The organism is Streptomyces lancefieldiae (genome assembly GCF_031845825.1).
GTDB classification, from domain to species: Bacteria; Actinomycetota; Actinomycetes; order Streptomycetales; family Streptomycetaceae; genus Streptomyces; species Streptomyces lancefieldiae.
Genome location: NZ_JAVRFH010000057.1, coordinates 1 through 46,167, shown reverse-complemented (window position 1 = coordinate 46,167; position 46,167 = coordinate 1). Strand labels below are relative to the sequence as shown.

The following is a 46,167-nucleotide window of genomic DNA, read 5'->3' as shown; positions in this document are numbered from 1 at the left end:
CGTCGAGCCCGACCTCCTCCGCCTTCAGCGCGATGGCGACCATGGCCTTGATGCGCTCACGCTCGGTCGGCGTACGCCCCGTGGTCGGGTCCGGCGTGACGTCGCCGACGGTGAAGATGCCGAACTGCATGGTCGCTCAACCTCCGAGTTGTTGACGGTTCAACTATACCCGCCCAACGGTCGGCCCCCGGCCGTTATTCCGACCCGCATGTCGACCCGTGCGAAGCTGCCCCCCATGCTGGTCCTCCGCTCCGCCGCCCTCTTCGTCGTCGCCGCCCTCTTCGAGATCGGCGGCGCCTGGCTGGTCTGGCAAGGCGTACGCGAACAGCGCGGCTGGCTCTGGGCGGCCGGCGGCGTCCTCGCCCTCGGCGCCTACGGCTTCGTCGCCACCTTCCAGCCCGACGCCCACTTCGGCCGCATCCTCGCCGCGTACGGCGGGATCTTCGTGGCCGGCTCGATCCTGTGGGGCGTGATCGCCGACGGCTACCGCCCGGACCGCTGGGACATCACCGGCGCCCTGGTCTGCCTCGCCGGGATGGCCGTGATCATGTGGGCCCCGCGCAACGGCGGCTGACTACCCTGGTCGGCGACCGTTCGTACCGTCTCTGACGCCCAGGAGCAGCCCATGCCCACCGCAGCCGCCCCGTCCGCCGCCTCCCGCATCGCCGTCGTCACCGGTGCGAGCAGCGGCATCGGCGCCGCCACGGCCCGGCAGCTCGCCGCCGCCGGTTACCGCGTCGTCCTCACCGCCCGCCGCAAGGACCGCATCGAGGCGCTGGCGGAGGAGATCCAGGCGGCCGGCCACAAGGCGACGGCCTACCCCCTGGACGTCACCGACCGCGCGGCGGTCGACGAGTTCGCGACCGCGTTCAAGGCGGTCGGCGTCCTCGTCAACAACGCGGGCGGCGCGCTCGGCGCCGACCCGGTGGCCACCGGCGACCCGGACGACTGGCGCCGCATGTACGAGACGAACGTCATCGGCACCCTCAACCTCACCCAGGCCCTGCTCCCCAAGCTGGAGGCGAGCGGCGACGGCACGATCGTCGTCGTCTCCTCGACCGCCGGCTTCGCCACCTACGAGGGCGGCGCGGGCTACGTCGCCGCCAAGCACGGCGAACACGTCCTCGCCGAGACCCTCCGCCTGGAGATCGTCGGCCGCCCGGTCCGCGTCGTCGAGATCGCACCCGGCATGGTCAAGACCGACGAGTTCGCCCTGACCCGCTTCGGCGGCGACCAGGACAAGGCGGCCAAGGTCTACCAGGGCGTCGCCGAACCCCTCACCGCCGACGACGTCGCCGACACCATCACGTGGGCGGTCACCCGCCCCGCCCACGTCAACATCGACCTCCTGGTCGTCCGCCCCCGCGCCCAGGCCTCGAACACGAAGGTGCACCGGGAGAGCTGACGCCGGTGGGTAACTCACAGGGGCGAAGCGAATCCGATGACACGAACGGCGGTTGAACTGGCGATCCAGGCTCGCGCCACCACATCCGACGTGACGGCCCTCGGCCGGGATGCCGGTCCCGACCGAGAGCCTGACCAACACGGAAGTAGGCCTTCCCTGTGGTAGCCAGGATGGTGGAGCGATACACAACGCTCCACCACCCTGATCAACCCTTCACACAGACCACCTGCTTCAGCTTCGCCACGACCTCCACGAGGTCGCGCTGCTGGTCGATGACCTGGTCGATCGGCTTGTAGGCGCCCGGGATCTCGTCCACGACGCCGGAGTCCTTGCGGCATTCCACGCCTCGCGTCTGCTCCTCCAGATCCCTGGTGGAGAAGCGCCGCTTGGCAGCGCTCCGGCTCATGCGCCGGCCGGCGCCGTGGGACGCGGAGTTGAAGGACTTGGCGTTTCCGAGGCCCTTCACGATGTACGAGCCCGTGCCCATGGAACCGGGGATGATCCCGTAGTCACCGAAACCCGCGCGAATCGCGCCTTTACGGGTCACCAGCAGGTCCATCCCGTCATACCGCTCCTCAGCGACGTAATTGTGATGTGCGCTGATCTCCGGCTCGAAGGTCGGCCCGGCCTTCTTGAACTCCTTGCGGATCACGTCCTTGAAGAGCGCCATCATGATCGTACGGTTGTACTTCGCGTACTCCTGCGCCCAGAACAGGTCGTTGCGGTACGCCGCCATCTGCGGGGTGTCCGCGACGAAGACCGCGAGGTCGCGGTCGATCAGGCCCTGGTTGTGCGGGAGTTTCTGGGCGATGCCGATGTGGTGCTCGGCCAGTTCCTTGCCGATGTTCCGAGAGCCGGAGTGGAGCATGAGCCACACCGAATCGGACATATCAATGCAAAGCTCCACAAAATGATTCCCTTGGCCAAGGGTTCCCATCTGAGTAGCCGCCCGGTCCCTACGGAAACGAACCGCCTCCGCCACCCCCTCGAACCGCCCCCAGAAGTCGTCCCACCCGGCCGTCGCCAGCCCGTGGAAACGCCCCGGCTCGACGGGACTGTCGTGCATGCCCCGCCCCACCGGAATCGCCTGCTCGATCTTCGAGCGCAGCCGCGACAGGTCGCCGGGCAGGTCGTTCGCCGTCAGGGACGTCTTCACCGCCGACATCCCGCAGCCGATGTCCACGCCCACCGCGGCAGGGCACACCGCGCCCTGCATGGCGATCACGGAACCGACCGTCGCACCCTTGCCGTAGTGCACGTCCGGCATGACCGCCAGGCCCTTGATCCACGGCAGGGTCGCGACGTTGCGCAGCTGCTGGAGCGCGCCCTCCTCGACCGTCGCCGGGTCGGTCCACATGCGGATCGGCACCTTCGCGCCCGGCATCTCCACGTACGACATATCGTCCTCATTCCCCCGGAAAACACACAGAAGTCTCGAAGCGCAAAACCGGCACCAAGGGCAGTCAAAGGGACGACTGACCGGCGTTCACGGCAGCGCGTGCGATACACATTGTCTGCAGGGGTCGCCCCCGCGCGGCAAGCGAATAACCAGCGGGGACACTGGAGTACCGACCACAGCCACACCGACGAGAGGAGCCGCACCGTGCAGCGGAAGGCCTACGTACCCGGCGTCGCCGCCCTCCTGGCGGCGGTGCTGGCCGGCTGCACCGGCGGCTCGGACAAGGGCGCCACCTCGGACAACTCCAACCCGGGGCAGCCCGGCGTCGCGACCGAGGCGGCCCAGCCCGGCAAGTACCGCACCCTGCCGGAACCGTGCAGCGCGGTCGGCGACAAGACGCTCGCCTCGCTGCTGCCCGGCATCAAGGAGATCGCGGACGCGGAGCAGCGCGAGAAGGCGTACGCGGGCGAGGCGACACTGGCGTACGACACCGACCGCAAGGTCGGCTGCCGCTGGAAGGTGGAGTCGGCGGAGGCCACCGACCACCTCTTCGTCGACTTCGAGCGGGTCGTGTCGTACGACAACGCCGTGAGCGACGACAGCCAGGCCGAGCAGCTCTTCGCGGAGCAGGTGGAGGCGGCCGACCTGCCCGAGCCGGTCGTCCCGGATTCCGCGTCCGCGTCCTCGTCGGGATCCGGATCCCCGACGGGCACGCCGTCCTCGGGTACGGCGACCACCGGGCCGAGCGGCACGCCCTCCGCCTCCGCCTCCGGTTCCACGTCGGCCTCCGGCTCCGCGTCGTCGGACTCCCCTTCGTCGGGCCCGTCCGCCGGTGTCACCCCCACCGATCTCCAGCCACGGCTCCTGGACGACCTGGGCGACGAGGCGTTCGTGGACGACGAGCTGAGCAACTCCGGTTCCACGGCGAAGCGGCGCACGGTGACTGTGGCGTTCCGCACGTCGAACGTGATGGTGACCATCGAGTACGCGGAGCAGTCGGCGACCCTCGGTGTCGTGCCCGACAGCAAGGAAATGCAGGACATGGCGCGGAAACTGGCTTCCCGACTGGCGGATTCACTGAGCGGTTGAGCCCGGCCCGGGCTCCCCGGCGTCCGCGCGCGGGGCACGTGACGGGGAGCCTCGCGGTTTTCCCACCGCGTACCGTGACCCCCCGGACCCGTTCCGACCGCAGGAACCACGAGTGCCATGAGTGAAGGAACCATGCAGCGACGAGCCCAGCGTGACCATCATGTCCAGCGAGTGAAGCGACTCCCCCGCGTTCTTGTCGGCGCGGCCGCCGTACCCGTGATCCTGGTGGCAGCCGGCTGCTCCTCGGACTCCGGCTCCGACGACGGCAAGGACAAGGCCGCGGAGAAGACCACCGCGTCCCCGTCCGCGAGCCCGTCCCCGACGGTGCGCGCGGCGGCGTACGCGAAGCTTCCGGAGCCGTGTTCGGTGGTGACGAAGAAGACGCTGGAAGACCTGGTGCCGAAGGCCGGGTCGGGCAAGGAGAGCACGTCGAACGACACGGCGTCGCGCGCCGGTTGCTCCTGGGACAGCCTCGCCGACAACGGCGTGAAGGGCTCGCAGTTCCGCTGGCTGAGCGTGTCGATGCTGCGCTTCGAGTCGGACGTGACGCGCGGCGCGGGCGACAAGCTGGCGCGGGACTACTACATGAAGCAGCTTCAGGACGCCCAGACCACCACCGGCGCGAAGGGCGTGAAGACCACGCCGGTGAGCGGTACGGGCGACGAGGCGGCGGTCGTGAGCTACGACCTGAAGAAGAAGGAAGGCACCTTCAAGCAGCAGACGGTCGTGTCGCGCGTCGAGAACGTCGTCGTCACCGTCGACTTCAACGGCGCGGGCCTGGCCGGTGACAAGACGCCGGACGCCGACGACCTGATGAAGGACGCGCAGAAGGCGGCCAAGGAGGCGGTGTCCGCGGTGACGACGGCCAACGGCGGTACGTCGAGCACCTCGCCGTCCAAGTCGGCGTCGGGCTCGGGCTCCGGTTCCGGTTCGGGATCGGGTTCGGGTTCGGGATCGGGATCCGACCTGGACTCGGGGTCCGACCCGGGCTCGGGCCCCAAGTCGTCCAAGTCGTCGTCGAAGACGAGCTGACGGGCCGTACCACCCCACCGGCCACCCGTCACCCCGCACACATGTGCCACTCTGTTGCGCGCAACAACAGGCACTGGGAGGGGAGTACGGGTGGCCGCGCCACTACAGCTGACCCGGACGCATCGCGTTCTCATCGGCATGGTCGTCTTCGGTGCCGTCATCATCGCCGGGATCGGCTTCGCGGGTTCGTACGCGGCGGTTCGTGAACTGGCTCTGAAGAAGGGCTTCGGGAACTTCAGCTACGTCTTCCCGATCGGCATCGACGCGGGCATCTGCGTGCTGCTGGCCCTGGACCTGCTGCTGACCTGGATCCGCATCCCGTTCCCGCTGCTGCGCCAGACGGCGTGGCTGCTGACGGCGGCGACGATCGCGTTCAACGGCGCGGCGGCCTGGCCGGACCCGCTGGGCGTGGGCATGCACTCGGTGATCCCGGTCCTGTTCGTGGTGGCCGTCGAGGCCGCCCGGCACGCGGTCGGCCGGATCGCCGACATCACGGCCGACAAGCACATGGAGGGCGTCCGCCTCACCCGCTGGCTGCTCTCCCCGGGGCCCACGTTCCTCCTGTGGCGCCGGATGAAGCTGTGGGAACTGCGCTCCTACGACCAGGTGATCAAGCTGGAGCAGGAGCGCCTGGTCTACCAGGCCCGCCTGCGCTCCCGCTTCGGCCGCGGCTGGCGCCGCAAGGCCCCGGTGGAGTCCCTGATGCCGCTGCGGCTGGCCCGCTACGGCGTCCCCCTCGCCCAGACCGCCCCGGCGGGCCTGGCCGCGGCGGGCATCGAGCCGGCCCTGCTCCCACCGGCGCCGCAGCCCGAGGCGGTCGCGGGCAGCGGCGCCCCCGGGACGCCGCCCTCCCTGCGCAAGGCGGAGCCCGCCACCGAGCAGCGCCCCGAGCTGGTGGCCGGCCGGGCCCCGGAGGCGGTGCGTCAGGAGCCGGAGCCCCCGGTGGACCAGAACCCGTGGCTCCACGCCCGGGATCCGCAGTCCGTCGAGTACCACGGCGACTACGACCCGGCGTACGACCCGGACGAGTACGCGCGGTGGATGGCGGAGCAGCGGCAGGCCGACGAGTACCGGCACCGGTACGAGGAGGAGCCGCCCGTCGAGGAGCCCTCTCCCGAGGAGACCGGCAGCTTCCCCATCCCGGTCGTTCCCGGCCGCACGCGTGAGCTGGGCGACGGCGGCGGCACGGCGGCCGCGGAGCCGGACGAGGAGGCGTACTACCAGGTCTTCCGGCAGTCGATCAACGACAGCTTCCCGACGCCGCGGGAGTTCGGCGAGAACATCGAGGCGACGTACGGCACCTCGCTCACGGACGCGGAGGCCAAGCGCATGGTCGTCCGCTTCTCCGACCGCTTCAACGCGGAGCTGGAGGAGAACCACATCGCCTGACCGGCGTGCGGTACGACGAAGGGGGCGCCCGGCGAACACCGGGCGCCCCCTTCGTCGTCGTACCGGGCCGCTTACTCCCCGAGCAGGGTCCGCACCCGCTCCTGCCCCACCGCCAGCAGCAGCGTGGGCAGGCGCGGGCCGGTGTCGCGGCCGACGAGCAGGTGGTACAGCAGGGCGAAGAACGACCGCTGGGCCGTCTTGATCTCCGGCGGCAGCTCCTTGGGCGTGGAGTCGGCGGAGAACCCGGCCTGGACCTTGGGCACGCCGTAGACGAGGTGCGTGAGCCCGTCCAGCGACCAGTGCTCGGCGAGCCCGTCGAGCAGCAGCCGCAGCGACTGCCTGCCCTGCTCGTCGAGGGACTTCAGCAGCTCGGCGTCGGGCTCCTCGCGCACGACGGTGCGCTGGTCGGCGGGGACGTGGGTGTTGATCCACGCCTCGGCCTTGTCGTAGCGCGGCCGGGCCTCGGCCAGCGAGCCCAGCGGGTTCGCCGGGTCGAGCTCGCTGAGGATGCGCAGGGCCTGGTCCTCGTGGCCGGCGGTGATGTCGGCGACCGAGGCGAGCGTCCGGTACGGCAGCGGCCTGGGCGTGCGCGGCAGCTCACCGGCCGCCGTGCGCACGGCACGCGCGTGCGCGGCGACGTCGGCGGGCAGCGCGCTGCCGTCGGCCACCTTGGCGTCGAGGCGGTCCCACTCGTCGTAGAGGCGCTGGATCTCCTGGTCGAAGGCGATCTTGAAGGACTGGTTGGGCCGACGGCGGGCGTAGAGCCAGCGCAGGAGCTGCGGCTCCATGATCAGCAGCGCGTCGGCCGGGGTGGGCACCCCGCCCTTCGACGAGGACATCTTCGCCATGCCGCTGATGCCGACGAAGGCGTACATCGGCCCGATCGGCTGCTGGCCGCCGAAGATGCCGACGATCTGCCCGCCGACCTGGAACGACGATCCCGGGGACGAGTGGTCGACACCGCTGGGCTCGAAGATCACGCCCTCGTACGCCCACCGCATCGGCCAGTCGACCTTCCAGACCAGCTTGCCGCGGTTGAACTCGCTGAGCCGGACCGTCTCGGAGAAACCGCACGCGGTGCAGGCGTACGTCAGCTCGGTCGAGTCGTCGTCGTACGCGGTGACCGTCGTCAGGTCCTTCTCGCAGTTGCCGCAGAACGGCTTGTACGGGAAGTACCCGGCGGAGCCGGAGCTTCCGTCGTCCTCGGCGGCGGCGCCGGAGCCCTCGGCGGCCTCCAGCTCGGCCTCGTCGACCGGCTTCTGCTGCTGCTTCTTCGCCGGGGCCTTCTTGGTCCGGTACTGGGCGAGGATCGCGTCGATGTCCTGCCGGTGCTTCATGGCGTGCAGGATCTGCTCGCGGTAGACGCCGGAGGTGTACTGCGCGGTCTGGCTGATCCCGTCGAACTCCACGCCGAGCTCGGCCAGCGCCTCGACCATGGCGGCCTTGAAGTGCTCGGCCCAGTTCGGGTGGGCGGAGCCCTTCGGGGCCGGGACGGAGGTCAGCGGCTTGCCGATGTGCTCGGCCCAGGTCTCGTCGACGCCGGGGACACCGGCCGGCACCTTGCGGTAGCGGTCGTAGTCGTCCCAGGAGATCAGGTGCCGGACCTCGTGGCCGCGGCGGCGCACCTCGTCGGCGACGAGGTGGGGGGTCATGACCTCGCGCAGGTTGCCCAGGTGGATGGGGCCGGACGGGGACAGCCCGGACGCGACGACCACAGGTTTGCCCGGGGCACGACGCTCCGACTCGGCGATGACCTCGTCCGCGAAACGGGAGACCCAGTCGGTGGTCTCTGTGCTCTGAGCCACGATCGGCACGTCCTCTTTCCCTGGTGTTTCCTGAAGTACAGCTCGGACAGCCGGCGCGGTCGCACGGCTGACCGCTCCATTCTCCCAGCCCGGGCCGCATCCGCGAAAACCGCTTTTCACCGCGTGGGATACTCGGTTTCCGTAGTACTCCAGGAACCCGAGCAGAACGGCAGCCACTCCATGGCCTCGGTCACGTCCCTCAGCGACTCCGTCCAGCAGCACCTCGCGTCCGCCCTCACGGCCACCCGGCCGGAGGCCGCCGGCGCGGACCCGCTGCTGCGACGAAGCGACCGGGCGGACTACCAGGCCAACGGCATCCTCGCCCTGGCCAAGAAGTCCAAGGCGAACCCGCGGGAGCTGGCGACCGAGGTCGTCTCGCACATCACCACCGGCGATCTGATCAAGGACGTCGAGGTCTCCGGACCCGGCTTCCTGAACATCACGGTCGGCGACCGGGCGATCATCGGCAACCTCGCCGCGCGGTACGCGGACGGCGAGCGCCTCGGCGTGCCGCTGAAGGAGAACGCGGGCGTCACGGTCGTCGACTACGCCCAGCCGAACGTGGCGAAGGAGATGCACGTCGGCCACCTGCGCTCCGCCGTGATCGGTGACGCCCTGCGCGGCATGCTCGACTTCACCGGCGAGAAGACGATCGGCCGGCACCACATCGGCGACTGGGGCACCCAGTTCGGCATGCTCATCCAGTACCTGTTCGAGCACCCCGGCGAGCTGGCCCCCGCGGCCGACGTCGACGGCGAGCAGGCCATGAGCAACCTGAACCGCGTGTACAAGGCGTCGCGTGCGCTCTTCGACTCGGACGAGGAGTTCAAGGACCGGGCCCGCAAGCGGGTCGTCGCCCTCCAGTCCGGTGACAAGGAGACGCTCGAACTGTGGCAGCAGTTCGTGGACGAGTCGAAGGTCTACTTCTACTCCGTCTTCGAGAAGCTCGACATGGAGATCCGCGACGAGGAGATCGTCGGCGAGTCCGCGTACAACGAGGGCATGCCCGAGACCGCCCGCCTCCTGGAGGAGATGGGCGTCGCGGTGCGCTCCGAGGGCGCGCTCGTGGTGTTCTTCGACGAGATCCGCGGCAAGGACGACCAGCCGGTCCCGCTGATCGTGCAGAAGGCCGACGGCGGCTTCGGTTACGCGGCGTCCGACCTGACCGCGATCCGCAACCGCGTCGTCGACCTGCACGCGACCACGCTGCTGTACGTCGTCGACGTACGCCAGTCGCTGCACTTCAGGATGGTCTTCGAGACGGCCCGCCGGGCCGGCTGGCTGAACGACGACGTCACCGCGCACAACATGGGCTACGGCACGGTGCTCGGCGCGGACGGCAAGCCCTTCAAGACGCGTGAGGGCGCGACCGTGCGGCTGGAGGACCTGCTGGACGAGGCGGTGCAGCGGGCCGCGGAGGTCGTCCGGGAGAAGGCACGGGACCTCACCGAGGAGGAGATCCAGGAGCGGGCCGCGCAGGTCGGCATCGGGGCCGTGAAGTACGCGGACCTGTCGACGTCGCCGAACCGCGACTACAAGTTCGACCTGGACCAGATGGTCTCGCTCAACGGCGACACGTCCGTCTACCTCCAGTACGCCTACGCCCGGATCCAGTCCATCCTGCGCAAGGCCGGCGAGGTCCGCCCCGCCGCGCACCCGGAGCTCGACCTGCACGACGCGGAGCGGGCGCTGGGCCTGCACCTGGACGCGTTCGGGGACACGGTCTTCGAGGCGGCCGCGGAGTACGCCCCGCACAAGCTGACGGCGTACCTGTACCAGGTGGCGTCCCTCTACACGACCTTCTACGACAAGTGCCCGGTCCTGAAGGCCGAGACGCCGGAGCAGGTGGAGAACCGCCTCTTCCTGTGCGACGTCACGGCCCGCACGCTGCACCGGGGCATGGCGCTGCTGGGCATCCGGACGCCCGAGCGGCTCTGACACCTGCCGCCGGCACACGGCACACGGCACGCGGCCCGTCCTCTCCCCCGGGGGAGGACGGGCCGCGCCGGTGTGCGGGGTCGGTCAGGGCCGTGGGTCAGCGGCAGTTGACCCACTTGTTGGAGTCCTGGAACCAGACCGCGTCGCCGGTTCCCTTGGTGCCCTTCGCGAGGACGGCGCTGTTTCCGCGGTAGTTGGTCTTGTCGTACCACTCGTAGTCACAGGACTTGCCGTGGTTGTACCAGGACTTGAAGCCCTGGAAGACCACGAACTTGGTCAGGTCCGCGTTGTTCCCCTCGACCTTCTGCATCCTGCCGGTGTAGTTCTTGCCGGACCACACGCAGAACCAGCCCGACGGGCAGTCGCTCGCCGCCGCCGGCGCAGCCGGTGCCGCCCCGGCGGCCCCCGCGCTTCCTGCCAGCAGACCGCCCGTCATCACGACGCCGGTGGCCGCGACGGCGAGCTTCCTGGTGATGTTCATGCTGTTCCCCCTTCGAGGTCGGTGGGCCGGCCCGCATCGGCCGGCTCCGCAACGAGACTGCGGGGCGCGGGGCAGCCGTCGCCACAGTTGCCGCTCAAGTGACGGACTCGTGGGACGTCCCATCCGTCGACCTGCGAGGACGCCGCCCGACGAGTCGGTGCGGCGGGACGGCCGTGGCGGGCGGTCGGCCGACACCGTACGGGTGAGGGAACCGCCGTCCGGTGTGCGTCGTGGACGCTGATGCAGAATGATGCCGGGCAAACGGGGCCCGGCCCAGCGAGCCCGGACGCGAGTGGGGGAACATGTCGCGTTGGAAAGAGCTGCCCGCCGAACTTGATCCGCGCGTCCACCAGTTGGTGGTGCGACTGCGGCGCCTGAAGGACCACGCCGGACTGAGTACGCGGCAACTGGCCGCGAAGACGGGGTACAGCGCGAAGTCGTGGGAGCGGTATCTCAACGGCCGGTCGCTGCCGCCCCGGGAGGCCGTCGAGGCGACGGCCCGGGTCACCGGCGACGATCCGGCCCGGCTGCTGGCGCTGCACGAGGTCGCCGCCGAACGCTGGGCGCCCCCGCGCGGCGCCGTGCCGCCCGCGGAGTCGGAGACCGCGGTGGCCGAGCCGCCTGCGCCCACCGGCGAGCAGGCCCGGCGGCGTCCGACGCGCGTCGCCGTCGTGGCGGGTGCGGTGACCCTGGTACTGGCCGTCGCCGCGAGCGTCCTGCTGGCCGTGCGGCTCACCGGCGGCTCCGGCGACCACGCCCACGGCCACGGCCCCGCGCCGGCGGCCACGGCCGCCCAGGCCACCGCGGGGGGATCCCGCTCGCCGGTCACCTACACCTGCCGGGTGAAGCGGGTCGACGGCCGCTGGTACGCGGGCAACAGCCGGACGCGGGAGGCCATCGTGGCGTACGGCCACGCCGGGCCGGAGGTGGCCGAGGCGCAGTGTCTGCTGCGCCGGGCGGGCATCTCGCCGGGTGAGGTCGACGGGATCTACGGCCCGCTGACGCAGCGCGCGGTCAAGCGCGTCCAGAAGCGGGACGGGCTGGTCGTGGACGGCATCATCGGCCCGCACACCTGGAAGGCGCTGCGGGGGAAGGCGCCGACGTGACACCGGAACGCACCCGGCTGACCGCGGCGCTGCGGGAGTTGCGGACGCGCACGGGTCTGAGCCTGGCGGGGCTGGCGGAGCGCACGGCGTACAGCAAGTCGTCCTGGGAGCGCTATCTCAACGGCAAGACCATGCCGCCGCGCCAGGCCGTGCAGGACCTGTGCCGGCTCGCCCGGGAGCCGGACGGGCGGCTGCTGGCGCTGTGGGAGATCGCGGAGTCGGAGTGGAGCGGGCGCGCGGCCCGGCCCGCCCCCGCCCCTCCCGAGCCGGGGCCACGGCAGCGGTCGGAGTCGCGGTCCGAGGACGCCCCGCCGCGGCCGGCCGGGGACCCGCGGTCGTCGCTCCGCGGGGGAAGACTGGTCGCGGTGGTCGTGGCGGTGTGTGCCCTCGCCGTGGGTGGCGTCGCCTCGGCGCTCCTCCTGCTGCCGCACCGACCGGACGGGCCGGGATCCGCGGTGTCCGCGCCGTCTGCCCCGGGCCCCCGCTGCCGGGGCACCGCCTGTGAGGGCCGGGACCCGATGCACATGTACTGCGGGACCGGCCCCGACACCCTCGCCACGCACCGCACCGCGACCGGAGCCCGGGTGGAGCTGCGCTACAGCGACCAGTGCCGGGCCGGCTGGGCCCGGATGTGGGCCACGGACGTCGGCGACCGGCTGGAGGTGACGGCGGGCGGCCCGACCCGCCGCGCGGAGATCGCGGACGAGGTCGACGCCGAGTCCTACGTGTACACCACCATGACCGCGGCCCGCCCCGGAGCCGTCGTGCGGGCCTGCTTCCGGCCCGCGTCGGCCGACGCGGAACGGGAGTGCGTCGATGCCCGCGTGCACCCGGCCGCCACGACCCCGCCGCCCTCACCTCAGTAGCGTCAGGCCCTCGGGCACGTCGATGCCGAAGTCCTCCGCCAGCATGCGCCGGGCCTCCGTCTCGTCCGCCGGCCTGCGCTCGGTGACCGTGCCGTCGGCGCGGGTCTCGGTGAGGCGGTCGCCGTCGAGCAGGAGGTGCCCGTCCGCGGTGAGGCGCTGGACGTACGGGCGGCGGGAGAACGGGGAGCGCGGGTTCGTGGCGATGTGCCAGTTGATGACCTCGTAGTCGGGCTGCTCGAACGGCTCCAGGGTGAAGGCGTACTGCGCCACCCAGCCGCCCTCCGAAGCCCCTCCGCGGGCCTCGTGCGCCTCCAGCGCCCACATCTCCAGCGGCCCCCGGTGCGGTACGTGCACCAGTCGGTGCCGGCGTGAGGCGTCGTGGAACTCCGTGTCCGCCGTCAGCGGCACCGGTTCCAGCAGGGAGCCGATGGCGCCGAAACCGACGTCGGCCAGGTACGGCCGCGGGTCGCCGGGGATCTCGGCCAGGAGGGCCATGTGCGTGCGCGGGCGCTCCTCGACGCGGTCCGCGCCGACGACGACCCGCGCGGTCAGCCGGGTCACCCGGAGGCCCAGCGCCTCCAGGGCCGCCGCGAACAGCGTGTTGTGCTCGTAGCAGTAGCCGCCGCGGCGGCGGCCGTGGACCAGCTTGGCCATCAGGTCGGCGAGGTCGAGGGAGGGCGCCGTACCGCCGAGGGCGTCGAGGTTCTCGAACGGGATGGCCCTCAGGTGGGCGAGGTGCACACCCCGGAGCGTGGCCGCGTCGGGCCGCCGCTCCCCCTCCCAGCCGATCCGGTCGAGGTACGCGCCGAGGTCGAAGGGCGTCGTCGTCCGTGCGCTGTCAGCCATGGGATCACCGTACGTGGGGGTGCTGCTCCCTCGCCTCGGCCTTTGGTCCCAGGGCCTGCCTGACGATTCCCGAACACGTCCCGGGCCGCACCGCCGTCCCCGACCGCATCTCGCGCACGATGCCCGAGGCGCCGTCCGACGCCTCGCCGCGCACCGACGGTCACCCGCGGGCCGGTGGCTCGGTCAGTGCGGCACGGTCTGCGGGGCGGCGGCGAGGGGCGCGAGCCGGTAGGCGTTCTCGTGGGTGATCACGCGGCCGGCGGTGGGCGGCGCGAAGTGGGTGCCGAGGACCAGGGTGTCCGTGTCGGCGAGGGAGCCGAGCAGCTCGCGGCGCGAGGCCACGGCCAGCTGCGGGTCGATGTCGACGCATGCGCCGATGGCGGGGTGAGCGATCTGGACCGGGTGGTGGACACAGTCGCCGGTGATCAGCGCCGACTCGCCCCGGCTGGTCAGCTCGACGGCGATGTGGCCGGGAGTGTGGCCGGGCGTGGGCAGCAGGCGCAGGCCCGGGGCGACCTCGACCCCCTCGGCCGGGACGTCGACGAGGTCGAGCAGCCCCGCCTCCTCGACCGGGACCACGGAGTCGCGGAACATCTGCTTGCGCGCCTCCTCCATGGCGTACGTGGCCCAGAACTCCCGCTCGACGCGGGAGGTGACGTAGCGGGCGTCGGGGAAGGTGGGGACCCACTCGCCGTTCACTTCCCGCGTGTTCCAGCCGACGTGGTCGGCGTGCAGGTGGGTGAGGATCACCAGGTCGACGGAGTCCGGCGGGAAACCGGCGGCGGTGAGGCGCTCGAGGAAGTCGGTCCGCAGCTGGTGCCAAGCGGGGTTGGCCCGCTCCTTGCCGTTGCCGATCCCGGTGTCGACGAGTATGCGCAGCCCGCCGACGGTGAGGGCGAAGCTGTGGCTGTCGAGGTGCAGCACGCCGTCGTGGTCGGCGAAGTCGGGGTGCAGCCACTCCTGCTGCTTGACCACGTCCGTGGTGGCGTCCGGCAGCAGCCAGGGGCCGGTCGCCGGCGGCAGAGGGATCTCGTCGATGCGGTGGACGGTGACATCGCCCACGGTCCAGGAGGGGGTGGCGGTGGTCCCGATGACCGGTGCGGTGTTCATGGTCTGTCGTTTTCCTTTGTTCTCAGTGGTGTTCAGCGGAGGCGGTCGTCTGCGGTCGAGTGCCGTGCGCCGGGACGCGGTGAGCGCTGTCGTCGCCGGGACACGGTGAGTGCTGCCGCCGCCGCGACGGCGAGGAGAGCGGCGGCCAGGGCGTAGGTGAGGGAAGTGGTCCGCAGTCCGAAGCGCTGGGTGGCGGCGCCCGCGGCGATGGCGGGCAGACTCATGGACAGGTAGCTGAGGACGTAGTAGGCGGCCAGGGTCGCGGCGCGGTCCCCTCCGTCGAGCGAGGTGAGCATCATGCGCAGCGCGCCTTGGGAGACGGCGCCGAAGGCGATGCCGGCCAGCGCCGCGCCGCTGTAGACAGCGGTCAGGCCGGCGCCGTGCAGACCGAGCACGCTGAGGGCCGTGGAGGGGATGACCACCAGGGTCCCGCCGGTGGCGGCGGCGAGCGGCGCGGTCCCGCGCAGCGTCCACACGGTGAGCGCGGCCGTGGCGCTGACGACGAAGAAGACCATCCCGGCGAGCGCGTGCGGGGCGCCGGGGGCGACCAGACGCACGAGCGCCGGTCCCAGGGAGGAGTAGAAACCGCCCAGTGCCCAGACTGCGGCGACTCCGGCGCCGACTGCCGGCAGGGCGCGGCGTGCCGAGGTCGGTACGGCGAGACGCGGACGCAGCGAGCGCAGCGCGCCGGGGTGCGGGTGGGCCGTCTCCGGCGTCCGGACGACCGCGATCGACTGGGCGGTGAAGAGTGCCGCCAGGAGAACGTACACGGTGGCCGTGGGTGCGGGGACGTAGCGGACGAGCAGGGTGGAGGCCAGTACGCCGGCCGCCATGCCGACGACCGGGGCGATGCTGTTGGTCAGGGCTGACCTGCCGGGACGCCGGGGGTCCTCGAGGTCGAGGAGGGCGGCGCCCGCGGCGCTGGTGGCCGCTCCCGTGGCCGCCCCTTGCAGGATGCGCGCGGCGACGAGTGGCCCGGCGCCGTCCGCCGAGGCGAGGAGCAGCATGGAGGCCGCCTCCATGAGCAGGGCGCCGACCAGGACGGGGCGCCGCCCCAGGTGGTCGGAGAGCGCCCCGGCGGTGAGCAGGGCCACCAGCAGCGTCAGGGAGTAGGCGCTGAAGACCACCGTGACGGTCAGGGCGCTGAGACCCCACTGGTCCTGGTAGACGGGGTACAGCGGCGTCGGAGCACTGGATGCGGCCAGGAGCGCGGCCACGATCGACGCGTCGAGGGCGAAGGAAGCCGCGCGGATCCCCGCGCTGGTGCGGGCGGCGGAGCGGGGGCACGACGCGGTGGCGTCCGACGTGGCGCTGGACATGGGGCTCCTTTCGTTAAAGGCAATTGGTTTGCTTTAAGGAACCGTAGGCTCTAGTGTCACTTAAAGCAAACCTTTAGCTTTTGACGCGGGATGCTCCATCGCCCCACCGATCAGGAGAGAACCTTCATGTCCGCTGCCGAACTCACGCCACCGGAGGCGGCCCTCTGGGCCGACCGCGCCGGACTCCCGCTGCCTGGCGACCGGCACGCCGCGGTGGCCGCCACCGCCAACCACATCCACTCCGTCGTCGCGGTCCTGCGGGAACTGGACTTCGGGGACACCCCGCCTGCCGCCGCCTACCGCGTCGGGGAGGAGAAGAACGATGCAGCCGTATGAGCTGTCCCTCGCCCAGGCCGCTGACGCGATCCGGGCACGGACGCTGTCCCCCGTCGAGTTGGTGGACTCCGTCCTCGACCGCATCGAGAAGGTCGAGCCGCGTCTGGGGGCCTATGCCGCCGTCACCGCGGAGCAGGCCCGCCGCGCGGCACGCGAGGCGGAGCGGGACGTCGCGGCCGGCCGCCCGCACGGCCCGCTGCACGGCATCCCCGTGGGACTGAAGGACCTGATCGACGTGGCCGGCGCGGCCACCACGGCCAGCTCCCGGGTCCGTGCGGACCACCGGGCACAGGCCGACAGCACGGTCGCCGCCCGTCTGGACGCGGCCGGCGCGGTCCTGGTCGGCAAGACGCACACCCATGAGTTCGCCTACGGCCTGACCACCCCGCAGACCAACAACGCCTGGGACCCGGACCGGGTCGCCGGAGGCTCGAGCGGCGGGTCCGCCGTCGCCGTGGCCGCGGGCGCCGCGACCTTCGCGCTGGGCACCGACACCGGCGGTTCCATCCGGGTGCCCTCCGCACTCAACGGTGTCGTCGGCCTCAAGCCGACCTACGGCCTCGTCCCCCGTCACGGGGTCACGTCCCTGTCCTGGTCGCTGGACCACGTCGGCCCGATCACCCGCACCGTCGAGGACGCCGCCCTGGCCCTGACCGCCCTGGCCGGCCACGACCCCCGCGACCCTGCCTCCCTGGCCACCTCCGACCCCGACTACCGGCCGGTCGGCGCCCCGGAACTGACAGGGCTGCGCGTCGGCGTACCGCGCAACTACTACTTCGACCACGTCGACCCGGAGGTCGAGGCCGCCGTACGGCGCGCCGTGGCCGAGCTCGAGAGCCTCGGCGCACACCTCGTCGAGGTCGAGATCCCCATGACGCGCTACATCCAGGCCACCCAGTGGGGCCTGATGGTGCCGGAGGCCACCTCCTACCACGAGCGCACCCTGCGTACCGTCCCCGAGCTGTACCAGGCCGACGTACGCGTCCTCCTGGAAGCCGGTGAGCTGATGCCGGCCGGGGACTACCTGCGCGCCCAGCGCTCGCGCACCCTCATGCGGCAGGCGTGGGCGCGCCTGCTGGAGGAGGTCGACGTGATCGCCGCCCCGACGGTCCCGGCCACCGCGGTGAGGGCCGACGACGAGACGATCACCTGGCCGGACGGCACCGTCGAGGGTGTCTCCGACGCCTACGTACGCCTCTCGGCCCCCGCCAACATCACCGGGGTGCCCTCGCTGTCCGTACCGGTCGGCCACGACACGGCAGGCCTGCCCATCGGCATGCAACTGCTCGGCCGGCCCCTCGGCGAGCGGGTGCTGCTGCGCGTCGGCCACGCGTACGAGCAGACCCAGCCCGCGCGTCAGCCGGCGGCGGTATGACGAACTGAGCGAGCGGCCCCGGCCGCACCGGCCGGGGCCGCGTGCCGAGACCGGAGGCGGGTGCCGAGACCGGAGGCGGGTGCCGAGACCGGAGGCGGGTGCCGAGACCGGAAGCAGGGTGAACCCTTGAAGCAACTTATTTGCTTTAAGGTGGATCCATGAGCCGAAAAGCAATGGTGCGCCCCGGTGGGCGCAGCGCCAGGGTGCAGGCGTCGGTGCACGCCGCCGTGCGCGAACTGGAAGCGGAGATGGGCCGCGAAGCGCTCACGGTCCCCCTCGTGGCCGCCCGCGCCGGAGTCACGCCGTCCACGATCTACCGGCGCTGGGGCGACCTCCAGGAGCTGCTGTCGGACGTGGCCGTCGAGCGCCTGCGTCCCGAGACGGCGCCGCAGGACAAGGGAAGCCTGGGGGCCGACCTGGAGGCCTGGGCCGAGCAGTTCCTCGAGGAGATGTCCGCCCCCACGGGCCGCGCCTACATCCGCGACGCCCTGCTCGGCGACCCGGACGGCAGCAACGCCGGCCAGTGCTCGGCCTACGCGGCCGAGCAGATCGACGTCGTCCTCGACCGCGCGGCCGGCCGCGAGGAGAACACACCCTCCGTCGAGACGGTCCTCGACCGCGTCGTCGCTCCCATCATGTACCGCATCCTCTTCCGCCCGGAGGGGCTCGACACCGCGTACGCGCGTCAGCTGGTGGCAGGCCTCACCGGATCGGCCGATCGCTGACCCGAACGCCTTCGCGGGCGCCGGGACCGGGACGACGCCCGCGCAGCGCCGCCCCCAGCCTCCGCAGCCCCTCCGCGATCACGTCCGGCGTCTGCGTCACGAAGCACAGCCGCAGGGTGGCCCGGTCGGGTTCACCGGCGTGGAAGGGGGCGCCGGGGACGTACGCCACGTCGTGCCGGACCACCTCGGGGAGCAGGGCCGTGGTGTCGTACCGCTCCGGCAGGCGCGCCCACAGGAACATGCCGCCCTCCGGACGGGTCCAGGCCGACCCCGCCGGGAGGGCGTCCGCCAGGCCCGCGAGCATGGCGTCCCGGCGTGCGCCGTAGGCGGCGGCGACGCGTGCGACGTGGGCGTCCAGGTCCCGGTCGGCCAGGTACCGGGCGGCGGCGAGCTGGTTGACGGTCGGGGTGTGCAGGTCGGCGGCCTGCTTGGCCACCGCGCAGGCCCGGCGCAGTGCGCCGGGTGCCCGCAGCCAGCCGAGGCGCAGGCCGGGCGCCATGACCTTGGAGAAGGAGCCGAGCAGCACGGTGCGGTCCCGGGCGCCGTCGTAGGAGGCGATCCACGGCACCCGCTCGCCCTCGAAACGCAGCTCCCCGTACGGGTCGTCCTCGATGATCCACAGCCCGCACCGTCCGGCGATCTCGGCCACGGCGGCGCGGCGGGCGTCGGACATGGTGCGCCCGGTCGGGTTCTGGAAGGTGGGGACGGTGTAGAGCAGCTTGGGTCGCTCGCGCACCACCAGTTCCTCCAGCGCCCCCGGGTCCATCCCGTGCTCGTCACCGGGCACGGCGACGACCCGGGCGCCCGCGAAGCCGAAGGCCTGGAGGGCGGCCAGGTAGCAGGGGCTCTCGACGAGGACGGTGTCGCCCGGTTCGAGCAGCGCGGTGGAGAGCAGGGACAGGGCCTGCTGCGAGCCGGTGGTGACGAGGAGGTCGTCGGGGTCGGTGGCCAGGCCGCGCACCGAGGTGCGCGCGGCGAGCGCGGCCCGCAGGACGGGTTCGCCCTCGGTGGTGGAGTACTGGAGTGCCCGCGCGGGCGCCTCGGTGAGAACGGCCCGGTACGCGGCGGCGATGCCCTCCGCGTCGAACAGCTCCGGGGCCGGCAGCCCGCCCGCGAAGTTGATCACCTCGGGGCGGGCGGTGACGGCGAGGATGTCCCGTACGGGCGAACCGCCGGTCGACCGGGCCCTCGCGGCGAGCGCGGGCAGGGGGGCGAGGTCGGCGGGCACGGTCTCGGTCGAGGTCATGCGCGCAGCCTAGGGAAATACGTGCCGCCTACAGGCAGGTTTCCGTGATGCGGACACGCGTCCGAGCGAACGCCGGTACGCAGCCCCGTCAGACCTTGGCGCCCAGCCCGCCGTACACGTTGATGTCGGCGTCCGTGACGTCGTTGATGTCCCTGTAGCGGACCCTCTCGATGTCGTCGAGGCCCGCCAGGTAGGACGCCTCCGGCTGCTCCGGCACCGGGGCGGCGTGGTCCGGGCGCCAGTGGTGGACCGGGACGACACCCGGGTCCGCGAGCTCCAGCCCGTTCTCCGTGAAGAAGCGCTCGACGTCCTTGCGGGAGCGCAGCACGAACGTGAAGCCCCGCGCGGTGTACGTCCGCCGGACCGCGCGGATGTTCTCCGGGTTGAGGTCGTCGGTGAGGTGGCTGAGCACGAGCCGGCTGCCGGCGGGCAGCGCCTCCATCAGCTCGCGGACGATCGGGTACGCCTCCTCGTCGTCCACGAAGTGCAGGATCGCGACCAGGCACAGTGCGACCGGCCGGTCGAAGTCGAGGGTCAGCGCGGCCTGTTCGAGGATCCGGTCCGGGCTCTTCAGATCGGCGTCGATGTAGTCCGTACGCCCCTCGGGGCCGCTGGTGAGCAGGGCGCGGGCATGGGCCAGGACGACCGGGTCGTTGTCGACGTAGACCACCCGCGACTCGGGGGCGATGCGCTGGGCGATCTGGTGGACGTTCTCCGCGGTCGGCAGGCCGGTGCCGATGTCGAGGAACTGCCGGATGCCGTGCTTCCCGGCAAGCGTGGAGACCGCGCGCCGCAGGAAGTCGCGGTTGTGCCGTACGTCGAGGTAACCGCGGGGGTTGGCGGCGAGCCCGGCGGCGGCCGCGTCGAGGTCGGCGGGGTAGTGGTCCTTGCCGCCGAGGAAGACGTCGTAGACGCGGGCCGGGTGCGCCTTGCTGCTGTCGATCCTCCATCTCGGCTCCGCGGGGTCCTGGCCGAGGGCGTCACCGGGCATGGGCGTCTCCTGACGAGCGAAGCGTTGTGTGGTCAACAACGTAACTCTCGGGCCCACTTGTCGGTGCCCGGCCTCCCGCCCCGCTCACCGCCCCGCCTCGGCTCACTCGCCCGGGAAATACTCCCAGGCATCACTGCCCAGCGGCTGCCCGTAGTAGGAGCTGTCCTTGGCGGCGCTGGTGCGGAACGGCTTGCCGTGGTCGTCTATCCGCAGGATGCCCTGCCGGCCGCCACTGGACCACTCCAGTTCCAGGTACCACCTCACGTCGTGGTCGCTGGTGTGCGCGTTGACGTAGAAGAGCTCGGGGTCGGACTCGCTGACCGTGTACGGGAAGTCCCTCTGTCCGGCGATCGGCATCGCCAGGGGGTTGCCCAGGTCGAGGGCGACGTCGAAGGACTTGGTGCTCGCCTCGCCGCCGCAGCCGATGCCCATGGCGTACTGGTTCCAGTCCAGCGCCTCTTTGCTGTCCACCACACGGACGTGCAGGTCCTCCAGGACCACGGTCTCCGGACCGGTGCCCTGCACGGTGAACATGGTCATCTGCCGGTCGGCGGCGACCGCGCCGAAGGCGGCGACCCAGCCGGCCACGTCCGCCTGGGCGGGCGGACGCAGCACGTTCTGGGGGCTGCGGTCCACCAGGAAGGCCTGCTCGCAGGGGGCGCTCCAGTAGTACGGGGTGGTCGACACGGTGAGCGCGGGGCCGCTGTTCCCCGGGGCTCGGCCGCTCGGCGAGGCGGTGCTCCGGCGCGTCGCGGACGGGGAGGGCACGGAGGACGCCGATGCGGACGCGGACGGCGAGGCGGACGACGGGGACGGAGAGACACTCGCGCTGGGAGACCCCGACCGGGTGGCGGTCCCGGTCACCGACACGGAGGTTCCGGCGTCGGCGCCGGTCGGACCGTGCGGCTCCTCCCCGTCGCCCATGCCAGGCAGGAGGCTGACGACGAGAGCCACGGCGGCGACGCCGGTCGCGGCGTAGAGGGCGGCGCGCGGTACTCGACGACGTCGTTCGACGGGTGCGGGAGCGGACGGTACGTCAAGGGCCGACGGCGCGTCAGGGGCGGGTGGCGCACCGGGGACTGGCGGTGCGTCAGGGGCGGGCGGTGCGTCTTTCCCCTCGACGGCGACCTCGGACACTCCGGCGGCCTCGGGCACGTCGGCTTCCGCCGTCTCCCTCTTTTCCGTCTCCCCCGCCGTCTCCTGCGACCTCTTCACGCCGCGCAGAGCGTCCGCGCGGATCCAGCGGCGGTGGAGTTCGAGCAGTTCCTCGGGTGTCGCCCGGCACGCCCGGGCGAGGCGTTCGACGGGCGCGAACTCGACGGGCACGACCTCCCCGCTGACGTAGCGGTGGAGTGTGGACGCACTCATGTGCAGGCGCTTGCCCAGTGTCCCGTAGCTGAGCCCGGACCGCTCCTTCAGCTCCCGCAGCAGTCCCGCGAAATCGTCCCCCGCCACCGTTTCTCCCTCTTCCCGTATCCCCGTACAGCATCCCGGCGGGACACCGTTCCCGCAGGTCAGAGCCGATCCCCGCGTCCCAGTATCCCGCATGTCCCGGCAGCGCTGGCGACTGGGACGGCTCCGGGCCCAAGCTGTGGTCATCCAAGCAGCCGCCCCCGGCGAACCGTCGAGCGGCTCACCTCAACTCCATCCCAAGGGGCTTACCTCATGTCCGCACGCACCACCCGCACTCGCCTGTTCGCCGCCACCACGGTCGCGCTGGCCGCGCTCGCCCTGACGGCCTGCGAGGGCGACGACGGAACGGACACGGGCGCCGCGGCCCCCTCGTCCACCTCCTCCACGCCGGCCTCCTCCGCCCCGACCGGCGGACAGGCCAAGCCGTCCACCGGTGGGGGCGAGGCGGACGGCGGCAAGGGAGCCGACGCCGCGAACGGCTCCACCGGCTCGGACAAGTCGGGGGCCGGCTCGTCGGGGGCCGGCTCGTCGGGGGCCGGCTCGTCGGGCTCCGGCTCGTCGGGCTCCGGCTCGAACGCCGGTGACCAGGACGACCCGGAGATGCCGGGGAAGTGCTCCGCGTCCGACGTGAAGATCACCGCGACGAAGGTGTCCCGCCCGATCAACCACCTGCTGCTGACCGCCACCAGCACCGGCTCGAAGACGTGCATGCTGCCGCCGTACCCGGTGGCGCGCTTCGGCGAGGCCCAGTCCGTGCCGCCGGTCATCGAGGAGTCCCAGCCGCATTCGGTGGCCGGAGTCGGTCCCGGTGAGACCGCCTACGCCGGGGTGCTGCTGACGGCGGCCGACGGCAGCGGCGGGGAGCCCATCAGCGTGAACACCCTCAGGATCCCCTTCGACGACGACTCCATCGCCAACGTCGCCCTGCCCTCCGGCGTGGTCGTCGACAGCAAGCTGTCGGTGACCTACTGGCAGACCAGCATCGACAACGCCCTCGAGCACTGAAGGGGGCCAAGCACCCGCTGCACGAAGGGCCGGCCGAGAATGCTCAGCGCAGCGTGCGGGCGACCTCGGTGGCCCAGTAGGTCAGGATGTTGCGCGCACCGGCCCGCTTGATGCCGGTGAGCGACTCGAGGATGGCCCGGTCACGGTCGATCCAGCCCTTCTCGGCGGCGGCCTCGATCATCGAGTACTCGCCGGAGATCTGGTAGGCGGCGACGGGCACGTCCACGGCCTCGGCGACCTTGGCCACGATGTCGAGGTAGGGACCGGCCGGCTTGACCATCACCATGTCGGCGCCCTCCTCCAGGTCGAGGGCCACCTCCCGCATCGAGTCCCGCACATTGGCGGCGTCCTGCTGGTAGGTCTTCCGGTCCCCCTTCAGCGAGGACCCGACGGCCTCCCGGAAGGGTCCGTAGAAGGCGGACGCGTACTTGGCCGTGTAGGCGAGGATGGCGACGTCCTCCCGCCCGATCTGGTCCAGCGCGTCCCGGACGACCCCGATCTGCCCGTCCATCATCCCGCTGGGCCCCACCACGTGGGCACCCGCGTCGGCCTGGACCTGCGCCATCTCGGCGTACCGCTCGAGCGTGGCGTCGTTGTCCACCCGCCCCTGGGCGTCGAGCACACCGCAGTGCCCGTGGTCGGTGAACTCGTCGAGGCACAGGTCGGACATGACGAGCAGCTCGTCCCCGACCTCGGCCCGCACGTCGCGCAGCGCGACCTGGAGGATCCCGTCCGGATCGGTGCCGGTGGTCCCGAGGGCGTCCTTCTTGGCCTCCTCCGGCACGCCGAACAGCATGATCCCGGAGATCCCCGCCTCGACCGCCTCCGCGGCGGCCTTCTTCAGGCTGTCGCGGGTGTGCTGCACGACCCCGGGCATCGCCGCGATCGGCACCGGCTCGCTCACGCCCTCGCGCACGAACGCGGGGAGGATGAAGTCGGCAGGGTGCAACCGGGTCTCGGCGACCATCCGACGCATGACAGGAGTGCTCCGCAGCCGCCGGGGCCGGGTGCCGGGAAAGGAACCGTACGTCGACATACCACCTACGCTACGCCCGCCCCACCCGTGCCTTTGCCGACGCGGAGTCGGCCCGGGCGACGCTTGACCTCAAGCGAACTTGAGCTCCTACGGTCGGCGCCATGGAGTACACACACACCGACGCCGAACTGATCCAGCAGCCCATCGGCTACTGGAGCTGGGCCGCCTACAAGGCCGTCGTCACCCGCACCCGGGCCGCCCTCGCCGAGATCGGCACGACCCAGCCGCAGTGGTGGACCCTGGCCCAGGTCGCCCGCGCGGACACCCCGAAGACCCGCGACGAGGTCTCCCGCATCCTGCGGAACTACCTCGACACGGGCCCGCAGACGATGGAGGCGGAGATCGACGCGACCATCACCGCCGGCTGGATCACCGAGCACCCCGACGGCCGGCTGACCCTCACACCCGAGGGCAGCGCCTTCCACGAGAAGGCGGCCGCCCTCCAGGAAGACCTGTGGACGGAACGCCACGCCGGAATCTCCGACGAGGAGTACCTGACCACCATGAAGGTGCTCCAGCGCTTCATCCACAACACGGGCGGAAGGGCCTGGCACCACTAGGGCGCGGCCGGGGGCCCGGCCGGGGGCCACGGCACGTCGGCCAGCAGCGGGAGCAGCGCCTCTTCCTCGTAGTCCAGGTGCGCGTCGAGCTGTGAGGACATCTCCTCCAGTTCCGCCCGGAAGCGCGCCGGATCGGCGATGGCGACAGGGGCCAGCAGGGCCGCCAACCCGTCCTGGAGGCGGGCGACCGCGCGGTGCTCGTCGGCGAGCCGGTCGAACGTCTCCGCGAGATGGGGGTGATGCCGGGCGATCCCGGGGAACAGGTGCCCGTCCTCACTGACGTGATGGAACTCCAGCGCCTGACAGAACGCCAGGCACCGCTGCCGGATCTGCAACCCGAGGCCCGGTGCCGTACCGGCGGCCCCCCGGGACGCGAAGTGCAGGTCGGTCTCGGCCCGCACCTGCCGCAACTGCCCCCGCAGCCAGGTGTGGACCTCCAGGAGCTTGTCGGCGAGGGTGCGGACCTCGCCCGGCCCCTCCCACCCCTCGGGCTCCGCCCGCTCCAGCACCACCACCGGCAGCAGGCGGCTGGTCGCGGCCTGGTAGTCGCCGTAACCGGGCGCCGCCCGCACGACGTACGCGAACAACTCCTCGCGCCGCGCCCCCTCGGCGGGCACGGCCAGTGCCTCGAAGGACCGGGTGCCGACCTCCACCCGGACCACGGGGTGGGCGAGCAGGTTGTGGTACCAGCCGGGGTGGCGCGGCCCACCCAGGTTGGACCCCACCACGAGGAGGGAGCCCCCGTGGCGGACGTAACCGAGCGGGGTGGTCCGCGAAACCCCGGAACGGGCACCGGTGGTCGTGAGCAGAAGCAGGTCACCGCCCTCGAAGGGACCGCCGACCTTCCCCTCGTTGGCGCGGAACTCGTCGATGACGGACTGCTGGAAAGACGGGACAGACGTGGGCATACGGTGCGATGTCTCCATGACGGCGGGCCGCGACGCGCGGCACGGTGCCGGAAAGGGGCGAAGAGAGAAGAGAGAAGAACGACAACGACGTGCGGACGCGCTACGTCATGTCAGGGCGCGGAGTGGGAACTCATCACGTACCCCTTGGGTGAAGGGCGCTCGCCCGATCGCCGGCCGGCCCACTGCTCTGTGACCGGCGCCACGCGGCACCGCTCTCATTACACGCACCCGTCGATCACCTGTCAACGCCCGTGGACCGCCTGCGGCAGGTCCTCGACCCCTGCGCACATCCGGAAGGCAGAACCGGGCTCAGGCGGAGGCGCGGGCGATGGTGCCCGCGGTGAGCGTGGCCAGCATCTCCCGCAGCACAGTCACGAAGTCCAGCTTGAACGCGGTCAGTGAGGGGTCGGCTTCGTAGGCGGCGAGCATCGCCGGGGAGGGCCGTGCGTGCGTCCACACGGCTCCGACGTTCATGATCATGGCTGCGGTCAACTGCGGCGCACTGTCGCCCAGCTCAGGAAGGTGCTGGTGGGTCAACGCCGCGATGTCGGTGACGTTGGCCACGGCCGCGCGCTTGTAGCGGGCGGCCACCTGCGGGGAAACGTTGTGTTCCAGTACGCCCGCCTGCGCGCTCAGCAGGTCACACAGGACCCGGCGCCCGGCGAGGGAGCCCGCGACGACGGCGGCGAACTGCTCCGCACGCCGGCTCACCGGAGCGTCCTGGTCGATGCCGGCGTGCACGAGGGCGGGCAGGTCGGCCACCCACTGCCGCCAGGCACGGTCGAGCAGCTCCAGCAGGATCGCCTCACGCGATTCGAAGTAGCGCAGCACATTGGACTTCGCCAGCCCGACGCGGCGGCTCAGCTCGTTCAGGCTGATCTCGCCGATGGACATCTCCTCGAGCATGGCGGCGGTGGTGTCGAGGATGGCCCGGCGCCGTACCTCACGCTGCTCCTCACTGCGCGCGCGCTGGAAGTTCGTCATGCCCCCAGGTTACAGACTGCCGGTCTTTTGACATCAGACCGGTGGTCTTCTATGTTGGGGCCCCAGCCGAACAGACCACCGGTCTGCAAAAGGGGCTTCATCGACGTTGTCGACCAACTCTGGGCGGACGACGTGGTCTGGCGCGGCAACGAATCCGAGGAGCTGACAACGGTGAACCACTGGACTCCCGACGACATGCCCGATCTGACCGGCCGCACCGCGCTGATCACCGGCGGGAACAGCGGGATCGGACTCGAGACCGCCCGCGCGCTCGCCCGGCACGGGGCCCGCGTCATCCTGGCCGGCCGCAGCCGGGCCAAGCTGGGCCAGGCCGCGGAGGCCGTACGCGCCGCGACCCCCGAGGCCCGGACGGACACCCTCGTGCTCGACCTCTCCGACCTCTCCTCCGTCCGCGACGCGGCCACCCGAATCGCCGAGACCGAGACGGTCGACCTGCTCCTCAACAACGCCGGCGTGATGAACCTGCCCGAGCGGCGGACCACCCACGACGGCCTCGAGATGACGGTCGGCACCAACCACCTCGGCCACTTCGCCTTCGACGCCCAGGTCTGGCCCGCCGTGCGCCGCTCGTCCGCACCCCGCGTGGTCACCGTCAGCGCCATCGCGGCGCGGTGGCCGATGGGCAGGCTGGACGACCTGATGAGCGAGAAGAGCTACCGCGCCATGGGCGCCTACGCCAAGTCCAAGCGCGCCAACATCGTCTACACCCTCGAACTCGCGCGCCGCACTGCGAGCAGCCCCGTCAAGGCGCTCGTCGTCCACCCGGGGTCGGCGATGACCGGCCTGCAGCAGCACGGCACCGACACTCTGAGCCGCATGGTCACCCCGATCGCCGCGCGCCTGCTCATGGGCTCGGCCGAGGGTGCGGCCTGGCCGTCCCTTTACGCGGCGACCAGCCCGTACGTCCAGTCGGGCGCGTTCATCGGCCCCGCCGGACGGGACCAGACCTCCGGCACCCCCAAGCCCGCCAAGCTCCCCACAGGCGCCGACGACCCCGCGGAGGGCAGGCGGTTGTGGGCGGCGAGCGAGCAGCTCACAGGTGTCCCCTTCGACCTCGAAGCCGGGGCCGCCCTCTAGGGTCCGTCTTCGGCCCGAGCAGTCCGCCCGCGCTCCGTGGCATCCGCGCGTCGCACACGGCTGTCACACAGGCCGGCCGACTGAACCGAGTCGTTGGGGGACGAGGTCCAGTTCCGCCCATACGGTCTTGCACGGCACCGGCCCGCACCGTACGCCCCAACGGTCCGCCAGCCCTTCGACGAGAAGCAACCCGTATCCCGACTCCGCGTTCCCGTCGAGGGTCGCCGTGGGCCCGACCGGCAGCCGGTCACCTCGGGTATCGGTCAGCTCGATACGGAGTGCGCCCGATGGGACCACGGAGAGCGCGAGCCGGAAGCTCCGGCCGGGGACACGGCCGTGCAGGGCGGCGTTCGCCGAGAGTTCGGCCACGATCAGCCGGGCCGGGTCCAACGGCAGCTCCCACGCCAGCAGCTTCTCGGTCGCGAGCAGCCGGGCCAGTCGTGCGCCACGGCGCGTGGCCGACAGGGGCACCGAGAACTGGTGCAGCGGGAGGCGCTGGGTGGAGATTCCCTGATTCATGTCACCCAGCGTGTTCATGCGCGCCTACGCTGTGAAGGCGGCCGGCCCGTGCGGTCGGTGGCTGTCCGAGGTGCGTCCGGTTCCGTCCGGGCTGCCCGGGGTGACCGGCCGTGGCGGCCGGAGGTTGGTCCGGGGAAGGACACGCGGCGGGAGGGCGGCGGCATGAGCGACTGGGAAGCGGGGCTCGAGGACGAAGAGGCCGGGGCGGTGATGCGCACGGTCGTACGGCAACTGAAGCTGTGGCGCGAATCCGCCGGCCTCACCCAGGCGGAGTTCGGCGCGGCCATCGGGTACGGGGAGGAACTGGTCTCGTCGGTGGAGCGGGGGCGGCGGATTCCTCGGCCGGAGTATCTGGACTCGGCGGACGAGGCCTTGGGTGCCGGGGGCAGGATTGCGGCGCTCAAGCAGGACGTGGCAGAGGTCCGGTATCCAAAGAAGGTACGGGACTTGAAGAAGCTGGAGGCGGAGGCAGTCGAGCTGGGGGCGTACAACAACTCCGTCATCCACGGGTTGTTGCAGACCGAGGAGTACGCACGGGCCGTCTTCAACGCACATCGACCGGTGCTCACCGAGGACGAGGTTGAGCAGCAAGTCGCAGCACGCTTGGCACGACAGGGGATCCTTGATCTCATGACCGGGCGGCGCGTCTTCAGCTTTGTGCAGTGCGAGTCAACGCTTCTCAGGCCCATGGGAGGCAGGATGGCGATGCGCCAGCAGCTCGAACGGCTGTTGGAGGTGGCCCGGTTGCGCAACGTGGACCTTCAGGTGCTTCCCCTGGACCGGGAGGTCAACTCCGGAACCGGTGGTTCGTTCCGACTGCTCAAGCTCAAGGGAGGCGCCACCGTCGCGTTCAGCGAATCGCCCCTCAGCAGCCGCGTGACGGCTGACCCCAAGGAGACGACGGTCCTCGACATTCGCTACGGAGCTCTGCGCGCCCAGGCTCTCAGTCCACAGGACTCGTTGCCCCTAATCGAGAAGGTACTGGGAGAGACTAGGAAATGACGCTCAAAGCAGCTGGAACTGGCACCCAGCGGGAATGGATAAAGAGCAGCTACAGCACCTCCGACGGCCCCGACTGCGTCGAGGTTGCCGCCGCCCCCGAGAACATCCTCGTTCGCGACTCGAAGAACCCCACCGGCCCCCGCCTCACGCTCGCCCCCGCCACCTGGGCAACCTTCCTGCCGTACGTTTCCGGACACTGACGGAGCGAGCTCGACGACCGGAGTCGTCTCCGAAACAGCGGCGGGGGCGCCCGAAAGAGCGCCCCCGTCTCACCTCACGTCACCTCAGGTCGTCGACCGACGCCTCCGCGCCCCCGGCCGTCGCTCGCTCGGTCGCGTCACCGGGTCCCCGGCCTCCACGGCCGCCGCGCGGCGGCGCAGGCCGAAGTCGGCCAGGGCCTCCGCCAGCTTGTGGACGGACGGCTCGGGAGCCATGACGTCGACCCGCAGCCCGTGCTCCTCGGCCGTCTTGGCGGTCGCCGGGCCGATGCAGGCGATCACCGTGACGTTGTGCGGCTTGCCGGCGATGCCGACCAGGTTCCGCACCGTGGACGACGAGGTGAAGAGCACCGCGTCGAAGCCACCGCCCTTGATCGCCTCCCGCGTCGTGGCCGGCGGCGGCGAGGCGCGCACCGTCCGGTAGGCGGTGACGTCGTCGACCTCCCAGCCCAGCTCGATGAGCCCGGCGACCAGGGTCTCCGTGGCGATGTCGGCCCGGGGGAGGAAGACCCGGTCGATCGGGTCGAAGACCGGGTCGTACGGCGGCCAGTCCTCCAGCAGACCCGCCGCCGACTGCTCGCCGCTCGGGACCAGGTCCGGCTTCACGCCGAAGGCGATGAGGGCCTTGGCGGTCTGCTCGCCCACCGCGGCGACCTTGATGCCCGCGAAGGCACGGGCGTCAAGACCGTACTCCTCGAACTTCTCCCGGACCGCCTTCACCGCGTTGACCGAGGTGAACGCGATCCACTCGTACCGGCCCGTCACCAGGCCCTTGACGGCCCGCTCCATCTGCTGGGGCGTGCGCGGCGGCTCGACGGCGATGGTCGGCACCTCGTGCGGCACGGCCCCGTACGACCGCAGCTGGTCGGAGAGCGACGCCGCCTGCTCCTTCGTGCGCGGCACGAGGACCTTCCAGCCGAACAGCGGCTTGGACTCGAACCACGACAGCTGGTCGCGCCGAGCGGCGGCGGAGCGCTCACCGACCACGGCTATGACCGGCCGGCCACCGTCGGGGGACGGCAGCACCTTCGCCTGCTTCAGCGTCTGCGCGACCGTGCCGAGCGTCGCCGACCAGGTGCGCTGCCGCGTCGTCGTACCGGCGATGGTCACCGTCAGCGGGGTGTCCGGCTTGCGGCCGGCCGACACCAGCTCGCCGGCGGCCGCGGCCACCGAGTCGAGCGTCGTCGACACCACGACCGTACCGTCGGAGGCGCCGACCTCGGTCCAGCAGCGGGCCGACGCCGTACGGGCGTCCACGAACCGCACGTCGGCGCCCTCGGCGTCCCGCAGCGGCACACCGGCGTACGCGGGCACGCCGACGGCGTTCGCGATCCCGGGGACCACCTCGAAGGGCACCCCGGCAGCCGCGCACGCCAGCATCTCCTCGGCGGCGTCCGTGTCGAGCCCGGGGTCCCCGGTCACCGCACGCACGACCCGCCTGCCGCCCCGCGCGGCCTCCATGACAAGATGTGCGGCATCCCGCACAGCGGGGATGCCGACGGTCGTTGACGCGCCGTCAACAACCGTCAGCTGGGGCGTGCCTGCGCCCGGATCCGACGGATCGGCATCCGTGTGCATCTCGGCCACGCCCTGCCGCGCATGCGTGCGTACGACGTCGAGCACCTCGTGCTCGGCGACGAGGACGTCCGCGTGCGCCAGCGCCTCCACGGCGCGCAGAGTCAGCAGTCCCGGATCTCCGGGTCCGGCACCGAGGAAGGTGACGTGCCCGTGTTCCGGACCGGCGGGAAAGGTGGTGGGGCTCAATGTGCTCGCTCCCCCATCAGACCGGCCGCGCCCTGGGCGAGCATCTCGGTGGCGAGTTCGCGACCGAGTGCCAGCGCCGCCTCGTGCGTCTCGGGCACGGGACCGGTGGTGGACAACTGCACCAGCGTCGAGCCGTCGGTCGTGCCGACGACGCCGCGCAGGCGCATTTCCTTGACAATCTGCCCGTCGGCCTGGGGGTCCCCCCGCTCGAGCGGAGCCGAGAGTGGGGGAAGGTCGGCCAGCGCGCCCACGGGTGCGCTGCAACCGGCCTCCAGGGCGGCGAGCAGTGACCGCTCGGCCGTTACGGCGACCCGCGTGAACGGGTCGTCGAGCTCGGCGAGCGCGGCGACGAGATCCGCGTTGGCCGCGGTGCACTCGATCGCCAGGGCCCCCTGGCCGGGAGCCGGCAAAACCGTGTCGACCGACAGGAAGTCGGTCACCTCGTCGATGCGTCCGACCCGGTTCAGTCCGGCGGCGGCCAGCACGACGGCGTCGAGCTCCCCACTGCGGACGTATCCGATGCGGGTGTCGACGTTGCCCCGGATCGGGACCGTCTCGATCTCCAGCCCATGGGTGCGGGCGTACGCGTTCAGCTGCGCCATGCGCCGCGGCGCGCCGGTGCCTATGCGCGCCCCGCGGGGCAGGTCGGTGAGCTTGCGCGCGTCCCGGGCGACGACCACGTCCCGCGGGTCCTCGCGCTCGGGTACGGCGGCCACCACCAGGCCCTCGTGCTCCGCGGTGGGGAGGTCCTTGAGCGAATGAACCGCGAAGTCCACCTCGCCCCGCAGCAGCGCGTCGCGCAGCGCGGCCACGAACACCCCCGTGCCGCCGATCTGCGCCAGGTGCTCACGCGACGTGTCGCCGTACGTGGTGATCTCGACCAGCTCAACGGGCCGACCGGTCACCTGGCTCACGGCGTCCGCCACCTGGCCGGACTGGGCCATGGCGAGCTTGCTCCGCCTGGTCCCCAGCCTCAGTGCCTTCTCAGTCATGCCGGCCCTCGGTTCTTCTCAGTGCTGTTCTCGGCGCGGGAGACGGAGGCCACCGTCTCCTGGTCGAGGTCGAACAGGGTGCGCAGCGCGTCCGCGTACCCGGCACCGCCGGGCTCGGCGGCGAGCTGCTTGACTCGTACCGTCGGCGCGTGCAGCAGCTTGTCGACCACACGCTTGACGGTCTGGGTGATCTCGGCGCGGTGCTTGTCGTCGAGCCCCGGCAGCCGTCCTTCGAGGCGGGCGATCTCACCGGCCACGACGTCGGCGGCCATGCTGCGCAGCGCGACGACGGTCGGCGTGATGTGCGCGGCCCGCTGGGCGGCACCGAAGGCGGCGACCTCGTCGGCGACGATCCGGCGGACCATGTCGACGTCGGCGGCCATCGGTGCGTCGGCCGACGCGTCGGCGAGCGACTCGATGTCCACCAGGCGCACCCCGGCCAGCCGGTGCGCGGCGGCGTCGATGTCGCGCGGCATGGCGAGGTCGAGCAGGAAGAGGACGGGCTCGGGCCGCGGCACCTCGGCGACCGGCTCGGGGCGGCGCCGCTCGGGGATGCGTCCCACGCTCGCGGCCGTCGCGGCGAGCGCGCCGATCAGCTCGGCGTCCGCCTCGGGACCCGGTCGCCCGGCCTCGCGCGGCCGGTCCACGGCTGTCCCGCCCGCGGCCCAGGCCCCGTGCTGCTCCAGCGTCGCCGCGTCCATGCCGGCCACGGCGGCCTCCCCCATGACGGAGAAGCCGGTCGGTACGGCGGACAGGTCGAGCGGGCAGTTCTCGTCGGTGCCGACGCTCGTGGGCGGCAGCGCGGCCGCGGACCCGGCCGGCCCGGCGTCCGGGGCCGTACGGCGGTCCGTGCCGGACTCCGTGACAACCGCGCCGGTCCGGCCCTCCACCGCCGCCGCCACGGCGTCCGCCGTGAGGACGAGCCCGGTCGCACCGGTGCAGGAGACGGCCACGTCGGCACGTGTCAGCTCGCCCGGCACCGAGTCCATCGGTACCGCGCGGGCCAGCACGTCCGTGTCGTCGCCCTCGGTCAGGATCTGTGCGAGCCGCTCGGCGCGCTCGAAGGTGCGGTTGGCGACGACGATCTCGGCGACCCCGGCGCGCGCCAGCGTGGCGGCGGCCAGCGAGGACATCGAGCCGGCGCCGATGACCAGGGCCTTCTTGCCCGCGGCCCACTGCCGCACGTCCGCCCCCGCGGCCAGCTGCTCCAGGCCGAAGGTGACCAGGGACTGGCCGGCGCGGTCGATGCCGGTCTCGGAGTGGGCGCGCTTGCCGACCCTGAGCGCCTGCTGGAACAGGTCGTTGAGGAGCCGTCCGGCGGTGTGCAGGTCCTGGGCGCGGGCCAGGGAGTCCTTTATCTGACCGAGGATCTGGCCCTCGCCGACCACCATCGAGTCGAGCCCGCAGGCCACCGAGAACAGGTGGTGGACGGCGCGGTCCTCGTAGTGCACGTAGAGATGGGGAGTGAGCTCCTCCAGGCCGACCCCGCTGTGCTGGGCGAGCAGCGTGGACAGCTCGGCGACACCGGCGTGGAACTTGTCCACGTCGGCGTACAGCTCTATGCGGTTGCAGGTGGCCAGGACCGCGGCCTCGGTGGCCGGTTCGGCGGCGACCGTGTCCTGGAGCAGCTTGAACTGCGCGTCCGCGCTGAGGGAGGCCCGCTCCAGGACGCTGACGGGGGCGCTGCGGTGGCTCAGTCCGACGACGAGGAGGCTCATGCCGGCATCACGGCGGGCACGTCCCCGTCGGGTCCCTGGTCGGTGGAGTGCTGCTTGCGGGCGACGGCGGGCGGCGCGACACCGGGGTCGGCCGCGGCCTCCTCGCCCGCCTTGCGCTGCTCGTGGAAGGCGAGGATCTGCAGCTCGATGGAGAGGTCGACCTTGCGCACGTCGACGCCCTCCGGGACGTTCAGCACGGTCGGCGCGAAGTTCAGGATGGAGGTGACACCGGCGGCCACGAGCCGGTCGCAGACCTGCTGGGCGGCACCGGCGGGGGTCGCGATCACACCGATCGAGACACCGTCGTCCTGGATGATCTTCTCCAGCTCGTCGGTGTGCTGCACCGGGATGCCGGCGACGGGCTTTCCGGCCATCCCCGGATCGGCGTCGATGAGCGCGGCGACCCGGAACCCACGGGAGGCGAACCCGCCGTAGTTGGCGAGTGCGGCGCCGAGGTTGCCGATTCCCACGATCACGACCGGCCAGTCCTGGGTCAGGCCGAGTTCGCGGGAGATCTGGTAGACGAGGTACTCGACGTCGTAGCCGACGCCCCGGGTCCCGTAGGAGCCGAGGTAGGAGAAGTCCTTGCGCAGCTTCGCGGAGTTGACTCCCGCCGCGGCCGCCAGCTCCTCGGAGGAGACCGTGGGCACCGAGCGCTCCGACAGTGCGGTGAGGGCTCGGAGGTACAGCGGAAGCCTGGCGACGGTGGCCTCGGGAATCCCTCGGCTGCGGGTCGCCGGTCGGTGTGTTCGGCCAGTTGCCACGGTGCTCCTGCGGGTAGAGCGGGGCTGTAGGCGGTCATACGTCCCTACATGACCGCCCCGTCGAATGCAGGCTATGTCTTTGTGAACGCGTGCACAAAGATGGTGTCCGATTTGCCCGGCCAACGTGACCGGGCTCACGCGCCCCCGGCGCGCGAACCGGGAACCGGCGCACGCGCACACGCGTTCCTCTCCCATCGGGGGCAAAGTCGCACACGCTCCTCACGATCAACGCCCCCGAGACCAAGTCGCCATCGATCCTAAGCGACCATCCGGACTACTTGGACTGCTCGGTCAGTGCCTTGCGCAGGCGTTCCTCGTTCACACGCCAGAAGGTGTGCTGCCTGCCGTCGACGAGGACGACCGGGATCTGTTCCCAGTACTCGTCGTGGAGTTGGCGGTCCTGGGTGATGTCCTTCCCCTCCCAGGGGACCCCGAGGTCGGCACACACCTTCTCGACGACGAGCTGTGCGTCATCACACAGATGACAGCCGGGTTTGCGGATGAGGGTGACGAGATGCTTCTCGGAGTGCTGAGGGGACTGCGGGGCGTGCGGGGCCTGCCCGGTCTGCCCGGTCTGCGTGGCCTGCGGGGTCTGCGAGGGCTTTCGGCGGAAGAGCGGACTCATGCCGGCCATTCTCGCGCGCACGGCGTGGACCGACCCCTCGGCGGTGCGCGGTCCGTCCGCCGGGCCGGCCCGGCGACGCGCCCGTGGAACCGGCCCTTTAACGCCGCGGTCGCCCAGAGTTCACAGCCTCCGAACCTCTCGGCTCCGAAGCCTCCGAACAAACTGGCTATGCTCACGGACATGGCCGCTCTCGGATGGCTCTCTCCCCGTAGGCGCTCCGCCACGGCGCGGAGCGTGTTGGCAGGCGAGGCCTCGGCGGAGGCCGCTCGCAAGTCCACCCAGGAAGACACTGGGACCGTCACGGCCTCCGACGAGGAACCAGACTTCCCGGTCCACGGTGACGACAGGGCAGCCGCCTTCTTCGACCTCGACAACACCGTGATGCAGGGCGCCGCGCTGTTCCACTTCGGCCGCGGCCTGTACAAGCGGAAGTTCTTCGAGACCCGCGACCTCGCCCGGTTCGCCTGGCAACAGGCGTGGTTCCGGCTCGCCGGGTTCGAGGACCCGGAGCACATGCAGGACGCCCGCGACTCCGCGCTGTCGATCGTCAAGGGCCACCGCGTCTCCGAGCTGAGCTCCATCGGCGAGGAGATCTACGACGAGTACATGGCCGAGCGGATCTGGCCGGGCACCCGCGCACTGGCGCAGGCCCACCTGGACGCGGGCCAGCGGGTCTGGCTGGTCACGGCGGCACCGGTGGAGATCGCCCAGGTGATCGCCCGCCGCCTGGGCCTGACCGGCGCGCTCGGCACGGTGGCCGAGTCGATCGGCGGCGTCTACACGGGCAGGCTGGTCGGCGAACCTCTGCACGGCCCCGCGAAGGCCGAGGCGGTGCGGGCGCTGGCGTCGGCGGAGGGCCTGGACCTGTCCCGCTGCGCCGCCTACAGCGACTCCCACAACGACATCCCGATGCTGTCGCTGGTCGGCCACCCCTACGCGATCAACCCGGACTCCAAGCTGCGCAAGCACGCCCGCGAGCTGGAGTGGCGCCTGCGCGACTACCGCACGGGCCGCAAGGCGGCCAAGGTCGGCATCCCCGCGGCCGCGGGCGTCGGCGCGGTGGCCGGCGGCACCGCGGCGGCCATCGCGCTGCACCGTCGCCGTCGGTGACCGAGTCCGTGTGATGCCCCCGTCCGCGTGATGACCCGACCCGTGCGATGACCCAATCCGTGTGACGTACCCGCGGGACACCCTCCCCAGTCGCCTTTACTCACATCGGCCACAACACGCTCTGTAGCCACCAGGAAACCGAACCATTTCGGTCACCAACCGATCACCCTGGCGCACTCGATCGAGCGTCAATCGGGCACAGAAGCGACGTAATCGATGATTTGAGCAACTGGGCGTAGCAGGGCCTGTACGAAGCGTTATTCTCCTCAGACGCATTCCGGTGCCCCACCGTCGCCACGACGGGTGAATGGTTCCGTACTGCACGTGATGGAAGCTCTGCCTCTGGGAGTCCCGTGTACCCACACGTCGGGGTTGACGCCTCGGGCCTGGCTACGCTGCGCGCTACGGTCAAATCAGCCCAAGAACTGTTGCGCGGCTTCGTCCCCACCGCGTATGCCGTCCCGGCCCTCGCCGCGGCCGCCGCCCCCGTCGGCCCGTGCTATGCCCTGGCCGAGGGGAGCGCCACCGTCGGCAGACGCGCGCGGTCGTCCTCGTCCGGGGCCGCCACCACCCACCGCCGCCCCGCCGCCGACAGCGACAGCGCCCGCATGATGGACCTGGTCGAGCGGGCCCAGGCCGGCGAGGCCGACGCCTTCGGCCGGCTCTACGACCAGTACAGCGACACCGTCTACCGCTACATCTACTACCGCGTGGGCGGCAAGGCGACCGCCGAGGACCTCACCAGCGAGACCTTCCTGCGGGCCCTGCGGCGCATCGGCACCTTCACCTGGCAGGGCCGCGACTTCGGCGCCTGGCTCGTCACCATCGCCCGCAACCTCGTCGCCGACCACTTCAAGTCCAGCCGCTTCCGGCTGGAAGTCACCACCGGGGAGATGCTCGACGCGAACGAGGTCGAACGCTCCCCCGAGGACTCCGTCCTCGAATCCCTCTCCAACGCCGCCCTGCTCGACGCCGTACGACGGCTCAACCCGCAGCAGCAGGAGTGCGTGACCCTGCGCTTCCTCCAGGGCCTCTCGGTCGCCGAGACCGCCCGCGTCATGGGCAAGAACGAGGGTGCCATCAAGACGCTCCAGTACCGGGCCGTACGCACCCTCGCCCGGCTGCTCCCGGACGACGCGCGCTGAGCCCTCGGCGCCCTCGGGGCGCCGAAGCCGGCCCGACCCCACCAGAACTCTCCGCATTCTCCAAGTCACCTTCCGTGAAAGCCTGTTGAGTCCTCGGTCCGATCACCCACCGTCCGTAACCCAAGTGCCGGGCCGCTCGTTGTGCGGGATGCAGGCTCCCTGTGGTCACCCCCTGGCCGTCTTCGATCACACGATCGGGTGCTTCCGGTCAGGGGGTGCAACCCTCAGGACCCCCTGGGGAGTCGACCGTCATGACGAGAGGAGGTGCCGCCAGTGATCGCGAACGTATCGGCACACCGGCGGGCGAGCGCCTTCGCCCAGGCTCTGGAGGAGCAGTCCGATCCCGGGGCGGCGGCCGAGCAGTCCGGAGGACCGGCGACCACCGGGGCCACCGCGGAGCAGACCGAGCAGGGTCGTCTACTGACCCTCGCCACCGGTCTGCGGACGCTGCCCCGGCCCGAGCTGGATCCCGAGGTCAAGGTCGTCCAGCGGGCCCAACTGGTGGCCGCGTTCGAGGCCATGCTCCAGGAGGGCACCGCGGGCGGCGGGGCGACGGACACGTCGGTTCCGGCGCAGCGCCGGGCGCGCGGCAGCCACCGGGCGACCCCGCTGAAGAGGTTCCGGCCGCGCTCGCGGCTGGCCAAGGGCCTCACCGCGGGCGGACTGAGCGTGAGTGTGGCCGCCGGAGCCCTCGGCGGAGTCGCCGCCGCCAGTTCGGACGCCCTGCCCGGCGACTCGCTCTACGGCCTCAAGCGCGGCATAGAGGACTTCCGCCTCGGCCTCGCCGACGGGGACGACGAGCGCGGCCGGGCCTACCTGGACCTGGCGTCGACCCGGCTGAGCGAGGCGCGCCGGCTGATGGAGCGCGGCCGCAGCGGGCCCCTCGACCACGAGTCGCTCGGCGAGGTCCGCCGCGCCCTGTCCGGCATGCGGCACGACGCGTCCGAGGGCCACCGCCTGCTCAGCGCGGCCTACGCCCGCGACCCCGAATCGCTGGCCCCCATGCAGGCCCTCTCCACCTTCTCCCGCTCCCACCGTGAGACCTGGGGAGCCCTGCGCGAGCGGCTGCCCGTGCAGCTCGGGGACGTCAGTGAGCAGGTGTCGTCGGTGTTCGACGCCATAGAGGACGACGTGGCCCCGCTGCAGTCCATGCTCCCGCAGCCGCCGGCCCAGGACGACGACAGCGGCGACGCCGGCGAGCAGCAGAGCGGTACCGAATCGGCGACCACCGACACCCCCGGCTCCGGACCCTCGTCGGCCCCCGGCGCCGACAGCACCGGTACGCCCGACGGCGGACGCCCCGACAGCGGACACCCCAGCGAGTCGGCCGCCCCCGGCCACGAGGACGACGGCCTGCTCGGCGGCGGCACCGGCGACCTGCTCGACCCGCCCAAGAACACCGGCAGCGCCTCCCCGTCCACGGGGGGCAACACCCCGCCCACCGAACCGGACGTCACCCTTCCCCCCCTCCTGCCCGGCCTCCTGCCCGGCCTGGGCATCGAAGCGGAGGACGCGGACTGAGACGGTGAGAGTACGGGGATGGGGGTGCCCCTCGCATGAGGAGCACCCCCATCCCCGTACCACCGAAGAGGTCAGAAGAACACCGACCGCCGCTGCACCAGCAGCTTGTAGAGCGTGTGCTGGATCTGCTCCCTGACCTGGTCCGTCAGGTTGAACATCAGCATCGGATCCTCGGCCGCCTCCGGCGGATAGCCGTCCGTGCGGATCGGCTCACCGAACTGGATCGTCCACTTCGTCGGCAACGGCACCGCACCCAGCGGACCGAGCCACGGGAAGGTCGGCGTCAGCGGGAAGTACGGAAAGCCCAGCAGCCGCGCCAACGTCCTGGCGTTGCCGATCATCGGGTAGATCTCCTCCGCCCCGACGATCGAGCAGGGAACGATCGGTGCGCCCTGCCGCAGCGCCGTCGAGACGAAGCCGCCGCGCCCGAACCGCTGGAGCTTGTACCGCTCGCCGAACGGCTTGCCGATGCCCTTGAAGCCCTCCGGCATCACGCCGACCAGCTCCCCCTGCGCGAGCAGACGTTCGGCGTCCTCCGCACAGGCCAGGGTGTGGCCGAGCTTGCGGGCCAACTCGTTGACCACCGGCAGCACGAACACCAGGTCCGCCGCCAGCAACCGCAGATGCCGGTCGGCCGGATGGTGGTCGTGCACGGCGACCTGCATCATCAGGCCGTCCAGCGGCAGCGTCCCGGAGTGGTTGGCGACGATCAGCGCGCCGCCCTCGGCCGGGATGTTCTCCACACCCTTCACCTCGACCCGGAAGTACTTCTCGTACACCGGGCGCAGCAGGGACATCAGCACCTGGTCGGTGAGCTCGGCGTCGTAGCCGAAGTCGTCGACCTCGTAGTCGCCGGTGAGACGGCGGCGCAGGAAGGCGAGGCCGCCCGCGACACGCCGCTCCAGACCGCCGTCGCCGTCCTGCGACCGCGGCTCCGGTCCCCCCGGCGACTCGTCCGGCACGGGGACGTCGTCCGGCGCGGCGGACCCAGGCACCGGCAGCGGCTGCACCTCGCGTACCGGCACGGACTCCGCCGCCGTGCCCTTGCGTCGGCCTCCCCCGCCGCGGCGTCGCGGCGGGCGTGGTGCCGCACTCCCGCCGCTCGCGCCGCTCCCCCGTGACCGGTCGTCGTCGAACGGAATGACCTTGGCGTCCGCCATCGTTGATGCGCTCCTCAGTTGGCGCTCTGCGTCGGAAGGTGGCCGCTGCCCCGCAGGGACAGCTCCGCGATCCGGTCGACGGCCCCCGCGAGGGCCTCGGGCCGCAGAAGTCCGGCCCCACGACCGCGCGCGAAGTCCGCGAACGTCTCGGCCGTCGTGTACTTCGGCCGGAACCCCAGGGTCTCGCGCATCTGCGTGGTGTCCACCACCCGCCCGTGGGTGAGCAGCCGGATCTGCTCGGGGGAGAAGTCCGTCATCCCCAGCGTACGCACGAGCGAGCCCGCCCAGGTGACCGCGGGCAGCAGCAGCGGCACGGTGGGGCGGCCCAGCCGGCGCGAGCACTGGGAGAGCAGCAGGACCCCGTCGCCGGCGACGTTGAAGGTGCCGCTGTTCAGCGTGCCCCGGCGCGGCTCGTGCGAGCAGACCCGCAGCACCTCGATCACGTCGTCCTCGTGCACGAACTGCAGCCGCGGGTCGTACCCGAACACCGTCGGCAGCACCGGCAGCCCGAGGTACGAGGCGAGCGGCGTGTCGGCGCCCGGACCCAGGATGTTGGCGAACCGCAGCACCGTCACCGCCACGTCGGGCCGGCGGCGCGCGAAGCCCCGTACGTACCCCTCGACCTCGACCGCGTCCTTGGCGAAGCCGCCGCTGGGCAGCGACTTGGGCGCGGTGGTCTCGGTGCAGACGGCCGGGTCCCGCGGCGCGGACCCGTAGACGTTCGTACTGGACTTCACCACGAGCTGCTGCACGGTCGGCGACTTCTGGCAGGCACCGAGCAGCTGCATCGTGCCGATGACGTTGGTCTCCTTGACCGACGTACGACTGCCGCCGCCCAGCGGCGTGCCCGTGACGTCCAGGTGGACGACCGTGTCGGCGCCCGTCTCGGCGAGCACCCGCCCGATGGCCGACTGCCGGATGTCGGCCTGGACGAAGTCGGCGCCGCCCAGATGGTGCTCCGGCGCGACGGCGTCCACGGCGACGACCCGGTCCACGTCGGGATCACGTTGGATGCGCCGTACGAACCGGCCTCCCAACGGACGGGCCACTCCGGTCACGAGCACGACCTTGCCCAAGATCAGCGCCTTCCTTCCGCACTACTGCGTACCCTGCCGCGTTCCCGCCTGCGGGCCAACTTAGCCGGTCGGTGTTGCGCCGTGATGACCGCCGGATGCAGCAAGTGACGGGAACTCGCGGGTGACGGGTCCCGCTACCCGGGATACGACTGTGGCCCCCCACCGGACGCGGTGGGGGGCCACAGGTACACGCTGACGGCGCAGCGTCGCCTACTTCTTGTTGCGACGCTGAACGCGCGTGCGCTTGAGCAGCTTGCGGTGCTTCTTCTTGGCCATCCGCTTGCGCCGCTTCTTGATAACAGAGCCCACGACTACCCTCGCTCACTTCTCATCACTCGGTTGTTTGGGCGCCATGGGCCCACACGACCTACGAGGGGCTAGCCTACCCGCCCGAGCGCTGAGGTCGTAATCGAGGGTTGTCAGGCCGTTTCCACCCCCACGTAGCTCTCGCGGAGGTACTCGTGAACCGCTTGCTCCGGGACGCGGAACGACCGTCCCACCCGGATCGCGGGCAGATGACCGCTGTGCACCAACCGGTACACGGTCATCTTGGACACGCGCATCACCGAGGCGACCTCCGCCACGGTAAGGAACTGAACCTCGTTCAGAGGCCTTTCGCCAGCTGCAGCCATGACACACCTGCACCTTCCGCACTCGACGGCCACCGGCTTCCCCTTCCGGTGACTCTTCGTCGCTGCGTGCTCACTCCCCAATGTAGGGGCGGGTGATGCGAATGGGGAAGAGGTGCACCCATCGCTTCCCTACCGTGACAGACACGCCCGATTGAGTACGTAGCGGGTAAGCGGTCGGTAGTACTCGGACCGCACAGCGTCATCAAGTGGAACGGCCACGGACACGGACCCCTCTGCCTCCCCGACGAAGAGCGCGGGATCGTCCGTATCGGCCGGCCCGACGGCCTCGAACCCCAGCTGACCTGCTCCGCAGACCCAGCCGTGGTCCCCGATCACCAGCTCGGGAAGGGGCCCGCCGGCCTCGGCCGCGGCGGCCAGCGCGGTACGAACCGGGAGCGGCGAATGGGTGTGTGCGCCGGGCTCAGCTCCGGCGCGTCCCGCGGCGGGTTCCCGCACCAACGCGACTCCTCGGACGTAGTCGAGGATGTACGTGCGTAGACCGAACCGGGTCGTTATGTCGACACGGCGACCCTGCGCCGGGGTGAGGACAGCACATCCCGCCGCCGACAGCGCCTCGGCCAAGGCGGCGTAGAAACCGAGGAGTCGATGCGGATGCCCGGTGCCGAGGAGGACCGGCCCGCGACGCTCGGCGACCGCGGCAAGCCGACCGGCGAAGGCGTCAAGCGCGGCCAGCGTTCGATCGGGGTCGATCACATCCTGTCCCGAAGTGTCGTACGGATCGGCCGAAACCCCGCATCTCTCCGCCATCAGCCCGAGCAGTTCCCGCTGCCCCCAGTCCCCTTCCGGGTCGATCCCGATCAGCACGCGCGGATCCCGGGCGGCGAACAACCGGTAACTCCGCAGACTCACCTCCCGGGAAGTCGCCACGACCCCGGCAAGACGAACGTCCAGAAGATGAGCCCGAAGAGCTCCACGGGTCAGCACAGTCCCGATGCTGACGGATCCCCCACCCCCGCAGCGCGGAACCCGCAAATCTCCCCACGGTCGGCGTAACCCCCGGCCCCGCGTAGCTGCGGGCAGTCGTGCCTCCCTCAGTGCCTGAACGGCCTGGGAGGTACCCCCAGGGCGGCACGGGCGGGCGGTGGGGTCCCCCCACTCATGGGGGTCCCCCCGCTCGAGCGAAGCCGAGAGTGGGGGAGGCACCCCGCAGCGCCGGGCCGCGCGACCCACCCCTGGCCGACACCCACGCCGGACCACGAAACGCACCGGCGCCTCGGGCAAGGCACCGCTCCCTCACGCGAAGCACCCGTACCTCACGCCAGAAGCCCCCGCAACGGAAACACCGCCCGCCGAGCCGCCAGCACCGCCTGGTCCAACCGATCCGCAGGGTCGTACCCCGCCTCCCACGACGCCCACGACACCGGCCACCGCCCATCGGTCATCCGCATCGGCCCCAACTGCCGAGTCCGCGCGAACACCTCCTGCCGCCACCCCTCGGGAATCACCGTCTCCGGATCCACGGGCCGCCCGGCCGCGATCCCCACCAGATGCGTCCACGACCGCGGCACCACGTCCACGACGGCGTATCCGCCCCCGCCCAACGCCACCCATCGGCCCCCGGCGTACTCGTGCGCCAGCTCATGACACGCCACCTGCACCGCCCGCTGCGCGTCCAACGACACCGCCAGATGCGCGAGCGGATCCTCGAAGTGCGTGTCGGCCCCGTGCTGCGTCACCAGCACCTGCGGCCGGAAGTCCGCGATCACCTCCGGCACCACCGCGTGGAACGCCCGTACCCACCCCGCGTCCCCGGTCCCCGCCGGCAACGCGACGTTCACCGCCGAACCCTCCGCGCAGTCCGCCCCGGTCTCCTCCGGCCACCCGGTCTGCGGGAACAGCGTCCGCGGATGCTCGTGCAGCGAGACCGTCAGAACCCGCGGGTCCTCCCAGAACGCCGCCTGCACCCCGTCCCCGTGATGCACGTCCACATCCACGTACGCGACCCGCTCGGCTCCCAGCTCCAACAGCCGCGCGATCGCCAGCGCCGCGTCGTTGTAGACGCAGAACCCGGACGCCGCGCCCGGCATCGCGTGGTGCAGCCCGCCCGCGAAGTTCACCGCGTGCAGCGCGTCCCCACGCCATACCGCCTCCGCCGCTCCCACCGACTGCCCGGCGATCAGCGCGGACACCTCGTGCATCCCCGCGAAGGCCGGGTCGTCGACCGTCCCCAGCCCGTACGACCCGTCCGCCGCGTCCGGATCCGCGGAGGCCGCCTTCACGGCGTCGATGTAGTCCTCCCGGTGGACGAGCCGCAGCGTCGACTCCCCGGCCGGCCGCGCCGCGACGACCTCGACCTCCCGGTCGAGTCCCAGCGCGCCGACCAGTCCTCGCGTCAGGGACAGCCGGACCGGATCCATCGGATGCTCCGGGCCGAAGTCATACCCCGTTACCGCCTCGTCCCACATCAGCTGTGCGCGACCGCTCATGCCCGTCACCGTATCGGTCCGGCCCAGCCTCGAACGACCTGGCGTACACGAGCGTCACCAGCACCAACACCATCGGTACGAGCATGGCCCCGCGGTAGCTCCAGGAGTCCCCGAGCGCCCCCACCAACGGCGAACCGATCAGAAAACCCACGTAGTTGAAAACGTTGAGCCGCGCCACCGCCGCATCGGACGCCCCGGGACCGTGCCTTTCGTCAGCGAGCCGCCCCGCCGCCGCGAACGTCTGCGGCACCAGCACGCACAACCCGAGCCCCAGCAGGGTGAACCCGAGCATCCCCACCCACTCCCCCGGCGCCGCGGCCACCACGGCGAACCCGCCCGCGGCCACCACCGCCCCACCCCGCACCACCGCCACGGCCCCGAACCGTCGCACCCCGAGGTCCCCCACGGCCCGCCCCACCAGCGTGGTCACCATGTACACGTTGTACGGCACGGTGGCCAGCTGCTCCGAACTCCCCAGCACGTCCTGGAGATACTTCGCGCTCCAGTTGGAGACGGTCGAGTCCCCGATGTACGCGAACGTCATCACCAGACACAGCGGCAGCAGCGCCTTGAACCCGACGCCGGCGGCCTCCCCCTTCCGCGGCAATTCCGTCCTCGCCCCACCCGTGCCGTCCCCGTCGACGTACCACCGGCTCCCCACCAACACGGCCGGCAGCAACACCACCACGACCGGCAGATACGACACCCACAACGCCAGGTCCCAGTGCGCCCCCACCCAGGCCAGCGAGGCCCCCAGAATCCCGCCGAAACTGTAGGCCGCGTGAAACCCCAGCATGATGCTGCGCCCGTACGACCGCTGCAGACTCACGCCGAGCATGTTCATCGACGTGTCCAGCGCCCCCACGGCGAGCCCGAAGGCGGCCAGCGCCACGGCCAGACCCGCAAGCCGGTCGCCCGCGCCGACGCCGAGCAGCGCCAGGAGCACCAGGGGCTGGGACCAGCGCAGCAGCTGACGGGGCCGGATCCGCCGTACCAGCCGCTCGGTCGCCACACTCCCGACGCCGGCCAGTATCGGTACGGCGGCCAGGAAAACCGGCAGCAGCGCGTCGGAGACGCCGTACCGGTCCTGGATGGCCGGGATGCGCGTCACGAGCAGAGCGAAGGCGACGCCCTGCGCGAGGAAGCCGAACGTGAGCGAGGCCCTACCGCGCCGCAGCACATCAGTCATGGCGGCGAGCGTAGGGCCCCGGCTTACCCGTGGGTAGTGGTCATACCAGCAGATCAGCCAGCTCCCCCATGTCACCGAAGAGCCGCGTGGCCCCGGCGAGCTTCGCAGCGGGCGTCATCGCGGTGAACCCGTACACGTCCATCCCGGCAGCGACAGCCGCCCGCACGCCGAGCGGACTGTCCTCGACCACGACACACCGCCCCGGCGCGACCCCCATCCGCTCGGCCGCGTGCAGGAACAGATCCGGCGCCGGCTTCCCCCGTCCCACGTCCTGGGAGCTGAAGATCCGCTCGTCGTCGAACCACCGGTCCAGCCCGGTCTTCCGATGCCCCACCCGAATCCGCTCATGACTCCCGGAAGAGGCCACGCAGTACGCCACTCCGTCCGCCGCGAGCTTCTCGAGCACACCGACGGCACCCGGCACGGGTTCCAGGTCACGTTCGAAGGCAGCGAACACCCGCCCGTGGAAGACGTCGTCGAAGTCCTCCGGCAGCCGACGCCCCGTCCGCTCCAGGATGAGGTCATGGACCCGGTGCATCGCGGCCCCCATGTAGTCCCGCAGGGAGTCGTCGTACGACGTGGGGTGCCCCAGCTCGGTCAGATAGCCGGCCAGGAGCCGATTGGAGATCGGCTCGCTGTCGACGAGGACGCCGTCGTTGTCGAAGATAACCAGGTCATAGCGCATACAGAGACAGTAAACGCAGAAAACCCCGCACCGGAACGGTGCGGGGTTTCCCTTATCAATAATTGTTCGGCGGCGTCCTACTCTCCCACAGGGTCCCCCCTGCAGTACCATCGGCGCTGTAAGGCTTAGCTTCCGGGT

The 46,167-nt window shown here is 71.5% G+C and carries 45 protein-coding genes, 1 rRNA gene and 1 pseudogene; 19 read left to right on the top strand and 28 right to left on the bottom strand.

Annotated elements, in window-relative coordinates:
* Positions 1–130, bottom strand: a pseudogene (locus RM812_RS34730) (5,10-methylene tetrahydromethanopterin reductase); the annotation flags it as partial.
* A 105-nt stretch (positions 131–235) separates the two neighbouring features.
* On the opposite strand from RM812_RS34730, the gene RM812_RS34725 reads away from it, so the two are divergent.
* Together RM812_RS34725 and RM812_RS34720 are read left to right on the top strand one after the other, a co-directional pair.
* Positions 236–574 carry a YnfA family protein gene (locus RM812_RS34725; RefSeq protein ID WP_311582318.1) on the top strand — a complete coding sequence of 113 codons (339 nt, stop codon included), beginning with the start codon at positions 236–238 and terminating at the stop codon, positions 572–574.
* 51 nt (positions 575–625) lie between these two features.
* Positions 626–1,405, top strand: coding sequence for an SDR family NAD(P)-dependent oxidoreductase (locus RM812_RS34720; protein ID WP_311582306.1), 780 nt, complete (start codon positions 626–628; stop codon positions 1,403–1,405).
* 205 nt (positions 1,406–1,610) lie between these two features.
* On the opposite strand, the gene RM812_RS34715 is transcribed toward RM812_RS34720, so the two are convergent.
* Positions 1,611–2,804, bottom strand: coding sequence for an RtcB family protein (locus RM812_RS34715; protein WP_311582303.1), 1,194 nt, complete (start codon positions 2,802–2,804; stop codon positions 1,611–1,613).
* 204 nt (positions 2,805–3,008) lie between these two features.
* Between RM812_RS34715 and RM812_RS34710 the strand changes: the two genes are divergently transcribed.
* The 3 genes from RM812_RS34710 (at position 3,009) to RM812_RS34700 (ending at position 6,314) form a co-directional block, all read left to right on the top strand.
* On the top strand, positions 3,009–3,893 hold the full coding sequence (locus tag RM812_RS34710) for a DUF3558 domain-containing protein (RefSeq protein ID WP_311582300.1): 885 nt from the start codon (positions 3,009–3,011) through the stop codon (positions 3,891–3,893).
* 117 nt (positions 3,894–4,010) lie between these two features.
* Positions 4,011–4,925 carry a DUF3558 family protein gene (locus RM812_RS34705; protein WP_311582297.1) on the top strand — a complete coding sequence of 305 codons (915 nt, stop codon included), beginning with the start codon at positions 4,011–4,013 and terminating at the stop codon, positions 4,923–4,925.
* Positions 4,926–5,015: 90 nt separating this feature from the next.
* Positions 5,016–6,314 carry a DUF2637 domain-containing protein gene (locus RM812_RS34700; protein WP_311582295.1) on the top strand — a complete coding sequence of 433 codons (1,299 nt, stop codon included), beginning with the start codon at positions 5,016–5,018 and terminating at the stop codon, positions 6,312–6,314.
* Positions 6,315–6,385: 71 nt separating this feature from the next.
* Here the strand turns inward: RM812_RS34700 and lysS are convergent, their stop codons facing one another.
* Positions 6,386–8,128: a lysine--tRNA ligase gene (lysS, locus tag RM812_RS34695; RefSeq protein WP_311582293.1), complete on the bottom strand. Its 1,743-nt coding sequence runs from the start codon at positions 8,126–8,128 to the stop codon at positions 6,386–6,388.
* A 171-nt stretch (positions 8,129–8,299) separates the two neighbouring features.
* Here lysS and argS point away from each other — a divergent pair, with 171 nt between their 5' ends.
* A complete protein-coding gene (gene argS, locus RM812_RS34690; RefSeq protein WP_311582315.1) occupies positions 8,300–10,057 on the top strand; it encodes an arginine--tRNA ligase in 1,758 nt (585 codons plus the stop codon).
* A 97-nt stretch (positions 10,058–10,154) separates the two neighbouring features.
* Here the strand turns inward: argS and RM812_RS34685 are convergent, their stop codons facing one another.
* The gene (locus RM812_RS34685) at positions 10,155–10,538 is read right to left on the bottom strand and encodes a peptidase inhibitor family I36 protein (protein WP_311582290.1); all 384 of its coding nucleotides are present in this window, start codon (positions 10,536–10,538) and stop codon (positions 10,155–10,157) included.
* 302 nt (positions 10,539–10,840) lie between these two features.
* Here RM812_RS34685 and RM812_RS34680 point away from each other — a divergent pair, with 302 nt between their 5' ends.
* Positions 10,841–11,644, top strand: a complete 804-nt coding sequence (locus RM812_RS34680; RefSeq protein WP_311582286.1) for a peptidoglycan-binding protein — start codon at positions 10,841–10,843, stop codon at positions 11,642–11,644.
* Positions 11,641–12,510, top strand: a complete 870-nt coding sequence (locus RM812_RS34675; RefSeq protein ID WP_311582282.1) for a DUF2690 domain-containing protein — start codon at positions 11,641–11,643, stop codon at positions 12,508–12,510. Before RM812_RS34680 ends, RM812_RS34675 begins: the two co-directional genes overlap by 4 nt.
* Here RM812_RS34675 and RM812_RS34670 read toward each other — a convergent pair.
* From RM812_RS34670 to RM812_RS34660, 3 genes are all read right to left on the bottom strand, one after another.
* Complete coding sequence (locus RM812_RS34670; RefSeq protein WP_311582278.1) at positions 12,499–13,356, bottom strand: arylamine N-acetyltransferase family protein; 858 nt, start codon at positions 13,354–13,356, stop codon at positions 12,499–12,501. The two genes, RM812_RS34675 and RM812_RS34670, sit on opposite strands and share 12 nt — an antisense overlap.
* Positions 13,357–13,539: 183 nt before the next feature.
* Positions 13,540–14,466, bottom strand: coding sequence for an MBL fold metallo-hydrolase (locus RM812_RS34665; RefSeq protein WP_311582275.1), 927 nt, complete (start codon positions 14,464–14,466; stop codon positions 13,540–13,542).
* 32 nt (positions 14,467–14,498) lie between these two features.
* Positions 14,499–15,785 (bottom strand): MFS transporter, encoded by a 1,287-nt coding sequence (locus tag RM812_RS34660; protein ID WP_311582272.1) that lies wholly within the window; start codon positions 15,783–15,785, stop codon positions 14,499–14,501.
* Between the two features lie 126 nt (positions 15,786–15,911).
* Between RM812_RS34660 and RM812_RS34655 the strand changes: the two genes are divergently transcribed.
* The 3 genes from RM812_RS34655 (at position 15,912) to RM812_RS34645 (ending at position 18,221) form a co-directional block, all read left to right on the top strand.
* The gene (locus tag RM812_RS34655; RefSeq protein ID WP_311582269.1) at positions 15,912–16,121 is read left to right on the top strand and encodes a hypothetical protein; all 210 of its coding nucleotides are present in this window, start codon (positions 15,912–15,914) and stop codon (positions 16,119–16,121) included.
* Positions 16,108–17,496, top strand: a complete 1,389-nt coding sequence (locus RM812_RS34650; protein ID WP_311582266.1) for an amidase — start codon at positions 16,108–16,110, stop codon at positions 17,494–17,496. The genes RM812_RS34655 and RM812_RS34650 overlap by 14 nt, the downstream gene beginning before the upstream one ends.
* 158 nt (positions 17,497–17,654) lie before the next feature.
* Positions 17,655–18,221, top strand: coding sequence for a TetR/AcrR family transcriptional regulator (locus RM812_RS34645; protein ID WP_311582263.1), 567 nt, complete (start codon positions 17,655–17,657; stop codon positions 18,219–18,221).
* Here the strand turns inward: RM812_RS34645 and RM812_RS34640 are convergent.
* The 3 genes from RM812_RS34640 to RM812_RS34630 form a co-directional block, all read right to left on the bottom strand.
* Positions 18,199–19,467 carry an aminotransferase-like domain-containing protein gene (locus tag RM812_RS34640; protein ID WP_311582261.1) on the bottom strand — a complete coding sequence of 423 codons (1,269 nt, stop codon included), beginning with the start codon at positions 19,465–19,467 and terminating at the stop codon, positions 18,199–18,201. The two genes, RM812_RS34645 and RM812_RS34640, sit on opposite strands and share 23 nt — an antisense overlap.
* An 88-nt stretch (positions 19,468–19,555) precedes the next feature.
* Complete coding sequence (locus RM812_RS34635; protein ID WP_311582258.1) at positions 19,556–20,458, bottom strand: SAM-dependent methyltransferase; 903 nt, start codon at positions 20,456–20,458, stop codon at positions 19,556–19,558.
* 102 nt (positions 20,459–20,560) lie between these two features.
* Positions 20,561–21,913 carry a helix-turn-helix domain-containing protein gene (locus RM812_RS34630; protein ID WP_311582255.1) on the bottom strand — a complete coding sequence of 451 codons (1,353 nt, stop codon included), beginning with the start codon at positions 21,911–21,913 and terminating at the stop codon, positions 20,561–20,563.
* A 210-nt stretch (positions 21,914–22,123) separates the two neighbouring features.
* Here RM812_RS34630 and RM812_RS34625 point away from each other — a divergent pair, with 210 nt between their 5' ends.
* Positions 22,124–22,876, top strand: coding sequence for a DUF4232 domain-containing protein (locus RM812_RS34625; RefSeq protein ID WP_311582252.1), 753 nt, complete (start codon positions 22,124–22,126; stop codon positions 22,874–22,876).
* Positions 22,877–22,919: 43 nt separating this feature from the next.
* On the opposite strand, the gene hemB is transcribed toward RM812_RS34625, so the two are convergent.
* Positions 22,920–23,912, bottom strand: a complete 993-nt coding sequence (gene hemB / locus RM812_RS34620; protein ID WP_311582249.1) for a porphobilinogen synthase — start codon at positions 23,910–23,912, stop codon at positions 22,920–22,922.
* 101 nt (positions 23,913–24,013) lie between these two features.
* Between hemB and RM812_RS34615 the strand changes: the two genes are divergently transcribed.
* Positions 24,014–24,472, top strand: coding sequence for a MarR family winged helix-turn-helix transcriptional regulator (locus tag RM812_RS34615; RefSeq protein ID WP_311582246.1), 459 nt, complete (start codon positions 24,014–24,016; stop codon positions 24,470–24,472).
* Here the strand turns inward: RM812_RS34615 and RM812_RS34610 are convergent.
* Both RM812_RS34610 and RM812_RS34605 read right to left on the bottom strand, forming a co-directional pair.
* Positions 24,469–25,380, bottom strand: a complete 912-nt coding sequence (locus tag RM812_RS34610) for a nitroreductase/quinone reductase family protein (RefSeq protein ID WP_311582243.1) — start codon at positions 25,378–25,380, stop codon at positions 24,469–24,471. The two genes, RM812_RS34615 and RM812_RS34610, sit on opposite strands and share 4 nt — an antisense overlap.
* 309 nt (positions 25,381–25,689) lie before the next feature.
* Positions 25,690–26,364, bottom strand: a complete 675-nt coding sequence (locus RM812_RS34605; protein ID WP_311582240.1) for a TetR/AcrR family transcriptional regulator — start codon at positions 26,362–26,364, stop codon at positions 25,690–25,692.
* A 162-nt stretch (positions 26,365–26,526) separates the two neighbouring features.
* On the opposite strand from RM812_RS34605, the gene RM812_RS34600 reads away from it, so the two are divergent.
* Positions 26,527–27,462, top strand: a complete 936-nt coding sequence (locus tag RM812_RS34600; RefSeq protein WP_311582312.1) for an oxidoreductase — start codon at positions 26,527–26,529, stop codon at positions 27,460–27,462.
* A 63-nt stretch (positions 27,463–27,525) separates the two neighbouring features.
* On the opposite strand, the gene RM812_RS34595 is transcribed toward RM812_RS34600, so the two are convergent.
* Positions 27,526–27,981 carry an ATP-binding protein gene (locus RM812_RS34595; RefSeq protein ID WP_311582237.1) on the bottom strand — a complete coding sequence of 152 codons (456 nt, stop codon included), beginning with the start codon at positions 27,979–27,981 and terminating at the stop codon, positions 27,526–27,528.
* A gap of 162 nt (positions 27,982–28,143) precedes the next feature.
* On the opposite strand from RM812_RS34595, the gene RM812_RS34590 reads away from it, so the two are divergent.
* Both RM812_RS34590 and RM812_RS34585 read left to right on the top strand, forming a co-directional pair.
* The gene (locus RM812_RS34590) at positions 28,144–28,983 is read left to right on the top strand and encodes a helix-turn-helix domain-containing protein (protein WP_311582234.1); all 840 of its coding nucleotides are present in this window, start codon (positions 28,144–28,146) and stop codon (positions 28,981–28,983) included.
* Positions 28,980–29,183: a DUF397 domain-containing protein gene (locus RM812_RS34585; protein WP_311582231.1), complete on the top strand. Its 204-nt coding sequence runs from the start codon at positions 28,980–28,982 to the stop codon at positions 29,181–29,183. The genes RM812_RS34590 and RM812_RS34585 overlap by 4 nt, the downstream gene beginning before the upstream one ends.
* An 84-nt stretch (positions 29,184–29,267) precedes the next feature.
* Here RM812_RS34585 and RM812_RS34580 read toward each other — a convergent pair whose 3' ends face one another.
* The 5 genes from RM812_RS34580 to RM812_RS34560 form a co-directional block, all read right to left on the bottom strand.
* A complete protein-coding gene (locus RM812_RS34580) occupies positions 29,268–30,965 on the bottom strand; it encodes a bifunctional uroporphyrinogen-III C-methyltransferase/uroporphyrinogen-III synthase (protein ID WP_311582228.1) in 1,698 nt (565 codons plus the stop codon).
* Complete coding sequence (gene hemC, locus RM812_RS34575) at positions 30,962–31,957, bottom strand: hydroxymethylbilane synthase (RefSeq protein WP_311582225.1); 996 nt, start codon at positions 31,955–31,957, stop codon at positions 30,962–30,964. The genes RM812_RS34580 and hemC overlap by 4 nt, the downstream gene beginning before the upstream one ends.
* The gene (locus tag RM812_RS34570) at positions 31,954–33,675 is read right to left on the bottom strand and encodes a glutamyl-tRNA reductase (protein WP_311582222.1); all 1,722 of its coding nucleotides are present in this window, start codon (positions 33,673–33,675) and stop codon (positions 31,954–31,956) included. The genes hemC and RM812_RS34570 overlap by 4 nt, the downstream gene beginning before the upstream one ends.
* Complete coding sequence (locus RM812_RS34565; protein ID WP_311582220.1) at positions 33,672–34,439, bottom strand: redox-sensing transcriptional repressor Rex; 768 nt, start codon at positions 34,437–34,439, stop codon at positions 33,672–33,674. Before RM812_RS34565 ends, RM812_RS34570 begins: the two co-directional genes overlap by 4 nt.
* A gap of 274 nt (positions 34,440–34,713) precedes the next feature.
* Complete coding sequence (locus tag RM812_RS34560; protein WP_311582309.1) at positions 34,714–35,073, bottom strand: glutaredoxin family protein; 360 nt, start codon at positions 35,071–35,073, stop codon at positions 34,714–34,716.
* Positions 35,074–35,244: 171 nt separating this feature from the next.
* Here RM812_RS34560 and RM812_RS34555 point away from each other — a divergent pair, with 171 nt between their 5' ends.
* The 3 genes from RM812_RS34555 (at position 35,245) to RM812_RS34545 (ending at position 38,840) form a co-directional block, all read left to right on the top strand.
* A complete protein-coding gene (locus RM812_RS34555) occupies positions 35,245–36,174 on the top strand; it encodes an HAD family hydrolase (protein WP_311582217.1) in 930 nt (309 codons plus the stop codon).
* Positions 36,175–36,527: 353 nt separating this feature from the next.
* Positions 36,528–37,319, top strand: a complete 792-nt coding sequence (locus RM812_RS34550) for an ECF subfamily RNA polymerase sigma factor, BldN family (RefSeq protein ID WP_311582214.1) — start codon at positions 36,528–36,530, stop codon at positions 37,317–37,319.
* A gap of 273 nt (positions 37,320–37,592) precedes the next feature.
* Positions 37,593–38,840: a DUF5667 domain-containing protein gene (locus tag RM812_RS34545; protein WP_311582211.1), complete on the top strand. Its 1,248-nt coding sequence runs from the start codon at positions 37,593–37,595 to the stop codon at positions 38,838–38,840.
* Between the two features lie 71 nt (positions 38,841–38,911).
* Here the strand turns inward: RM812_RS34545 and RM812_RS34540 are convergent, their stop codons facing one another.
* The 9 genes from RM812_RS34540 to rrf form a co-directional block, all read right to left on the bottom strand.
* A complete protein-coding gene (locus tag RM812_RS34540) occupies positions 38,912–40,000 on the bottom strand; it encodes a lysophospholipid acyltransferase family protein (RefSeq protein ID WP_311582208.1) in 1,089 nt (362 codons plus the stop codon).
* A gap of 14 nt (positions 40,001–40,014) precedes the next feature.
* Positions 40,015–41,076 (bottom strand): NAD-dependent epimerase/dehydratase family protein, encoded by a 1,062-nt coding sequence (locus tag RM812_RS34535; protein ID WP_311582206.1) that lies wholly within the window; start codon positions 41,074–41,076, stop codon positions 40,015–40,017.
* A gap of 210 nt (positions 41,077–41,286) precedes the next feature.
* On the bottom strand, positions 41,287–41,385 hold the full coding sequence (locus tag RM812_RS34530; RefSeq protein ID WP_003948845.1) for a 30S ribosomal protein bS22: 99 nt from the start codon (positions 41,383–41,385) through the stop codon (positions 41,287–41,289).
* 110 nt (positions 41,386–41,495) lie between these two features.
* Positions 41,496–41,708: a helix-turn-helix domain-containing protein gene (locus RM812_RS34525; protein ID WP_004984898.1), complete on the bottom strand. Its 213-nt coding sequence runs from the start codon at positions 41,706–41,708 to the stop codon at positions 41,496–41,498.
* 129 nt (positions 41,709–41,837) lie between these two features.
* Positions 41,838–42,653 carry a phosphatase gene (locus tag RM812_RS34520; protein ID WP_311582192.1) on the bottom strand — a complete coding sequence of 272 codons (816 nt, stop codon included), beginning with the start codon at positions 42,651–42,653 and terminating at the stop codon, positions 41,838–41,840.
* A 329-nt stretch (positions 42,654–42,982) separates the two neighbouring features.
* Positions 42,983–44,155: an acetoin utilization protein AcuC gene (locus RM812_RS34515; protein WP_311582190.1), complete on the bottom strand. Its 1,173-nt coding sequence runs from the start codon at positions 44,153–44,155 to the stop codon at positions 42,983–42,985.
* Positions 44,106–45,344, bottom strand: coding sequence for an MFS transporter (locus tag RM812_RS34510; RefSeq protein ID WP_311582187.1), 1,239 nt, complete (start codon positions 45,342–45,344; stop codon positions 44,106–44,108). The genes RM812_RS34515 and RM812_RS34510 overlap by 50 nt, the downstream gene beginning before the upstream one ends.
* Before the next feature lie 40 nt (positions 45,345–45,384).
* A complete protein-coding gene (locus RM812_RS34505; protein ID WP_311582184.1) occupies positions 45,385–46,029 on the bottom strand; it encodes an HAD family hydrolase in 645 nt (214 codons plus the stop codon).
* Positions 46,030–46,093: 64 nt separating this feature from the next.
* Positions 46,094–46,167, bottom strand: a 5S ribosomal RNA gene (gene rrf, locus RM812_RS43395); the annotation flags it as partial.

Bases quoted from the DNA above. Each gene is read 5' to 3' on its own strand.
- RM812_RS34540 (WP_311582208.1), bottom strand. From the start codon at position 40,000: ATGGCGGACGCCAAGGTCATTCCGTTCGACGACGACCGGTCACGGGGG.
- argS (WP_311582315.1), top strand. From the start codon at position 8,300: ATGGCCTCGGTCACGTCCCTCAGCGACTCCGTCCAGCAGCACCTCGCG.
- RM812_RS34560 (WP_311582309.1), bottom strand. From the start codon at position 35,073: ATGGCCGGCATGAGTCCGCTCTTCCGCCGAAAGCCCTCGCAGACCCCG.
- hemB (WP_311582249.1), bottom strand. From the start codon at position 23,912: ATGTCGACGTACGGTTCCTTTCCCGGCACCCGGCCCCGGCGGCTGCGG.
- RM812_RS34650 (WP_311582266.1), top strand. From the start codon at position 16,108: ATGCAGCCGTATGAGCTGTCCCTCGCCCAGGCCGCTGACGCGATCCGG.
- RM812_RS34725 (WP_311582318.1), top strand. From the start codon at position 236: ATGCTGGTCCTCCGCTCCGCCGCCCTCTTCGTCGTCGCCGCCCTCTTC.
- RM812_RS34505 (WP_311582184.1), bottom strand. From the start codon at position 46,029: ATGCGCTATGACCTGGTTATCTTCGACAACGACGGCGTCCTCGTCGAC.
- RM812_RS34570 (WP_311582222.1), bottom strand. From the start codon at position 33,675: ATGAGCCTCCTCGTCGTCGGACTGAGCCACCGCAGCGCCCCCGTCAGC.
- RM812_RS34610 (WP_311582243.1), bottom strand. From the start codon at position 25,380: ATGCCCACGTCTGTCCCGTCTTTCCAGCAGTCCGTCATCGACGAGTTC.
- RM812_RS34645 (WP_311582263.1), top strand. From the start codon at position 17,655: ATGAGCCGAAAAGCAATGGTGCGCCCCGGTGGGCGCAGCGCCAGGGTG.
- RM812_RS34720 (WP_311582306.1), top strand. From the start codon at position 626: ATGCCCACCGCAGCCGCCCCGTCCGCCGCCTCCCGCATCGCCGTCGTC.
- RM812_RS34705 (WP_311582297.1), top strand. From the start codon at position 4,011: ATGAGTGAAGGAACCATGCAGCGACGAGCCCAGCGTGACCATCATGTC.
- RM812_RS34525 (WP_004984898.1), bottom strand. From the start codon at position 41,708: ATGGCTGCAGCTGGCGAAAGGCCTCTGAACGAGGTTCAGTTCCTTACC.
- RM812_RS34660 (WP_311582272.1), bottom strand. From the start codon at position 15,785: ATGTCCAGCGCCACGTCGGACGCCACCGCGTCGTGCCCCCGCTCCGCC.
- RM812_RS34595 (WP_311582237.1), bottom strand. From the start codon at position 27,981: ATGAATCAGGGAATCTCCACCCAGCGCCTCCCGCTGCACCAGTTCTCG.
- RM812_RS34680 (WP_311582286.1), top strand. From the start codon at position 10,841: ATGTCGCGTTGGAAAGAGCTGCCCGCCGAACTTGATCCGCGCGTCCAC.
- RM812_RS34605 (WP_311582240.1), bottom strand. From the start codon at position 26,364: ATGACGAACTTCCAGCGCGCGCGCAGTGAGGAGCAGCGTGAGGTACGG.
- RM812_RS34555 (WP_311582217.1), top strand. From the start codon at position 35,245: ATGGCCGCTCTCGGATGGCTCTCTCCCCGTAGGCGCTCCGCCACGGCG.
- RM812_RS34615 (WP_311582246.1), top strand. From the start codon at position 24,014: ATGGAGTACACACACACCGACGCCGAACTGATCCAGCAGCCCATCGGC.
- RM812_RS34585 (WP_311582231.1), top strand. From the start codon at position 28,980: ATGACGCTCAAAGCAGCTGGAACTGGCACCCAGCGGGAATGGATAAAG.
- RM812_RS34655 (WP_311582269.1), top strand. From the start codon at position 15,912: ATGTCCGCTGCCGAACTCACGCCACCGGAGGCGGCCCTCTGGGCCGAC.
- RM812_RS34715 (WP_311582303.1), bottom strand. From the start codon at position 2,804: ATGTCGTACGTGGAGATGCCGGGCGCGAAGGTGCCGATCCGCATGTGG.
- hemC (WP_311582225.1), bottom strand. From the start codon at position 31,957: ATGACTGAGAAGGCACTGAGGCTGGGGACCAGGCGGAGCAAGCTCGCC.
- RM812_RS34625 (WP_311582252.1), top strand. From the start codon at position 22,124: ATGTCCGCACGCACCACCCGCACTCGCCTGTTCGCCGCCACCACGGTC.
- RM812_RS34590 (WP_311582234.1), top strand. From the start codon at position 28,144: ATGAGCGACTGGGAAGCGGGGCTCGAGGACGAAGAGGCCGGGGCGGTG.
- RM812_RS34515 (WP_311582190.1), bottom strand. From the start codon at position 44,155: ATGAGCGGTCGCGCACAGCTGATGTGGGACGAGGCGGTAACGGGGTAT.
- RM812_RS34665 (WP_311582275.1), bottom strand. From the start codon at position 14,466: ATGAACACCGCACCGGTCATCGGGACCACCGCCACCCCCTCCTGGACC.
- RM812_RS34635 (WP_311582258.1), bottom strand. From the start codon at position 20,458: ATGCCCGGTGACGCCCTCGGCCAGGACCCCGCGGAGCCGAGATGGAGG.
- RM812_RS34670 (WP_311582278.1), bottom strand. From the start codon at position 13,356: ATGGCTGACAGCGCACGGACGACGACGCCCTTCGACCTCGGCGCGTAC.
- RM812_RS34640 (WP_311582261.1), bottom strand. From the start codon at position 19,467: ATGACCTCGACCGAGACCGTGCCCGCCGACCTCGCCCCCCTGCCCGCG.
- RM812_RS34510 (WP_311582187.1), bottom strand. From the start codon at position 45,344: ATGACTGATGTGCTGCGGCGCGGTAGGGCCTCGCTCACGTTCGGCTTC.
- RM812_RS34685 (WP_311582290.1), bottom strand. From the start codon at position 10,538: ATGAACATCACCAGGAAGCTCGCCGTCGCGGCCACCGGCGTCGTGATG.